Origin of the sequence: Nocardioides sp. NPDC057767, assembly GCF_042798275.1 — a bacterium.
In the GTDB taxonomy this organism is placed as follows: Bacteria; Actinomycetota; Actinomycetes; order Propionibacteriales; family Nocardioidaceae; genus Nocardioides.
In genome coordinates, this window is the sequence record NZ_JBHVKJ010000004.1 from 1 (window position 1) to 55,836 (window position 55,836).

50 protein-coding genes, 1 pseudogene and 4 riboswitches (1 of these 55 only partly in view) are annotated in these 55,836 nt (G+C 71.4%); of the genes and pseudogenes, 28 read left to right on the forward strand and 23 right to left on the reverse strand.

Annotation, left to right across the window (positions count from 1 at the left end):
- Window positions 1–857 (reverse strand): LysR family transcriptional regulator (locus ACFVDI_RS03280; protein WP_378900455.1); only part of this gene is annotated, 857 nt, incomplete at its 3' end.
- Between the two features lie 67 nt (window positions 858–924).
- Between ACFVDI_RS03280 and ACFVDI_RS03285 the strand changes: the two genes are divergently transcribed.
- Window positions 925–2,244 carry a TIGR01777 family oxidoreductase gene (locus tag ACFVDI_RS03285; protein ID WP_378900458.1) on the forward strand — a complete coding sequence of 440 codons (1,320 nt, stop codon included), beginning with the start codon at window positions 925–927 and terminating at the stop codon, window positions 2,242–2,244.
- 28 nt (window positions 2,245–2,272) lie between these two features.
- Here ACFVDI_RS03285 and ACFVDI_RS03290 read toward each other — a convergent pair whose 3' ends face one another.
- Window positions 2,273–3,217, reverse strand: a complete 945-nt coding sequence (locus ACFVDI_RS03290; RefSeq protein ID WP_378900461.1) for an SDR family oxidoreductase — start codon at window positions 3,215–3,217, stop codon at window positions 2,273–2,275.
- 133 nt (window positions 3,218–3,350) lie between these two features.
- On the opposite strand from ACFVDI_RS03290, the gene ACFVDI_RS03295 reads away from it, so the two are divergent.
- The 5 genes from ACFVDI_RS03295 (at window position 3,351) to araA (ending at window position 9,129) form a co-directional block, all read left to right on the forward strand.
- Window positions 3,351–3,986 carry an endonuclease gene (locus ACFVDI_RS03295; protein ID WP_378900464.1) on the forward strand — a complete coding sequence of 212 codons (636 nt, stop codon included), beginning with the start codon at window positions 3,351–3,353 and terminating at the stop codon, window positions 3,984–3,986.
- A 43-nt stretch (window positions 3,987–4,029) separates the two neighbouring features.
- A complete protein-coding gene (locus tag ACFVDI_RS03300) occupies window positions 4,030–5,046 on the forward strand; it encodes a LacI family DNA-binding transcriptional regulator (protein ID WP_378900467.1) in 1,017 nt (338 codons plus the stop codon).
- A 238-nt stretch (window positions 5,047–5,284) separates the two neighbouring features.
- Entirely contained in the window at window positions 5,285–6,916 is a 1,632-nt protein-coding gene (locus tag ACFVDI_RS03305; protein ID WP_378900470.1) for a xylulokinase, read from the forward strand.
- Window positions 6,916–7,605, forward strand: a complete 690-nt coding sequence (locus ACFVDI_RS03310; protein WP_378900473.1) for an L-ribulose-5-phosphate 4-epimerase — start codon at window positions 6,916–6,918, stop codon at window positions 7,603–7,605. The genes ACFVDI_RS03305 and ACFVDI_RS03310 overlap by 1 nt, the downstream gene beginning before the upstream one ends.
- 12 nt (window positions 7,606–7,617) lie before the next feature.
- Window positions 7,618–9,129, forward strand: a complete 1,512-nt coding sequence (gene araA / locus ACFVDI_RS03315) for an L-arabinose isomerase (protein WP_378900476.1) — start codon at window positions 7,618–7,620, stop codon at window positions 9,127–9,129.
- Here araA and ACFVDI_RS03320 read toward each other — a convergent pair.
- From ACFVDI_RS03320 to ACFVDI_RS03330, 3 genes are all read right to left on the reverse strand, one after another.
- Entirely contained in the window at window positions 9,105–10,097 is a 993-nt protein-coding gene (locus tag ACFVDI_RS03320) for an NAD-dependent epimerase/dehydratase family protein (protein ID WP_378900485.1), read from the reverse strand. The genes araA and ACFVDI_RS03320 overlap by 25 nt on opposite strands.
- Window positions 10,098–10,198: 101 nt before the next feature.
- A complete protein-coding gene (locus tag ACFVDI_RS03325; RefSeq protein ID WP_378900488.1) occupies window positions 10,199–11,599 on the reverse strand; it encodes an FAD-binding oxidoreductase in 1,401 nt (466 codons plus the stop codon).
- A complete protein-coding gene (locus ACFVDI_RS03330; protein ID WP_378900491.1) occupies window positions 11,596–12,828 on the reverse strand; it encodes an alpha-hydroxy acid oxidase in 1,233 nt (410 codons plus the stop codon). Before ACFVDI_RS03330 ends, ACFVDI_RS03325 begins: the two co-directional genes overlap by 4 nt.
- 76 nt (window positions 12,829–12,904) lie before the next feature.
- Between ACFVDI_RS03330 and ACFVDI_RS03335 the strand changes: the two genes are divergently transcribed.
- Together ACFVDI_RS03335 and ACFVDI_RS03340 are read left to right on the forward strand one after the other, a co-directional pair.
- On the forward strand, window positions 12,905–14,026 hold the full coding sequence (locus ACFVDI_RS03335; RefSeq protein WP_378900494.1) for a mandelate racemase/muconate lactonizing enzyme family protein: 1,122 nt from the start codon (window positions 12,905–12,907) through the stop codon (window positions 14,024–14,026).
- Window positions 14,023–14,709, forward strand: a complete 687-nt coding sequence (locus ACFVDI_RS03340; RefSeq protein WP_378900497.1) for a FadR/GntR family transcriptional regulator — start codon at window positions 14,023–14,025, stop codon at window positions 14,707–14,709. The genes ACFVDI_RS03335 and ACFVDI_RS03340 overlap by 4 nt, the downstream gene beginning before the upstream one ends.
- A gap of 106 nt (window positions 14,710–14,815) precedes the next feature.
- Here the strand turns inward: ACFVDI_RS03340 and ACFVDI_RS03345 are convergent, their stop codons facing one another.
- The 10 genes from ACFVDI_RS03345 to ACFVDI_RS03390 form a co-directional block, all read right to left on the reverse strand.
- Complete coding sequence (locus ACFVDI_RS03345) at window positions 14,816–15,637, reverse strand: NAD-dependent epimerase/dehydratase family protein (RefSeq protein ID WP_378900501.1); 822 nt, start codon at window positions 15,635–15,637, stop codon at window positions 14,816–14,818.
- Window positions 15,634–16,683, reverse strand: a complete 1,050-nt coding sequence (locus tag ACFVDI_RS03350; protein ID WP_378900503.1) for a TRAP transporter substrate-binding protein — start codon at window positions 16,681–16,683, stop codon at window positions 15,634–15,636. Before ACFVDI_RS03350 ends, ACFVDI_RS03345 begins: the two co-directional genes overlap by 4 nt.
- 36 nt (window positions 16,684–16,719) lie before the next feature.
- Entirely contained in the window at window positions 16,720–18,015 is a 1,296-nt protein-coding gene (locus ACFVDI_RS03355; RefSeq protein WP_378900506.1) for a TRAP transporter large permease, read from the reverse strand.
- Window positions 18,016–18,041: 26 nt separating this feature from the next.
- Complete coding sequence (locus tag ACFVDI_RS03360) at window positions 18,042–18,566, reverse strand: TRAP transporter small permease (RefSeq protein ID WP_378900509.1); 525 nt, start codon at window positions 18,564–18,566, stop codon at window positions 18,042–18,044.
- Window positions 18,563–19,795, reverse strand: coding sequence for a hypothetical protein (locus ACFVDI_RS03365; protein ID WP_378900512.1), 1,233 nt, complete (start codon window positions 19,793–19,795; stop codon window positions 18,563–18,565). Before ACFVDI_RS03365 ends, ACFVDI_RS03360 begins: the two co-directional genes overlap by 4 nt.
- 137 nt (window positions 19,796–19,932) lie before the next feature.
- Window positions 19,933–21,210, reverse strand: a complete 1,278-nt coding sequence (locus ACFVDI_RS03370) for a glucarate dehydratase family protein (RefSeq protein ID WP_378900515.1) — start codon at window positions 21,208–21,210, stop codon at window positions 19,933–19,935.
- Entirely contained in the window at window positions 21,207–21,602 is a 396-nt protein-coding gene (locus ACFVDI_RS03375) for a universal stress protein (protein ID WP_378900518.1), read from the reverse strand. The genes ACFVDI_RS03370 and ACFVDI_RS03375 overlap by 4 nt, the downstream gene beginning before the upstream one ends.
- 26 nt (window positions 21,603–21,628) lie before the next feature.
- Window positions 21,629–23,164, reverse strand: coding sequence for a tripartite tricarboxylate transporter permease (locus tag ACFVDI_RS03380; RefSeq protein WP_378900521.1), 1,536 nt, complete (start codon window positions 23,162–23,164; stop codon window positions 21,629–21,631).
- 12 nt (window positions 23,165–23,176) lie between these two features.
- Window positions 23,177–23,707, reverse strand: a complete 531-nt coding sequence (locus tag ACFVDI_RS03385) for a tripartite tricarboxylate transporter TctB family protein (protein ID WP_378900524.1) — start codon at window positions 23,705–23,707, stop codon at window positions 23,177–23,179.
- Between the two features lie 29 nt (window positions 23,708–23,736).
- Window positions 23,737–24,732, reverse strand: a complete 996-nt coding sequence (locus ACFVDI_RS03390; protein WP_378900527.1) for a tripartite tricarboxylate transporter substrate binding protein — start codon at window positions 24,730–24,732, stop codon at window positions 23,737–23,739.
- 115 nt (window positions 24,733–24,847) lie between these two features.
- Between ACFVDI_RS03390 and ACFVDI_RS03395 the strand changes: the two genes are divergently transcribed.
- From ACFVDI_RS03395 to ACFVDI_RS03435, 9 genes are all read left to right on the forward strand, one after another.
- Window positions 24,848–25,759: a LysR substrate-binding domain-containing protein gene (locus ACFVDI_RS03395; protein ID WP_378900530.1), complete on the forward strand. Its 912-nt coding sequence runs from the start codon at window positions 24,848–24,850 to the stop codon at window positions 25,757–25,759.
- A 343-nt stretch (window positions 25,760–26,102) separates the two neighbouring features.
- Window positions 26,103–27,017 carry a 5-dehydro-4-deoxyglucarate dehydratase gene (gene kdgD, locus ACFVDI_RS03400; RefSeq protein ID WP_378900533.1) on the forward strand — a complete coding sequence of 305 codons (915 nt, stop codon included), beginning with the start codon at window positions 26,103–26,105 and terminating at the stop codon, window positions 27,015–27,017.
- A 50-nt stretch (window positions 27,018–27,067) separates the two neighbouring features.
- Complete coding sequence (locus ACFVDI_RS03405) at window positions 27,068–28,561, forward strand: aldehyde dehydrogenase (NADP(+)) (protein WP_378900536.1); 1,494 nt, start codon at window positions 27,068–27,070, stop codon at window positions 28,559–28,561.
- Complete coding sequence (locus ACFVDI_RS03410) at window positions 28,558–29,895, forward strand: enolase C-terminal domain-like protein (protein WP_378900539.1); 1,338 nt, start codon at window positions 28,558–28,560, stop codon at window positions 29,893–29,895. The genes ACFVDI_RS03405 and ACFVDI_RS03410 overlap by 4 nt, the downstream gene beginning before the upstream one ends.
- Complete coding sequence (locus ACFVDI_RS03415) at window positions 29,885–30,676, forward strand: sulfite exporter TauE/SafE family protein (protein ID WP_378900542.1); 792 nt, start codon at window positions 29,885–29,887, stop codon at window positions 30,674–30,676. The genes ACFVDI_RS03410 and ACFVDI_RS03415 overlap by 11 nt, the downstream gene beginning before the upstream one ends.
- A gap of 51 nt (window positions 30,677–30,727) precedes the next feature.
- Complete coding sequence (locus ACFVDI_RS03420; protein WP_378900545.1) at window positions 30,728–31,552, forward strand: ion transporter; 825 nt, start codon at window positions 30,728–30,730, stop codon at window positions 31,550–31,552.
- A gap of 140 nt (window positions 31,553–31,692) precedes the next feature.
- Window positions 31,693–32,700, forward strand: a complete 1,008-nt coding sequence (locus tag ACFVDI_RS03425; protein ID WP_378900548.1) for a Bug family tripartite tricarboxylate transporter substrate binding protein — start codon at window positions 31,693–31,695, stop codon at window positions 32,698–32,700.
- A complete protein-coding gene (locus tag ACFVDI_RS03430) occupies window positions 32,697–33,224 on the forward strand; it encodes a tripartite tricarboxylate transporter TctB family protein (protein ID WP_378900551.1) in 528 nt (175 codons plus the stop codon). Before ACFVDI_RS03425 ends, ACFVDI_RS03430 begins: the two co-directional genes overlap by 4 nt.
- Window positions 33,217–34,743 carry a tripartite tricarboxylate transporter permease gene (locus tag ACFVDI_RS03435; RefSeq protein ID WP_328529411.1) on the forward strand — a complete coding sequence of 509 codons (1,527 nt, stop codon included), beginning with the start codon at window positions 33,217–33,219 and terminating at the stop codon, window positions 34,741–34,743. The genes ACFVDI_RS03430 and ACFVDI_RS03435 overlap by 8 nt, the downstream gene beginning before the upstream one ends.
- A gap of 16 nt (window positions 34,744–34,759) precedes the next feature.
- Here the strand turns inward: ACFVDI_RS03435 and ACFVDI_RS03440 are convergent, their stop codons facing one another.
- Window positions 34,760–35,926 carry an ABC transporter substrate-binding protein gene (locus tag ACFVDI_RS03440; protein WP_378900555.1) on the reverse strand — a complete coding sequence of 389 codons (1,167 nt, stop codon included), beginning with the start codon at window positions 35,924–35,926 and terminating at the stop codon, window positions 34,760–34,762.
- Between the two features lie 103 nt (window positions 35,927–36,029).
- A riboswitch (cobalamin riboswitch) is annotated at window positions 36,030–36,235 on the forward strand.
- Window positions 36,236–36,289: 54 nt separating this feature from the next.
- Here ACFVDI_RS03440 and ACFVDI_RS03445 point away from each other — a divergent pair.
- From ACFVDI_RS03445 to bluB, 5 genes and pseudogenes are all read left to right on the forward strand, one after another.
- Window positions 36,290–36,481, forward strand: a pseudogene (locus ACFVDI_RS03445) (nitrite reductase); the annotation flags it as partial.
- Window positions 36,482–37,108: 627 nt separating this feature from the next.
- A complete protein-coding gene (locus ACFVDI_RS03450; protein ID WP_378900965.1) occupies window positions 37,109–37,777 on the forward strand; it encodes a precorrin-8X methylmutase in 669 nt (222 codons plus the stop codon).
- Window positions 37,774–39,369 carry a precorrin-3B C(17)-methyltransferase gene (gene cobJ / locus ACFVDI_RS03455; RefSeq protein WP_378900558.1) on the forward strand — a complete coding sequence of 532 codons (1,596 nt, stop codon included), beginning with the start codon at window positions 37,774–37,776 and terminating at the stop codon, window positions 39,367–39,369. Before ACFVDI_RS03450 ends, cobJ begins: the two co-directional genes overlap by 4 nt.
- Window positions 39,366–40,118: a precorrin-4 C(11)-methyltransferase gene (gene cobM / locus ACFVDI_RS03460; protein WP_378900561.1), complete on the forward strand. Its 753-nt coding sequence runs from the start codon at window positions 39,366–39,368 to the stop codon at window positions 40,116–40,118. The genes cobJ and cobM overlap by 4 nt, the downstream gene beginning before the upstream one ends.
- The gene (bluB, locus tag ACFVDI_RS03465) at window positions 40,118–40,732 is read left to right on the forward strand and encodes a 5,6-dimethylbenzimidazole synthase (protein WP_378900564.1); all 615 of its coding nucleotides are present in this window, start codon (window positions 40,118–40,120) and stop codon (window positions 40,730–40,732) included. Before cobM ends, bluB begins: the two co-directional genes overlap by 1 nt.
- A gap of 695 nt (window positions 40,733–41,427) precedes the next feature.
- Here the strand turns inward: bluB and cbiE are convergent.
- Window positions 41,428–42,627 carry a precorrin-6y C5,15-methyltransferase (decarboxylating) subunit CbiE gene (gene cbiE, locus ACFVDI_RS03470; protein WP_378900567.1) on the reverse strand — a complete coding sequence of 400 codons (1,200 nt, stop codon included), beginning with the start codon at window positions 42,625–42,627 and terminating at the stop codon, window positions 41,428–41,430.
- Between the two features lie 16 nt (window positions 42,628–42,643).
- Window positions 42,644–42,786: riboswitch (cobalamin riboswitch) on the forward strand.
- A 24-nt stretch (window positions 42,787–42,810) separates the two neighbouring features.
- Between cbiE and ACFVDI_RS03475 the strand changes: the two genes are divergently transcribed.
- From ACFVDI_RS03475 to ACFVDI_RS03490, 4 genes are read left to right on the forward strand one after another with little or no spacing between them, the layout of a single operon-like run.
- Window positions 42,811–44,886, forward strand: coding sequence for a VWA domain-containing protein (locus tag ACFVDI_RS03475; RefSeq protein ID WP_378900570.1), 2,076 nt, complete (start codon window positions 42,811–42,813; stop codon window positions 44,884–44,886).
- The gene (gene cobO / locus ACFVDI_RS03480; RefSeq protein ID WP_378900573.1) at window positions 44,886–45,500 is read left to right on the forward strand and encodes a cob(I)yrinic acid a,c-diamide adenosyltransferase; all 615 of its coding nucleotides are present in this window, start codon (window positions 44,886–44,888) and stop codon (window positions 45,498–45,500) included. The genes ACFVDI_RS03475 and cobO overlap by 1 nt, the downstream gene beginning before the upstream one ends.
- Window positions 45,494–48,157, forward strand: a complete 2,664-nt coding sequence (locus ACFVDI_RS03485; RefSeq protein ID WP_378900576.1) for a cobyrinate a,c-diamide synthase — start codon at window positions 45,494–45,496, stop codon at window positions 48,155–48,157. Before cobO ends, ACFVDI_RS03485 begins: the two co-directional genes overlap by 7 nt.
- A complete protein-coding gene (locus ACFVDI_RS03490; protein WP_378900578.1) occupies window positions 48,154–49,080 on the forward strand; it encodes a cobalamin biosynthesis protein in 927 nt (308 codons plus the stop codon). The genes ACFVDI_RS03485 and ACFVDI_RS03490 overlap by 4 nt, the downstream gene beginning before the upstream one ends.
- Here the strand turns inward: ACFVDI_RS03490 and ACFVDI_RS03495 are convergent.
- From ACFVDI_RS03495 to ACFVDI_RS03505, 3 genes are all read right to left on the reverse strand, one after another.
- A complete protein-coding gene (locus ACFVDI_RS03495) occupies window positions 49,068–49,427 on the reverse strand; it encodes a (2Fe-2S) ferredoxin domain-containing protein (RefSeq protein ID WP_378900580.1) in 360 nt (119 codons plus the stop codon). The two genes, ACFVDI_RS03490 and ACFVDI_RS03495, sit on opposite strands and share 13 nt — an antisense overlap.
- 115 nt (window positions 49,428–49,542) lie before the next feature.
- Window positions 49,543–51,258, reverse strand: coding sequence for a ribonucleotide reductase N-terminal alpha domain-containing protein (locus ACFVDI_RS03500; RefSeq protein WP_378900582.1), 1,716 nt, complete (start codon window positions 51,256–51,258; stop codon window positions 49,543–49,545).
- Window positions 51,258–52,256: a ribonucleotide-diphosphate reductase subunit beta gene (locus ACFVDI_RS03505; RefSeq protein ID WP_378900584.1), complete on the reverse strand. Its 999-nt coding sequence runs from the start codon at window positions 52,254–52,256 to the stop codon at window positions 51,258–51,260. The genes ACFVDI_RS03500 and ACFVDI_RS03505 overlap by 1 nt, the downstream gene beginning before the upstream one ends.
- A 127-nt stretch (window positions 52,257–52,383) precedes the next feature.
- Window positions 52,384–52,601, reverse strand: a riboswitch (cobalamin riboswitch).
- 112 nt (window positions 52,602–52,713) lie between these two features.
- Window positions 52,714–52,779: riboswitch (cobalamin riboswitch) on the forward strand.
- A gap of 56 nt (window positions 52,780–52,835) precedes the next feature.
- On the opposite strand from ACFVDI_RS03505, the gene ACFVDI_RS03510 reads away from it, so the two are divergent.
- Together ACFVDI_RS03510 and ACFVDI_RS03515 are read left to right on the forward strand one after the other, a co-directional pair.
- The gene (locus ACFVDI_RS03510) at window positions 52,836–53,051 is read left to right on the forward strand and encodes a CbtB-domain containing protein (protein WP_378900586.1); all 216 of its coding nucleotides are present in this window, start codon (window positions 52,836–52,838) and stop codon (window positions 53,049–53,051) included.
- On the forward strand, window positions 53,051–53,827 hold the full coding sequence (locus ACFVDI_RS03515) for a CbtA family protein (RefSeq protein WP_378900588.1): 777 nt from the start codon (window positions 53,051–53,053) through the stop codon (window positions 53,825–53,827). The genes ACFVDI_RS03510 and ACFVDI_RS03515 overlap by 1 nt, the downstream gene beginning before the upstream one ends.
- 17 nt (window positions 53,828–53,844) lie before the next feature.
- Here ACFVDI_RS03515 and ACFVDI_RS03520 read toward each other — a convergent pair whose 3' ends face one another.
- The 3 genes from ACFVDI_RS03520 to ACFVDI_RS03530 all read right to left on the reverse strand — a co-directional run.
- Entirely contained in the window at window positions 53,845–54,498 is a 654-nt protein-coding gene (locus ACFVDI_RS03520) for a ferredoxin (protein ID WP_378900590.1), read from the reverse strand.
- A gap of 94 nt (window positions 54,499–54,592) precedes the next feature.
- Complete coding sequence (locus tag ACFVDI_RS03525; RefSeq protein WP_378900593.1) at window positions 54,593–55,336, reverse strand: cobalt-precorrin-6A reductase; 744 nt, start codon at window positions 55,334–55,336, stop codon at window positions 54,593–54,595.
- Window positions 55,333–55,836, reverse strand: the 3' portion of a protein-coding gene (locus ACFVDI_RS03530) for a cobyric acid synthase (RefSeq protein WP_378900596.1). It continues 996 nt past the right edge of the window; the window shows 504 of its 1,500 coding nt (coding positions 997–1,500); the start codon falls outside the window, past its right edge — the gene reads right to left on this strand; its stop codon occupies window positions 55,333–55,335. Before ACFVDI_RS03530 ends, ACFVDI_RS03525 begins: the two co-directional genes overlap by 4 nt.

Below are 55,836 nucleotides of genomic sequence, written 5' to 3' on the forward strand. Positions count from 1 at the left end.
GCCCGGGCCAGCTCGACGAAGGCGCGGGCGGCCGGGGAGAGCTGATCGGCGCGGTAGACGACCCCGACGCTGCGGCGAACCTCGGGGTCGATCGTGCGCAGCACGACCTTGCGCAGGACGCGCTCGGCCAGCCGTTCGGGCAGGAACGTCGCCCCGGCCCCCATCGCCACCAGCTCCCAGATCGCCTGCCGGTGGGCGCATCGGATCGCCACCTGTCCGATCGCGTTGCGCAGCTCTGGGTCGGCGATGACGCTGCTGAGCCGGTCGTCGACCTCGAGCACCAGCGGGATCTGGCGGACGAGCTCCAGCGGCACCGGGTCCGGTAGGTCGGTCGCGAGCTCGGGCGTCATCGCCAGCATCACCCGTTCCGTCCACAGCTCGTCGACGGCGAGCGCGTCGGGGCGGATCGAGAACTGGGTCAGTCCGACCTCGGCCCGTCCCTGTCGCACCGCGGCGACGACACCGGCGGGACTGCCCGGATCGTCGACGTGCACCTGGATCTCCGGATGCCGGTCGCGCAGCTCGCTGACCAGCTCGGAGAGCGGCGTGATCGTGAGGTTCGCCAGCGCGGCGACGATGAGCCGGCCTCCGCGCAGGTCTCGCACCGCGCCGACCTTGCGCCGGGCCTCCTGCGCCTCCCGGAGCACCCGCCGCGCTGGCTCGACGAACGCCACCCCCGCGGCATTGAGCTCGAGGGTGCGGTTGCTGCGGTCGAAGAGCGGGGCGCCGACCTCGCGCTCGAGGTTGCGGATCGCCTGCGACAGCGACGGCTGGGAGATGTAGAGGGTGTTGGCAGCCTTGGTCACGCTGCCGTGGTCGACCACTGCCACGAAGTACTCCAGCAGCCGCAGATCCACGGCCCGACCTTACGCCGAGCCGGCCGTGACGGTTGTACGCGGGCGCGATCCGCGCAAGGCTTCGGGCATGACGTCGCCGCTGGTCCGGGTCCATTCGCTGACGACACGTGTCGAGGCACCGATCGAAGAGGTCTTCGAGTGGCATCGGAGGCCAGGAGCGATCCACCGGCTGATGCCGCCGTGGACGCCGGGGGAGGTGCGGGTGGAGGCGACCGACCTGGCCGACGGCACCGCGGTGCTCTCGCTCGGCCGGGGAGTGGACTGGGTGGCTCGCCACGACCCCGAGGCCTATGACCCGCCGCACCTGTTCACCGACCGGCTGGCCTCGCTGCGTCCGCTCTCGTGGACCCATCGGCACGAGTTCGCCGCCTCCGGTGAGGCCACGCTGGTCACCGACCGGATCGAGACCAACGTGCTCGGCAAGATGGTGGACCGGATGCTCGGCTACCGTCACGCGCAGCTGGCTGCCGACCTGGCCGCCCACCACAGGACGTACGCAGCGGGGAAGAGCCTCACCGTCGCGGTCACCGGTTCGAGCGGGACTGTCGGGCGGGCCCTGGTCCCGTTCCTCACCACCGGTGGGCACCGGGTGATCCGGCTGGTCCGGCATGTGCCGACAGGGGAGGACGAGCGCCGCTGGGACCCGTCGGCACCGGCGCCGGATCTCCTCGACGGCGTCGACGCGGTCGTCCACCTGGCCGGGGCGTCCATCGCGGGCCGTTTCACCGAAGCGCACAAGGCGGCGATCCGCGACTCCCGGATCGAACCGACCCGGCGGCTGGCCGAGACGGCGGCCCGCAGCGGCGTGCCCACCTTCGTGAGCGCCTCCGCGATCGGGATCTACGGCGCCGACCGCGGCGACGAGGTCCTCACCGAGACCTCGGCGCACGGCACCGGATTCCTCGCCGACGTGGTCGCCGACTGGGAGGCGGCCAGCCGGGTCGAGGGACCGCGGGTGGTCAACGTGAGGACGGGAATCGTGCAGACCCCGGCCGGCGGCGCGCTGCGGCTCCAGCGACCGCTGTTCGCGGCCGGTCTGGGCGGGCGGCTCGGCAGCGGCGAGCAGTGGCTGAGCTGGATCGGCATCGACGACCTGGTCGACATCTACCATCGTGCGCTTCTCGACGAGACCCTGGAGGGCCCGATCGACGCGGTCGCCCCCGAGCCGGTCACCGGCCGGGTCTACGCACAGACCCTCGCCCGCGTGCTCCGTCGCCCCGCGCTGCTGCCGACCCCGGCCCTCGGCCCACGGCTCCTGCTCGGCAAGGAGGGCGCCGAGGAGATGGCGCTGGCGAGCCAGCGGGTCGAGCCGGCCGGTCTCGGGAGCGGCCACGAGTTCCGCCACCCCACGCTGGAAGCGGCCCTGCGCCACGTGCTCGGGCGGTGAGAGGCGGCCGTGGAGGCCGCCCGCGCGGTCAGCCGGTCGGCAGCGCGGTCCGGGTGAGGCTCTCGGAGATCTCCCACAGCCGCGCGGCGTCCTCGGCACCGACCAGCGGCCGGTAGAGCGCCTGCTCCGCGGGCGCGCCGCCGAGGTGCCCCGGACCACTGGGACCGTACATCCGGCCGCCGACGGCATCGGGCGACGTCGCGGCCAGCAGCGCGGGGAGGGCCGCGGTCTCGGGGGTGCCCAGAAGGATGCCGCGTGCCGAGAGCCAGCGGATCATGCGTACGGAGGCGGTGTCGGTCTCGCGTCCGATCTCGGGCCGCGCGGCTAGCAGGTTCGTCGGGGCGACACCGGGGTGGGAGAGGTTGCTGGCGATGCCCCAGTCGCCGGCTCGGCTGCGCCGGTCCAGCTCGAGGCCGAAGAGGCCGACGGCGATCTTGGACTGGCTGTAGGCCTTCATGTCGTCGTAGCTCCGCTCCCAGTTGGGGTCCTCCCAGTTCACCGCGCCGCGCCTCGCCGCGACGCTGACCTGGGAGGTCACCCGGGCCCGCCCGGCTCGCAGCAGCGGCAGGATCCGGGCGACGAGGGCGAAGTGGCCGAGGTGGTTGGTGCCGAGCTGGAGCTCGAACCCGTCGGCGGTCGTCTGTCGCTCCGGCGGCGTCATCACCCCGGCGTTGTTGATCATCAGGTGGAACGGCTGGTCCTCGCCCAGAAGCGTCTCGGAGAGCGCGGCCACCGACGCCAGCGAGGACAGGTCGAGGTCGCGCAGCGAGACCCTCGCCTCCGGGACCTGCCCGCGGATCGTGGCCAGCGCCTTCTCGCCCTTGGCGGCGTTGCGTACGGGCATGACGACCTCGGCCCCGGCCGCCGCCAGCCGGGTGGCGATCACCAGCCCCATGCCGTCGCTGGCCCCGGTGACCAGGGCTCGTCTGCCGGACAGGTCCGGGATCGTGATGTCGATGGGTCGGCGTGGCATCGGTCTGCTCCTCGAGAAGGGCTCTGCGGTCGGATCCATCCTCGGTCGCGCTCCCGGGTCTATCCAGGGTCTGCCGATCCCAGCCTCCGCGGGCGGCGCATGCGTCCGGTCCGCGCGGGGTACTTCGACACCGGTGAGCAATCGGGAGCGCGATGTGATGCGGCGTCTGCTGGATGCCGGCGGCACGACGTACGCGGAGGAGGCCGGCATCCGGCTTCGCGACAAGCCGTCGCCGCTCTACCGGCTGCTCGTCCTGGCGATGCTCTCCTCGACCCGGATCTCGACCGACATCGCGGTCGCGGCGGCGCGCGAGGTGTCGGCGGCCGGATGGCGTACGCCGCAACGGCTGCTCGACTCGACCTGGCAGCAGCGCGTGGACGCCCTCGGGCGGGCGCACTACCGCCGTTACGACGAGAGCACCGCGACCAAGCTCGAGGAGCAGGCCCGGTGGCTGCTGGACACCTACCGCGGCGACCTGCGCCGGCTCCGCCCCACGTCTCATGACGACGCCGAGGCGCTGATCGACGCGCTCACCGAGTCGCCCCGCGTCGGCCCGGTCGGAGCCCGGATCTTCTGCCGCGAGGTCCAGGACGTGTGGCCGGCGCTGTCGCCCTTCCTCGACGGCCCGCTCCTGGACCAGGCCGGGGAGCTCGGCCTGCCCGAGGACCCGGACGAGCTCGCCGCGCTGGTCCCCGACGGGCGCTGCGCACCGCTCGCGGCGGCGCTGACCCGAGCGCGTCACGGGCTTCCCGGTCTCGAGCAGAGCTGAGGCCCTCCCACCTGCCTGTGGCGATGCCGCTTAGGATCACCGCATGGATCGCGGGGAGTCGAAGAACGCGCCGAGCATGGCGGATGTGGCGGCCCGGGCAGGGGTCTCGCACCAGACCGTGTCCCGGGTGGTCAACGGCTCTGATGCCGTACGCGGCGACACCCGCGACCGGGTGCTGGCGGCGATCGAGGAGCTGGGATACCGCCGCAACAAGTCGGCGCGGGCGCTGGTGACGCGTCGGTCGGGACGACTGGGCCTGCTCTACTCCCAGCCGCACCTCTACGGGCCGGGCACGCTGGCCGCCTCGGTGCACCAGGCCGGCCAGCGGGCCGGCTACGACGTCATCCTGAGCCCGGTGCCGCACATGGACGCGACCTCGGCGGAGGGGGCGATCGAGGCGCTGCTCGATGACGCGGTCGAGGCCGTGCTCCTCGGCGTCTCGCACCAGTCGTTGGAGGACCTGGTCGCTCAGATCGCGTCCACGGTCGAGGTCGTGATGATCCACAGCGACCCGCCGGAGGGGGTGCGCTCGGTCGGGATCGACCAGCGCGCCGGAGCCGTGCTGGCCACGCAGTATCTGCTGGACCTCGGCCACCGCACCATCGCCCACGTGGCCGGTCCGGTCGGCTGGATCGACGCCGGACAGCGCCGGGAGGGCTGGCTGGCCGCGCTGCGCGAGGCCGGTGCGCAGCCGGGTCCCGAGATCCTCGGTGACTGGTCGAGCCGGAGTGGCTACGAGGCCGGCGCCGCGATCGCCCGCGACCCGTCGGTCACCGCGGTCTTCGCGGCCAACGACTCGATGGCGCTCGGGGTGATCCGGGCCCTGCACGAGGCCGGTCGTCGCGTACCTCAGGACGTGAGCGTCGTCGGCTTCGACGACGTCCCCGACGCCGCCTATCTCTGGCCGCCGCTGACCACCGTCCGGCAGGACTTCGCCTCGCTGGGCGAGCTCGCCGTGGAGGTGGCCACCAAGGCCATCGCCGACGGCACCGTCGAGGTGCCGCCGCTGCTGCAGCCCGAGCTGGTCGTGCGGTCCTCGGCTGCCCACGTGTCGAGCTGACCGATCACCGCCGAGGCGTCAGGTACGTCGGGTCGAGACGTCACGTAGGTCGGCCGAGACGTCACGTAGGTCGGCCGCGTTGGCATCGCCATGCCAACTCGCCCGACGGGGCTGACGTTTCGCCCGGCTGACGTCTCGGCATCGCCCTTCGGGAACACGAGGTAACTGGGGCGTAATATGTTAGCGTTCACATCGCCTCGAACCCCACCCCGAGCCGTCGGGCAGAAACGGAGCCGTGATGACGCAGCGAGCAGGCCAGCTGCCTGACCTCGAAGAGACCGCGCTCGGCATCGAGCTGGGCTCCACCAACATCAAGGCGTGCCTGATCGGGCCCGACCACGCGCCCATCGCCACCGGTTCCCACCTGTGGGAGAACGAGCTCGCCGACGGGCTGTGGACCTACTCGCTCGAGGCGGTCTGGGCGGGCGTCCAGGGTGCCGTCGCCGCGCTCGGCGACGAGGTCGAGCGCCGCTACGGCACCCGGCCGACGACGTTCGGGTCGATCGGGGTCTCGGCGATGATGCACGGCTACCTCGCCTTCGACGGGGCCGGCGAGCTGCTGGTGCCGTTCCGTACCTGGCGCAACACCAACACCGCGGTCGCCGCCGCCGAGCTGTCGCAGACCTTCGGCACCAACATCCCGCTGCGCTGGTCGATCGCCCACCTCTACCAGGCGATCCTCGACGACGAGCCCCACCTGCCCCGGATCGCCTCGCTGACCACCCTCGCGGGCTACGTCCACCGGGCGCTGACCGGCGAGCACGTGCTCGGTGTCGGCGACGCCTCCGGGATGTTCCCCGTCGACCCGGCCACCGGGACCTACGACCAGCGGATGCTCGAGCAGGCCGGTCACCTGGCCGCCGCCAAGCATCCCGGCCTGCGGATCGAGGGGCTGCTCCCGCAGGTCCTCCCGGCGGGGGCCGACGCCGGCCGGCTCACCGCCGAGGGCGCGGCGCTGCTCGATCCCACCGGCACGCTGCGGCCGGGCATCCTGCTGTGCCCGCCCGAGGGCGATGCCGGCACCGGGATGGTCGCCACCAACTCGGTGGCCCAGCGCACCGGCAACGTCAGCGCCGGCACCTCGATCTTCGCGATGGTCGTCCTCGAGGAGCCGCTCGCCACCGTCCACCACGCCATCGACGTCGTCACCACCCCGGCCGGCGACCCGGTCGCGATGGTGCACTGCAACAACGGTGCCAGCGAGCTCGACGCCTGGGCCGGCGTCTTCGGCGAGTTCGCCGCCGCGCTCGGTCACCCCTGCGAGCCCGACGCCGTCTTCGGGGCCCTGCTCACCGCGGCGCTGAAGGGCTCGCCCGACGGCGGCGGGCTGCTGGCCTACAACTACCTGGCCGGCGAGCCGATCACCGGCCTCGACGAGGGCCGCCCGCTGTTCGTACGCACCCCCGGCAGCCGCCTCGATCTCGCCGGCTTCGCGCGTGCACAGGTCTACGGCGTCTTCGGCACCCTCGCCCTCGGCATGCGCGTGCTCGCCGACCAGGGCGTCGAGATCGACGCGATGTTCGCCCACGGTGGCTTGTTCCGCACCGCGGGCGTCGCCCAGCGGCTGCTCGCCGCGGCCACCGGTGCGCCGGTCGCGGTCGGTCACACCGCCGGCGAGGGCGGTGCCTGGGGGATCGCGGTCCTGGCTGCGTACGCCCGGACGACGACGGCCGGCAGCGACATCGCCCTGAGCGCCTATCTCGCCGAGCGCGTCTTCGGTGACATCGACCTCGAGGTCGTCGAGCCGGACGCCTCCGACCTCGCCGGGTTCCGGAGCTACCTGGAGCGCTACCAGGCCGGCCTGGACATCGAGCGTGCCGCCGTTGCCGCGCTCGCCGCCAAGCCAGTGAACACAGAAGGAGACCAGTGATGACGGGCGTCCCCACCGCTCTTCGCGCCGCCGTCGACGCCGCCAAGGAGCGCGTCGCCGCGCTGCACGCCGAGCTGCCCCGCTGGGAGCTGGTCGTGTGGACCGCCGGGAACGTCTCCGAGCGGGTGCCGAACCCCGACGGCGAGGACCTGCTGGTCATCAAGCCGTCCGGTGTTGCCTACGAGGACATCACCGCCGAGGCGATGGTCGTGTGCGACCTGGCCGGCAACCTCGTCGAGGGAGAGCGTTCGCCGTCCTCGGACACCGCCGCGCATGCGTACGTCTATGCGAACATGCCCGAGGTCGGGGGAGTGGTCCACACCCACTCCACCTACGCCACCGCCTGGGCCGCCCGCGGGGAGGAGATCCCCTGCGTGCTCACGATGATGGCCGACGAGTTCGGCGGGCCGATCCCGGTCGGTCCGTTCGCGATCATCGGCGACGACTCGATCGGCCGCGGCATCGTGGAGACGCTGCGGGAGTCGCGCAGCCCGGCGGTGCTGATGCGCAACCACGGCCCGTTCACCATCGGCAAGGACGCCCGTGCCGCGGTCAAGGCCGCGGTGATGTGCGAGGAGGTCGCCCGCACGGTCCACATCGCGCGCCAGCTCGGTCAGCCGCTGCCCATCGACCAGCGCCACGTCGACTCCCTCTACGACCGCTACCAGAACGTCTACGGCCAACACTGAAAAGGATCCCCCATGAGCAAGCCCTACGCAGACCGCGAGGTCTGGTTCTTCACCGGCAGCCAGGACCTCTACGGCGAGGAGACCCTCCGCCAGGTGGCTGAGCAGTCCCAGGAGGTCGCCTGCGCCCTCGACGCGTCGGACGACGTACCGGCGAAGGTCGTGTGGAAGCCCGTCCTGAAGGACGCAGCGTCGATCCGCCGAGCGATGCTCGAGGCCAACTCCGACGACAACGTCCTCGGCGTGATCACCTGGATGCACACGTTCAGCCCGGCCAAGATGTGGATCACCGGCCTCGACACACTGCAGAAGCCGCTGCTGCACCTGCACACCCAGGCCAACGTCGAGCTCCCCTGGTCGGAGATCGACATGGACTTCATGAACCTCAACCAGGCCGCCCACGGTGACCGGGAGTACGCCTACATCGCCACCCGCCTCGGCGTCGCCCGCACCACCGTCGTCGGCCACGTCTCCAACCCGGCGGTCACCCGCCGCGTCGGCACCTGGGTCCGCGGCGCCGCCGGCTGGGCAGCCACCCACGGGCTCAACCTGGTCCGCTTCGGCGACAACATGCGCAACGTCGCGGTCACCGAGGGCGACAAGACCGAGGCCGAGCTGCGCTTCGGCGTCTCGGTCAACACCTGGGGCGTCAACGACCTGGTCGCCGCGGTCGAGGCGGTGGCCGAGGACGCCGTGGACGCGCTGGTCGCCGAGTACGAGGACCTCTACGACGTCGTCCCCGAGCTCCGCAGAGGCGGCGAGCGTCACGAGTCGCTGCGTTACGCCGCCCGTCAGGAGATCGCCATGGAGGCGTTCCTGGTGGAGCGCGACGCCAAGGCCTTCACCACCAACTTCGAGGACCTCGGCGGCCTGCGCCAGCTCCCCGGAATCGCCGTGCAGCGGCTGATGGGCAAGGGTTACGGCTTCGGCGCCGAGGGCGACTGGAAGACCGCCGTCCTGGTACGTGCCGCCAAGGTGATGGGGGAGGGGCTGCCTGGCGGCGCCTCCCTGATGGAGGACTACACCTACGACCTCACCCCGGGCGCGGAGGTCATCCTCGGTGCCCACATGCTCGAGATCTGCCCCTCGCTGACCACCTCTCGTCCCAAGGTGGAGATCCACCCGCTCGGGATCGGCGACCGCGAGGACCCGGTCCGGATGGTCTTCGACGCCGACGCGGTCGAGGGTGCTGTGGTCGTGTCCCTGGCCGACATGCGCGACCGGTTCCGGCTGACCGCCAACGTCGTCGACGTCGTACCCCCGACCGAGGCCCTGCCCAACCTGCCGGTCGCGCGCGCCGTCTGGGCCCCGCGCCCCGACTTCGCCACCTCCGCCGAGGCCTGGCTGACCGCCGGCGGCGCCCACCACACGGTGATGTCCACCGCCGCCGGGATCGAGGCCTTCGAGGTCTTCGCCAACATCGCTCGCACCGAGCTGCTCGTCATCGACGAGTCCACCACCCGCCGCGGCTTCGCCGACCAGGTGCGCTGGAACCAGGTGTTCTACCGGGTCGCCCAGGGGCTCTGACGCCATCCGTCGAGGAGCTCGGCCTCGCGGGTCGGCGAGATGCCGGTGACGTACGCATCGGGGGTGGCCTGCAGCCAGGCGAGGGTGTCTCGGGCGGTCTCGGCGATCGGGCGGGTGGTGAGGCCGGCTGCCAGGGCCGAGGTGGTGTCGTGGGCGAGCATCCCGTCGTACTCGGGGCGGGGGAGCCACAGCGGGATCGAGCCGGGGCCTGACCAGGGGTCGACGTCGTTGGCCTGGAGGAAGTCCTGGGGGAGCCAGCTCCAGGTCGGGGTGGCGCCGACGCCGCTCGCAGTCTCGGCCAGCATGGTGCTGATCGGCATCGACGGACCGGTGGCGTCGAAGGTGCCGTCCACCCGATCGGTGGCGCAGCGGAGGATCCAGTCCGCCAGGTCGCGTACGTCGATGACCTGGGTGCTGTCGTCGGGCGAGCCGGGAGCGAGGATCTCGCCGCCGGCTTCCAGGCGCCGCGGCCAGTAGGAGAACCGGCCGCTGGGGTCCCCCGGGCCCACGATCAGGCCGGGGCGGACGACGGTGGCCGAGGCCGCGCCCGCGCGGACGAGCTCCTCGCAGGCGACCTTCATCGAGCCGTACGCATCGGGGTCGTCATCCTCGACGTCGTCCGTCGCCGGAGCGAGGACAGGGAGCGAGTCCGGAGTGCCGCCGGGGGTGCTGTGGTCGGCGTACACGCTGATGGTCGAGACGAAGACCCAGTGGGGCTCGCTGAAGGCGGCGACGGCGGAGCGAACCCACGAGGGGGTCCGGGCCACGTCGACGACCGCGTCGAACGTCGCAGCCCTCAGGGTGGCGGGAGGTCTCTCGGTGCGGTCCCACGGCACCAGCTCCGCGCCCTCGGGGACGGTCCCCGAGCGGCCGCGCGCTGCGCAGACCACCTCGTGACCGCTGCGTACCGCCGACTCCGCCACTGCGCGGGAGAGGAAGACGGTGCCGCCGAGAACCAGGATTCGCATGAGGCCACGCAATCACCGCGAACGCCACGCGGCAAGCGGTTCTGCTTCAGGCAGATCCTCGGGACCGAAAGACTGGTCGCAGCCCGCACCGCTGCTCTGACTCACAGCACCTTGCGAGGGTTCATCACCCCGTCCGGGTCGATCGCCTGCTTGACGGCGCGCAGGAGGTCGAGCTCGACACCCGTCTTGTACGCAGCCGCAGCATCCCGCTTGAGCGTCCCGATCCCGTGCTCGGCGGAGATGCTGCCGCCGAGCGCGGTGACGGCGTCGTAGACGATCCGGGTCAGCCCGGGAGCCTCTCGTCTCAGCGCCGCGTCGTCGCCGACGGGAGCGGAGATGTTGTAGTGCAGGTTGCCGTCGCCGATGTGGCCGTACGTCACCAGCCGCAGCCCCGGCAGCTCGGCCTGCAGCGCCGGGCCGACCTCGTCGACGAACCGGGACAGCGCTGTGATCGGCAGGGTGACGTCGTGCTTGAGGGTCGCGCCCTCGCTCTTCTGGGCCTCCGAGACGCCCTCCCGGAGCGCCCAGAGCGACGCGCGCTGGGCGGGACTGCCCGCGACCACGGCATCGACGAGCAACCCCTGTTCGGCCGCGGCCCCGAGGGCGGGCTCGAGCCGCTCGTCCACGTCGGCGGAGGTGCCGGAGAGCTCGACGAGGCCGTACCACTCGTGCCGGGTGCCGAACGGGTCGCGGGCCCCGGGCAGATGAGCCAGGACCAGGTCGACGGCCTGACGCCCCAGCAGTTCCCACGTGGTCAGCTGCCCGCCGCCGTGCTCGCGGAGCAGCGGAAGCAGCGCGGTGGCGGCCTCGACCGACTCGAGGGCGACGAAGGCCGTCGCCCGGTGCGGCGTCGCGGGCAGCAGTCGCAGCACCGCCGCGGTGACCACCCCGAGCGTGCCCTCCGAGCCGATGAACAGCTGCTTGAGGTCGTAGCCGGTGTTGTCCTTGCGCAGCGGGCGCAGCCCGTCCCAGACCCGGCCGTCGGGGAGCACGACCTCCAGACCGAGCACCAGCTCGCGCATCATCCCGTAGCGCAGCACCGCGGTGCCACCGGCGTTGGTCGCGATCGTGCCGCCGATCGTGCACGAGCCCTCCGAGCCGAGCGAGAGCGGGAACAGTCGCCCGGCGGCCGCGGCGGCCTCCTGCACGGTCGCCAGCGGCGCACCTGCCTCGACGACGAGGGTGTCGGCGACGGGATCGACCTCCCGAACCCGCCGCATCCGGCCGAGCGAGACGACGATCTGGTCACCGCCGGAGTCGGGTACGCCGCCGCCGACGAGGCCGGTGTTGCCGCCCTGCGGGACGACCCCGACCCCCGCCGCCGCGCACAGTCGCACCGCCGTCGCCACCTCCGCGGTCGAGGCCGGGCGCACCACCGCGAGGGCGGTGCCGGTGAAGCGGCCGGTCCAGTCGGTGACGTACGCCGCCATGTCGGCCGGGTCGGTCAGCACGGCGCTCTCGCCGAGGGCGGCGCGCAGGCTGGGCACGAGGTCGCCGGTCATGCCGACCGCAGCCGTACGTGCTCGGGGCCGATCGCGGCGATCTCGGGGGTGCCGAGCAGGCACATCGCCCGCCGCAGCTCCTCGACCAGCAGCCTCAGGGTGGCGTCGACCCCCTGCCGCCCGCCGACCATCAGGCCGTAGAGATAGGGCCGGCCGATCATCACGCCGCGCGCGCCGAGGCCGAGGGCCGCCGCGATGTCGCCGCCGGAGCGGACGCCGGAGTCGACGTACACCTCGGTCCGGTCGCCGACCGCGTCGACCACCGCGGGCAGCAGCTCCAGCGGCACCGGCGCGCGGTCGAGCTGGCGGCCGCCGTGGTTGGAGAGCACCAGCGCGTCCGCCCCGGCCTCGACACAGGCGACCGCGTCGGCGACCGAGAGCACGCCCTTGACCACCACCGGGCCGTCCCAGTGCTCCTTGAGCCAGCCGATGTCGGCGGGCCGGATCGCCTGCTCGCGCAGCTCGTTGGACATGCCCCACCGGCCGTAGTGGGACCCCTCGGGGAAGGTCGCGAACCGCAGCGGCTCGGTGGTCAGGATGTTCGCGACCCAGCCGGGGTGGCGGGCCATGCCCGCGAACGTACGCAGGCTCAGCTGTGGTGGGATCGCGAAGCCGTTGAGCTTGTCCTTGCGCTTCATCCCGGTCACGGTCGTGTCGATGGTCAGCATCAGCGCCTCATAACCCTGCGCGGCCGCCTCGGTGATGTGGCCGAGCGTCACCGCGCGGTCCTTCATCAGATAGACCTGGAACCAGTTGCGTCCCTGCGGTGCCGCGGCGGCGACGTCGGTGATCGAGGTCGTCGCGTACGTCGAGAGCGTGTAGGGCAGCCCGGCGGCGGCCGCGGCCGCGGCGACCGCCCGCTCGCCGGTGTGGTGGCTGAGCCGGGTGTAGCCGGTCGGCGCCAGCACGATGGGTGCCGCCGCGGGCCGCCCGAGGATCGTCGTACGCGCCTCCGGCTCGCCCACCTGGCCGAAGGCCGTGGGCCGCAGCTCCACGCGGTCGAAGGCCTCGCGGTTTCGTTGCATGGCGTGCTCGCCGTCCGAGCCGCCATAGACGTAGTCCCAGACCGCCGTCGGCACCCGTCGCCGGGCGGACCGCTCGAGGTCGTCGACGCTGAGACAGCGGGCCAGCCGCCGCTCGGCCGCACACCAGTGGAACGGGCGCGGGCGCAGGAACGGCGCGAGATCGCGCCATCGGGGGACTTGTCTGACGGTCGGGGAACACTGCACGCTCTGGACTCCGCATCACTCATCGGATAAGTTCTGTACTTGTCATACAACTTATCCGATCGAGGAGCATCCCGCCATGGCCGCCGACCGCATCACGTCGCTGACCCTCTCCCACGTCGTCCTCCCGCTCGAGAACCCGGTCAGCGACGCCAAGGTGCTCACCGGGCGGCAGAAGCCGCTCACCGAGACCGTGCTGCTCTTCGTCGAGGTGACCACCGAGCAGGGCTTCGAGGGCATGGGCTTCAGCTACTCCAAGCGGGCCGGTGGCCCGGCGCAGTACGCCCACCTGAAGGAGATCGCCCAGGTCGCCATCGGTCAGGACCCCTCCGACATCGCCAAGATCTACGAGTCGCTGATGTGGGCCGGCGCCTCGGTCGGCCGCAGCGGCGTGGCGACCCAGGCCGTGGCCGCCCTCGATGTGGCGCTCTACGACCTCAAGGCCCGGCGTGCCGGCCTCCCGCTGGCCAAGCTGCTCGGCGCCCACCGCGACTCCTGCCGCGTCTACAACACCTCTGGCGGCTTCCTCCAGGCGAGCGTCGAGGAGATCAAGGAGAAGGCCACCGCCTCGCTCGAGGCCGGCATCGGCGGCATCAAGATCAAGGTCGGCCAGCCCGACTGGGCCGAGGACCTGCGCCGCGTCGCCGCGATCCGCGAGCACCTCGGCGACATCCCGCTGATGGTCGACGCCAACCAGCAGTGGGACCGTGCTCGCGCCCGCCGGATGTGCCGCGAGCTGGAGCGGTTCGACCTGATCTGGATCGAGGAGCCCCTCGACGCCTGGGACGCCGTCGGCCACGCCGACCTGTCGCGTACGTTCGACACCCCGATCGCCACCGGCGAGATGCTGACCTCGGTGCCGGAGCACATGGCGCTGATCGACGCCGGCTACCGCGGCATCGTGCAGCCCGACGCGCCGCGGATCGGCGGCATCACCCCGTTCCTGAAGTTCGCCACGCTCGCCGCCCACGCCGGGCTCGCGCTCGCGCCGCACTACGCGATGGAGATCCACCTGCACCTCGCCGCGGCCTACCCGACCGAGCCGTGGGTCGAGCACTTCGAGTGGCTCAACCCGCTCTTCGAGGAGCGCATCGACATCCACGACGGCCGGATGTGGGTGCCGGACCGCCCGGGTCTCGGCTTCACGCTCAGCGACCAGATGCGCAAGCTGACCGTGGAGACGGCTAAGTTCACGGCATGACTCTCAGCACCGGGCTCGCCGACCGCGTCGTCTCCGGGATCAAGGACCAGATCCTCGCCGGAGAGCTCGCCCCGGGGGCGAAGCTGCCCTCGGAGTCCGACCTGGTCGCGACCTACGGGGTGTCCCGGACGGTGGCGCGGGAGGCGGTCACCCGCCTGCGCGCCGAGGGTCTGGTCGAGACCTTCCAGGGGCGCGGCTCGTTCGTCCTGGCGGTCCCCGCGCCCTCGCCGTTCGCACTGGAGTCCTCCGCGATCCGTACGCAGCACGACGTGCTCGACATGGTCGACTTCCGGCTCGGCGTGGAGTGTGAGGCGGCGGCACTGGCCGCCGCCCACCTCGACGAGCAGGGGTCGCGTGCGATCGAGGAGGCGCTCGCGGTGCTGGCCACCGCGCACCCCGACGGCGCGGTGGAGGCCGACTTCGCCTTCCATCGTGCCGTCGCGGCCGCGACCGGCAACCGCTTCTACCTCGACCTGATGGACTCGCTGGGTCCGATGATGATCATGCTGCCGCGCACCCGGCTCGGCGACGCGTACTCGCCCAGCGACGCGCTCCACGTCGAGCGGGTTCAGCGCGAGCACGACAACATCGCCGCCGCCATCCTCTCCGGTGACGCCGACACCGCCCGCGCGGCGATGCGGGTGCACCTGGGCAGCACCCGCCGGCGTCTGCAGCAGCGTTGACGGTTGGTCTAGGTATGCAGACCAACCGTCGCTTCCCTGGCGGAGTTCCGCACGGGAAGCGACGGTTCGGCTGCATACCTAGACCAACAGACCGCCCCCGCCCGCGCTACTTCATGTGCTCCCCGAGCGGGGTGAAGCAGAACTTCCCGCCCGCCAGCCGCTCCTCGGGCCCCTGCGGGCCGTCGTCGACCGCGTCGCCGAGGAGCTCGGCGGCGAAGACCTCGGAGTCGTCCTGCGGGTGGTAGCCGATCGCCTCGCCCTCGGCCAGCGACCACCAGCGCCGGGTGTTGCGGGAGGTGCCCCACACCACCCGGAAGCCGGGCTCGGGCGTGGCCAGGCAGGCCTCGAGGAGCCGGGCGCCGTCGTCGGGCGACATCCACGTCCACAGCGACCTGCGGTCCCACGGCTTCTCGAAGCACGAGCCGATCCGCAGTGCGGTCACGTCGATGCCGTAGCGGTCGTGGAAGAGCGAGCCGAGCGCCTCCATCGCGACCTTGCTGACCCCGTAGTAGGTGTCCGGGCGCGGGAAGGCATCCGCCGGAAGGCCGCCATCGGGGGCGTCGTCGATCTCGTAGAAGCCGGCCGCGTGGTTGCTGGAAGCCAGCACGACGCGACGGACCCCGGCGTCCCGGGCGGCCTCCAGGACCACCCGGGTGCCGTCGATGTTGGCCGAGAGGATGTCGTTCCACGGGGCCTCGACGCTGATGCCGCCCAGATGGATGACCGCCTCCACGCCCTCGCAGGCGGCGCGCATCGCGGCCTCGTCGGTCACCGACGCCTCGATGACCTCGACCGCCTCGCCCTCGGCAGGGTCCTCGGGACGTACGACGTCGAGGAGGCGAAGCACCCGGTCCTCACGGGCGAGCCGGCTGCGCATCATCCTCCCGACACCACCGCTGGCCCCGGTGATCAGAACCTTGTGCGTCATGCGCCGCGCAGCTCCTCGACGGCGTCGATGTAGGTGCCGAGGTCGGCGCCGTGCTTCTCGATGACGGACTTGGTCGCCTCGCGCCACGGGGCGAGGTCGGTGATCTCGTTGATCGTGACGCCCTCGCCGCGCAGCTTCTCCAGGTCTGCCTCGACCTGGGCGTCCCACTTCTCGCGCTGGAACGGGGCGGCCTCGTCGGCGGCCTTCTGGAGGGCCTCCTGGTCCGCGGAGTCGAGCCCGTCCCAGGTGTCCTTGTTGATGAGCAGCACCTCGGCGACGCGCATGTGCCGGTCGAGGGTGTAGTTCTTCGCGACCTCGTAGTGGGAGGCGGAGTAGTAGGACGGCTCGTTGTTCTCTGCCCCGTCGAGCAGCCCGCTCTGCAGCGAGCTGTAGACCTCGCCGTAGTCCATCGGGGTGGGGGAGCCGCCGAGAGCCTTGACGAAGTCGATCTGCACCTGCGACTCCTGGACCCGGATCTTGAGCCCCTCGACGTCGGCCGGCGCCTTGATGGGCTTCTTGGAGGTGTAGAAGCTGCGGGCGCCGGGGTCGAAGTAGCCCAGCCCCTTGAAGCCCGCTCCCTCGGCCTCGCCGAGCAGCTTCTTGCCGTTCTCGCTGTCCAGGAAGCGCCAGAGGTGGTCGGCGTCGTCGAAGAGGTACGGCAGGCTGAACAGCCCCATCGCAGGCACGAACTCGCCCATCGGGGCCGAGCTGATCCGGGTCATCTCGATCGAGCCCATCTGCACCTGCTCGATCGCGTCGGACTCCTCGCCGAGCTGGGCGTTGGGATAGACCTGGATCTTGATGCGGCCGTCGGTGTACTTCTCGGCCAGCTCGGCGAACTTCTTGTCGCCCAAGGTGGTCGGGTAGTCGTCGGGGTGGGTCTCGGCCAGCTTGAAGGTCTTCGAGCCGTCGCCTCCGCCGCTGCCGCGCAGCGACCCGCCGCCACACGCGCTGAGCGCGAGGCCGCCGGCGACCGCCGCGGCACCGAAGGCGCCGGCCTTGAACAGGGAACGCCGGGCTACCGGCTGGGGGGATGTGGTGTTCATGGTTGGTTCCTTTCGATGGTGACTACCTGTCGCGGTTCATTGGCCCAGCGCATCGGGGAGCGCGAGCGAGAAGAACGGGACGTACGTGATCAGCAGCAGGACGATGAGCATCGGGATGAGGAAGAGACCGACGGTCTTGATGACCTTCTCGATGGACGTACGGCCGATGGCGCAGCCGACGAAGAGGACGTTGCCGACCGGCGGAGTGATCAGGCCGATGGCCAGGTTGAAGACGAGCATGATCCCGAACTGGACCGGGTCCATGCCGAGCCCGGTGGCGACCGGCAGCAGGATCGGCGTCATGATCACGATCAGCGGCGCCATGTCCATGATCGCGCCGAGGGCGAGCAGCAGCAGGTTGACCAGCAGCAGCACCACGACGACGTTGCCGGAGATGCCGAGCAGGGCGTCGGTGGCCAGCGCCGGCACCTGCAGGAAGGCCAGGAAGTAGCCGAAGGCTCCGGCCGCGGCGATGATGAACAGCACGACGCCGAGGGTGCGCAGGCTGCTCTGCAGGATCGGCACCATCGCCTTGAGCGGCAGGTCGCGGTAGACGAAGAAGGTCAGGACGAAGGCGTACAGGCAGGCGATCGCCGCCGACTCGGTCGCGGTGAAGACGCCGCTCAGGATGCCGCCCAGGATGATCACCGGCATGAGCAGGCTGAGCAGCCCCTCGCCGATGATCTTCGGGACGTCCTCGAGCGGGACCAGCTCCTCCTTCGGGTAGCCCCGCTTGACCGCCAGGATGTACGCCATCACCATCAGCGCCGCGCCGAGCAGGATCCCGGGCAGGATGCCGGCGGTGAACAGGGCGCCGATGGAGACGCCGCCGGCGGCCATCGAGTAGATGATCAGGTTGTGGCTCGGCGGGATCATGACCGCCTGGGTGGCCCCGGAGACGGTGACCGCGACGGCGTAGTCGGTGTCGTAGCCGCGCTTCTTCATCATCGGGATGGTCACTGAGCCGATCGCGGAGACGTCCGCGACCGAGGAGCCCGACAGGGCGCCGAAGAAAGTGCTGGCGCCGATGTTGACCATCCCGAGGCCGCCGCGGACCCAGCCGACGAGGAGCCCGGCCAGGGCGATCAGGCGGCGGGAGATGCCACCGGCGCCCATGATCTCGCCGCCGAGGATGAAGAACGGGATGGCGAGCAGGGCGAAGGTGTCGAGGCCGGCGACCATCCGCTGGCCGACGACGGTCAGCGGGAGGCCGATGTAGAGCGCCTCGAAGAGGGCGGCCAGGGCGAGGGCCAGGGCGACGGGGATGCGCAGCAGGATCAGGACGACGAAGCTGCCGAGCAGGATGGCGATGGCAAGGGGATCGATAGGCATGGGGGAGTCCTTCGGCTTTCGGCGGCTCAGCCGATCTCGGCGGCATCGTCAGGCTCGGCGTAGCGCTGGGTGCTGATGCCGAAGGCCTGGAGGACGGTGTAGAGGACGAGCATGGCGCCGGCGACCGGCATCATGAGGTAGAGGACGCTGCGGGGGAGCCCGGTGCCAGGCAGGGTCGCGGCCTGGGCGTCGGCGACGAACTGGCTGCCCTGGATGATCAGGAAGAGCCCGAAGCCGAGCAGCAGCACCTGGACGACGCGGTCGATCACCGACCTGAGCGCGGTGGGGAACCTGTCCACCAGGAAGGTCACCGCGATGTGGGCGCCCTCGCGGAAGCCGATCGTGGCGCCGAGGAAGCCGACCCAGACCAGCAGAATGCGGGCGCTCTCCTCGCTCCAGCTGGGGGAGTTGCTCAGCACCTCGCGGCTGAACACCTGCCACAGCACGATCAGCAGCGTGGCGACCAGGCACACGATGCAGAAGACCTCGAAGACCAGGTCGACCGCGCGCCAGGTGCGCCTGAAGGTCCGGTTCTCGCCGAGCGTGTTCATGTCTGCACTCCGTCCTCGTCGCGGCGGTGGGGGATCTCGGTCGCCCCGGCGAGCAGGTGCTGCCTGTCCGCGCCGGCCAGACCGAGGTGGTAGAGGTGGATCTGGTCGATCCCGGCGTCGACCAGGGCCCGCACATGGCCACCGAAGGAGTCCTCGGTGGTGGGCGGGAGCACCGTGACGTACGCAGCGGCCGCTGCCCTGCCGTCGACCGCTTCGACCAGCCGGCGCCCGGTCTCCACCGATGCCTCGGTGGTCGGCCAGCAGAAGGAGACGACCAGGTCGACGTCGTCGGCGGTGGTCGGGGTGAGCCCGGGGCTGGCTCCGGTCGCCCAGGGGTCGGGCTGGGCGTGCAGCGCGATCTCGACGAGGTCGGGAGCGGCCTGGCGGACGGCCGCGATCACCCGGTGGCGGAGCTCGTCGGCCGCGGCGTGGCGGGACTCGAGGATGACCTCCAGCGCCTTCGCGTCCACGGCCTCGGCTGCGGCTGCGTCGGGTGCGGCTGCATCGGACGCGGCTGGGCCGGTGGCGGCGCGCAGGGCTGCGACGGTGGCCTCGGCGTCGAGCCCGCGGCCGTTCCAGTCCTCGCGGCAGGCCGCGCAGCAGCAGATCGAGAGCAGCTGCTGGGTGGCGGCGTCGTAGGCGCCGTCGGTCTTCTCGTGGTGGCCGCCGTGGCCGAACCCGAGCTGGCCGCACGCCTCCAGGATGGCCGTGGTGGTGGGAGTGTCGCGGACGGCCTCGGCGGCGAGGGTCTCCGCGTAGCGCCGGACGTCCTCGTGGCGGGCGCACAGCGCGTAGGGGTACGGCTCGTCCCAGCAGTTGACGACGGCGAGGTCCGGGTTGGCCTCACCGAGCCGCGTCGAGTGGGTCAGCACGATCCAGGCGGCGACCTCGAGCCCCGCCTCGGCGAGGATCGCGGCGGCCTCGCCGTAGGGGTCCGCGGCGGCGACCCAGGTCGCGGTCTGCGGCACCAGCCGGGCGCCGTCCCAGGCCTCGGGGCGCACCGGGCGATAGAGGGCCGCGCTGCGGGCCTCTACGATCCGGTGCTCGGGGTGGAGCGGGGTCGCGGCGCGCGTGGTGTGGTAGGCCGCCGCGAGAGCAACCTTCGAGACGCCGAGTGCCCGGACACGCTCGGCGAACGTCGGGTCGCCGATCACGTCCCAGGGGTAGGCGTAGCCGACGACCGGAACCGGCGGTGTCGCCGTGGTCTCGCCTGCATCGATCTGTGTCACCGGTGGCAGCTCCTGGCTCGTCGTTCTGTGACCGGGGCCATGTGTGGCCCCGGTCACAGGAGACTGTCAGGATCGGCGATTCGTGTCCAAGCCGAATATCGCATTAGGCGATGCCCTGAGGGTATCGCCGATGACGGTCACCAGCGGGAGGTGTTCGGCGTGAAGTCCGGCTCGATCGTACGCATGTAGACGGTGTCCTCCCGGCGTCGGACGCCGCAGCCGAGGTACTGCTCGTGGAGCTCGCCGAGGAGGTCGCGGTCGAGCTCGACCCCCAGGCCCGGACCTGTCGGCACCGCGATCGCGCCCCGCTCGAAGTCGAGCACCCCGGGGCGTACGACGTCCTGGGTCTTCCAGGGGTAGTGGGTGTCGCAGGCGTAGGTCAGGTTGGGGGTGGCGGCGGCGAGGTGGACCATCGCGGCCAGCGAGACGCCGAGGTGGGAGTTGCTGTGCATCGACAGGCCCAGCCCGAAGGTGTCGGTGATGCCACCCAGCAGCGCCGACCGGCGCAGCCCGCCCCACAGGTGATGGTCGGAGAGCACGATCTGCACCGCGTCGGCCGCGATCGCGGGCCTGAGGTGCTCGAAGGCGATCACGCACATGTTGGTGGCCAGGGGTACGTCGGTGCGGGCCGCGACCTGCGCCATCCCCTCGATTCCCGGGGTGGGGTCCTCGAGATACTCCACGACGCCGGCGAGCCGCTCGGCGACCTTCACCGACGTCTCCGGGGTCCAGGCGCCGTTGGGGTCCAGCCGCAGCGGCAGGTCCGGGAAGGCATCGCGCAGCGCCTCGATCGCGGCGCACTCCTCGTCGGGATGGAACACCCCGCCCTTCAGCTTGAGCGAGCCGAAGCCCCAGCCATCGACCATTCGCTTCGCCTGCGCGACGATCTGGTCGGGGTTCAGCGCCTCGCCCCACACGTCGTCGAGCCCGCCCGGGTGGCCGGCCCACTTGTAGAACAGGTAGCCGCTGAACGGCACCTGGTCGCGCACCGCGCCGCCGAGCAGGTCGCTGACCGGACGGCCCGCCTCACGGGCGACCAGGTCGAGGCAGGCGACCTCGAAGGGGGAGTAGACGGTGTCGACCGCGGAGGAGACGTCGAGCATGCCGCCGAAGGAGGCTCCCGCCCCGCCGGTCTCCTTGCCGAGCACGTCGACGACGAGCCGGCGCAGGCCGTGGGTGTCGTAGGGGTCTCGTCCTGGCAGGGCGGCGGCGACGGCGTCGAGGCGGGCGAGGTGGGTCTCGTCGGCGTACGTCTCCCCGAGCCCGACCAGGCCGGTGTCGGTGTGGAGCTCGACGATCGCGCGCAGCGCCCAGGGCTGGTGGACGCCGACCACGTTGAGCAGCGGCGGGTCGGCGAACGCGACCGGCGTGACGACGACCTTCGAGATCCGGCTTCCGTTCGGTCCCCCGCTCATGCGGTCGGCTTCACGGCGAGGACCGGCACGCGGGCGTCGAGCAGGATGCGCTGGGCGTCGCTGCCCAGCAGGGCCTTGCCGACCGGGGAGCGGCGGCGCAGGCCGATCACGATCAGCCGGGCTCCGGTCTCGGCGGCCAGCGCGTCGAAGGTCTCCACCACGTCGGCTCCGTGGGTGGTGTGGTCGACGCGGGCGCTCACCCCGGCCTCGGCGGCGCGGGCGACGAGCTTCGCGGCCGCCGCCTCGTCGACCAGGTCGGCGTCCACGGTCGCCCCACGGCGCGGGCTGTTGACGATGACGACGTCGTCGCCGCGCGCCGCCGCCTCGGCCAGGCCGGCCTCGAGGGCCGCCTCACCTACCGGTGTGGGTACGTAGCCGATCAGGATGGTCATGGTGTGCCTCTCTCAGCGGGTCGGGCTCAGCGGGTCGGGGTGTCGACGTGGTCGCGGTCGGCCGGGGCGGCGACGGTGGCGGCCTTGCGCCGGGCCAGGATCGCCTTGGCCGCGGGCCAGAGGGCGACCAGGACGAAGGCGGCCAGGATGGTCCCGGAGATCGGCCGGGTGAAGAACCCGGTCGGGTCGCCGTCGAAGATCAGCATCGAGCGGCGTACGCCGTCCTCCACGATCGAGCCGAGGACGAAGGCGAGCACCAGCGGGCCGGGCTCGAAGCCGACCTTCTTCATCAGGTAGCCGATCAGGCCGAAGACGATCATCACGAAGATGTCGAAGGTGGAGTTGTTGATCGTGTAGACCCCCAGGATCGTGATCAGCGCGGTGATCGGGGCCAGGATCGCCGGGCGTACCCGCAGGATGCGCACGAAGATGCCGACCAGCGGGATGCTCAGCACGAGCAGGATCAGGTTGCCGATGTACATCGAGTTGATGACGCCCCAGAACAGGTCGGGCCGCTCCTCGACCAGCTGCGGTCCGGGCGAGATGCCGAGGATGAGCAGGGCCCCGAAGAGCATCGCCATCGACGCGTTGGCCGGGATGCCGAGGGTCAGCAGCGGGATGAACGAGGAGGTCGCGGCGGCGTTGTTGGCGGTCTCGGGGGCCGCGACGCCCTCGATGGCACCGCGCCCGAAGCGCTCGGGGTTCTTCGAGATCCGCTTCTCCGTGGCGTACGCGGCCAGGGAGGACATCACCGCACCGCCACCGGGCAGCACACCCAGGACGAAGCCGATCAGCGAGCCGCGGCCGATCGCGCCGGAGGACTGCTTGAGGTCCTTGCGCGAGGGCCAGATGTTGGCGACGGCGGCGGGGACGTGGGGCTTCCCGTGGCGCTCCTCGAGGTTGTAGAGGATCTCGCCGACACCGAAGAGACCCATCGCGACGACCACGAAGTCGATGCCCTCGGTCAGCTGCAGGCTGCCGAAGGTGAAGCGCTCGGCGCCGCTGAAGCTGTCGCGGCCGATCGTGGCCAGCAGCAGGCCGAACGCGGCCGCGACCATGGCCTTGAGCTTGTTGCCGTTGCCGATGGTGGCGACCAGCAGGACGCCGAGCAGGGCCAGGGCTGCGTACTCCGGGTCGCCGAAGCTGAGCGCCCAGCCGGCGATCAGCGGGGCCACCAGGGTCAGGCCGAGGATGGAGACGGTCGCGCCGACGAAGGAGCCGATCGCGGCGATGCCGAGCGCGGTGCCGGCCCTGCCCTGCTTGGCGAGGGCGAAGCCGTCGAAGACGGTGACGACCGAGGAGGCCTCACCCGGCAGCCGGAGCAGGACCGAGGTGATCGTGCCGCCGTACTGGGCGCCGTAGTAGATGCCCGCGAGCATGATGATCGCCGAGACGGGGTCGATGCTGTAGGTGATCGGCAGCAGGATGGCGATGGTGGCCGCCGGCCCGAGACCGGGGAGTACGCCGATCAGCATGCCGATGAGCACGCCGATCAGGCAGTAGAGCAGGTTCTGGGGTTCGGTGACGAGCGAGAAGCCGTCGAGGAATGCGTTGACGTCCACTGATGGCTCCGCTCAGAACAGGTGGGGCAGCGGGATCCGCAGCCCGTAGAGGAACAGGAAGTAGAAGGCGGCCACCGTCGCGACCGCGGTGATGATCGTGCTGCGCCACGACTCGCCACCGAGGAACCGCAGCCAGACGACGCACAGCAGCAGCGAGGGGATCTCGAAGCCGATCACGGGCATCAGCAGCGCCAGGCCGATGAAGGTGACCAGGCCGACCGCCGGGAGCACGCTGGAGCGGGTGAACCTCTCGCTGTCGGTCAGCCGGCGGCCGACGACGAGCAGCGCCGCGGCCATCAGCGCGATCGCGATGCTGACCACGAACGGCCACAGCCCGGGCCCGGGCTGGCGCAGCGAGCCCAGGCCGTAGCCGTAGGACAGGACGGCGCCGCCGACGCCGACGACGAGCGCGACGAGCGCCCCCACCACCTGGTAGACCGGTCCGCCCGCCGGAGGCCGTTCCTCCTCCAGGTCGTGGGCCACCTCGGCCTGGATCTCGGCCAGGATGTCCTGGTCAGGAGATGGGGTACGTTCGTCGCTCATCGTCATGCTTTCGTCGTGTGGGGCGGGGGTCAGCTCGCGCCGAGGTTGAGACCGTACTGCTCGACCAGGTCGGCGAACCGCTTCTTGTCCTCCTCGAGCTGGGTCACCACCTCGTCGCCGGAGATCTCCATCGGGGTGAGGCTGTTCTGCTTGTTGAAGGCCTGGTACTCCTCGGTCTTGAACGTCGCCTGCATCGCCTCGGCGATGGCGTCCTTGACGTCGTCCGGGGTGCCCTTCGGGACCGTCATGAAGCGGTACTGCGCGACCTCGACGTCGAGACCCTGCTCCTTGGCGGTCGGGACGTCCGGCAGGTAGTCGACCCGCTCGGGACCGAAGACGCTCAGCGGGGTCAGCTTGCCGGACTCGATGTTCTCGATCGCCTCGCCGACCTGGATGCACGCGGTGTCGACCTGGTTGCCGAGCACCGCGGTCAGGGCCGGCGCGCCGCCGTCGAAGGGGACCGCCTCGGCGTCGACGCCCGCGGAGGCGTATGTCAGGCCGCAGGAGAGCTGGGCACCGGTGCCGACGCCGGTGGTGCCGTAGGTGACCTTCGCGTTCGCGGCCTTGATGTCGTCGAGGGTCTTGAAGCCGCTCTTCGGGCCGGTGACCATCACGTAGTCGTCGCGGGAGACGCCCTGGACGACGTCGAAGTCGTCGAGGTTCGTGACCTCGTCCTCGCTGACCGCCAGCGGCGTGATCGCGAACAGGGAGGCGTTCTGGATGGCGATGGTCTGGCCGTCGGCCTTGGCCTTGGCGACCTTGTTCGCGGCGAGCGCACCGTTGGCGCCCTCCTGGTTGATCACCGGGAAGGAGGCGCCGAGCTCGTCGGAGAGGCCCTTGGAGACCGCCCGGCTGATCAGGTCGCTGGAGCCACCGGCTGAGGCACCGACGTACATCTCGACGTTGCCGGAGGGGTACTCCTCGCCGCCGCTGCCGCCGCCGGTGGTGTTGGAGACACCGCAGGCGGAGAGGGCCAGTGCCGCGACGCCGGCGGTCGCGGCGAGAAGGTGGGTGGTCGTACGCATGGTTGCTCCTAGTTCCGTCGTGTGACCACCGACACTAAGAGTCTTGGCGATACCGGTCCAAGCCCGTTTCAGCATGGAGTGTTCCACCTGGTGCATCGTGGTCTACGCTGGCCAGATGATCACGCTCGACCAGGTGCGCTCGTTCGTGGCGGTCGCCGAGGAACTTCACTTCGGCCGGGCGGCGGAACGCCTGCGGATGACCCAGCCGCCGCTGTCGCGACAGATCCAGAAGCTGGAGAAGGCCGTCGGCGCGCAACTGCTCGAGCGGGACAACCGCCGGGTCGCGCTCACCGGCGCCGGAGCCGCCTTCCTCGACGAGGCCTACCGGATGCTCAACCTGGTCGAGAGTGCCGGTGACCTGGCCCGTCGCGTCGACGCCGGTGCCGCCGGGGTGGTCCGGCTCGGCTTCACCGCCGTCTCGGCCATCTCGATCCTGGGGCCGCTGCTGCGCCGCCTCACCGTCGAGCTCCCCGACGTCGAGGTGCGGCTCTCCGAGCGGGTCACCCTCGCCCAGGTCGACGGCATCCGCCACGGCGAGCTCGACATCGGCCTGGCCCGTCCGCCCTTCGACACCGAACTGCTCTCCTCCCGGGTGATTTCCCGCGAGCCGCTGATGGCGGTGCTCCCGCAGGGCCATCCGCTGGCCGACATCGACCGCCCCCTGACACCGCAGGACTTCGAGGGCCAACCCGTCATCGGCTACCACCCGCAGCAGTCGCGCTACTTCCACGAGCTCTCCGTACGCTTCCTCGCCAACGCCCACCCCCGCATCGAGCAGCGCGTCCACCAGGTCCTCACCGCCATGCTCCTCGTCTCCGCCGAGCGAGGCGTCGGCTTCGTCCCGGTGTCGGCCAGCTCCCTGCACGTCGAAGGCGTTGTCTTCCGCCCCATCGAGCACGGCGGCGGCGACACCCGCCTCGACAAGGACCCCGAGCGGCCCGTCGAGCTGCATGCGATCTGGGCGCGGGGGTCTGTCAGTCCGGTCGTACGCCGAGTTCTCGACGTGATCATCGAGGTGAGTCGGTAGGCGGGTCGCCCGTCGGCGGGGAGGGTGTTCTCGGCGAATCCCGGAGCAAAGGCGATGTATCGATACGGCTTGGGGCCCGGCGGGGATGGGTTCTCGCCACCGCTGGGAACACTTCCCCACCCGTGGGGTGGTTCCCCACGCTCCGGAGCAGGGGGAACCGACCCCGGCGTGGGGAAAACTCCGCACAGATGGGAAAGCGCGCTCAGGTCCTCCGGTGTCCCGCAATGCCCCCACGGCATCACGAGATTCAAATTCGGGCTTGGACAGGCATCACTGAACGTCCATAGCGTGATGGTCACCACCTTCCCCTGCAATTCTCACCAACACCTGAAGGACGTGACTCGTGACCGAGTACAGCCCGACCGACCTGGCCGCCCAGCTCAAGAGCGGGCTCCTCTCGTTCCCGGTCACCCATTTCACCGACGACCTGCAGTTCGACGAGGAGGGCTACCGCAAGCACCTGAGCTGGCTGGCGGAGTACCCGGTCGCCGGCCTCTTCGCCGCCGGCGGCACGGGGGAGGGCTTCTCGCTGAACCCGGAGGAGACCGACCAGGTCGTACGCGCGGCCGTCGACGAGGTCGCGGGGGCCGTACCGGTGCTGGCGCCGGCTACGGGCAGCACGGCCAACGCGGTGGCGCAGGCGAAGGCGGCGGAGGCCGCGGGGGCGGACGGGATCCTGCTGATGCCGCCCTACCTCACCGAGGCCGGGCAGGCCGGTCTCGTCGAGCACGCCAGCCGCGTGTGCCAGGCCACCGGTCTCGGCGTGATCGTCTACAGCCGTGCCAACGCGGTGCTGCGCGACGAGGCCGTCGCGCAGCTCGCCGACCGCAACCCCACGCTGATCGGATTCAAGGACGGCGTGGGCAACATCGAGCAGATGACCCGCACCTACGCCCGGGTCGGCGACCGGCTCACCTACATCGGTGGCCTGCCGACGGCGGAGACCTTCGCGCTGCCGCTGCTCCAGCTCGGCGTGAGCACCTACTCCTCGGCGCTGTTCAACTTCGCTCCGAAGTGGGCGATCGAGTTCTACGATGCCGTACGTGCCCAGGACCGCGACGAGGTCTACCGTCGTCTCAACGAGTTCGTGATCCCCTACCTCGACATCCGGGACCGTACGGCCGGCTACGCCGTGTCGATCGTCAAGGGCGGTCTGGCCGCGATCGGCCGGCCCGCGGGCCCGGTCCGGCCGCCGCTGACCGACCTGCGCGAGGACGAGATCGCCGAGCTGCGCGACCTCATCGCCCGCATCTCCTGACGCCGCCCGCCCAGAGACTGCACCGAGACCGACCCGATAGGAAAGGGACCATGAGCTACCGCTCGATCATCGCCGGAGCCGACTCCGAGCAGCCCGACGTCACCGCCGCCACCAGCGCTGCCGCCGAGGCGTTCGCCGGCTACCGGGCCACGTCCCCCGCGGCCCGGGCGGACTTCCTCGACGCCGTCGCCGACGAGATCGAGGCGTCGCGCGCCGAGATCGTCGAGGCCGCCGTCGCCGAGTCGCACCTGCCCGAGGGCCGGATCAGCGGCGAGGTCGGCCGCACCACCGGACAGCTCCGGATGTTCGCCGGCGTCGTACGCCGCGGCGACCACCTCGGCGTACGCATCGACCCGGCGCTCCCGGACCGGACCCCGCTCCCGCGCGCCGACATCCGCCAGCGCCAGATCCCGCTGGGCCCGGTGGCCGTCTTCGGCGCCAGCAACTTCCCGCTCGCCTTCTCCACCGCGGGCGGCGACACCGCCTCCGCCCTCGCCGCCGGCTGCCCGGTGATCGTCAAGGGCCACCCGGCACACCCGCTCACCGGCTACCTGGTCGCCCAGGCGATCACCCGCGCGGTCGAGAAGGCCGGCCTGCCCGCCGGCACCTTCTCCTTCCTCCTCGACACCGACTTCAAGGGCGGCATCGAGCTCGGCCAGGCCCTGGTCGTCGACCCGCGGATCAAGGCCGTCGGCTTCACCGGCTCCCGCGGCGGTGGGCTCGCGATCGCCGCGGCAGCGGCCGCCCGTCCCGAGCCGATCCCGGTCTACGCCGAGATGTCCTCGATCAACCCGGTCGTCATCCTGCCCGGGGCGCTCGAGGGCGACACCGATGCGCTCGCCGCCGCCTACGTCGGCTCCCTGACCCTCGGCTCCGGCCAGTTCTGCACCAACCCCGGCCTGCTCTTCCTCCCGAGGGGCGAGGCGGGCGACGCCTTCCTCGCCGCCGCCGGGCGCGCCACCGCCGACGCCGTCGGCGCCACCATGCTGACCCCCGGCATCGCCGCAGCCTACGAGGCCGGCACCGAGAAGCTCCGTGCCACCGACGGCGTCACCGTCGTCGGTGAGGGCATCGCGGGCGACACCGACGCGCCCGCGCCCCAGATCGTCGAGGCTGCCCGCCTCGCCGGCGTGACCGACGAGGTCTTCGGTGCCTCCGGCGTCGTGGTCCGCTTCGACACGGTCGAGGACCTGCTGACCAGCCTGGACTCCCTCGAAGGCCAGCTCACCGCGACCGTCCACGCCACCGACGCCGACCACGAGACCGCCGCCCAGGTCGTCTCCGCGCTCGAGCTCAAGGCCGGCCGAATCCTCTTCAACGGCTGGCCCACGGGCGTCGAGGTCGGCCACGCGATGGTCCACGGCGGTCCGTTCCCGGCCACCTCCGACTCCCGCACCACCTCGGTCGGCAGCCTCGCGATCGAGCGCTTCCAGCGCCCGGTCGCCTACCAGGACGTACCCGCGGCCCTCCTCCCGGAAGCCGTACGCGACGACAACCCGTGGCACCTCGCCCGCCGCATCGACGGGGAGCTGCAGCTGCCATGAGCACCACCACCTCTGTGCCCACGATCGCCAAGCTCGAGGTCGTCCCGGTCGCCGGCCACGACTCGATGCTGCTCAACCTCAGCGGCGCGCACGCGCCGTTCTTCACCCGCAACATCGCGATCCTCACCGACTCCGAGGGTCGTGAGGGCGTCGGCGAGGTCCCCGGCGGCGAGCCGATCCGCCGCACCATCGAGGAGGCCGCCGAGCTGCTCGTCGGGCAGCCCGTCACGCGCTACCGCAGCCTCCTGCGCCAGGTCTCGAACACGTTCGCCGACCGCGACGCCGGTGGCCGTGGAGCCCAGACCTTCGACCTGCGTACGACCGTCCACGCCGTCACCGCGCTGGAGTCCGCCCTCCTCGATCTCGCAGGTCAGGCCCAGGGTGTGCCGGTCGCCGAGCTGCTCGGCGACGGCCAGCAGCGCGACTCGGTGCCGATGCTCGGCTACCTCTTCTATGTCGGCGATCCCGGCGAGACCGACCTGCCCTACCTGCGAGAGCCGGACAACGCTGACGAGTGGAGCCGCCTCCGCCGGGAGGTCGCGCTGACCCCCGAGGCGGTCGTACGTCTCGCCGAAGCCGCCCAGGCCCGCTACGGCTTCGCCGACTTCAAGCTCAAGGGCGGCGTCCTCGCCGGCGAGGAGGAGGTCGCCGCGGTGACCGCCCTCCACGAGCGCTTCCCGGACGCCCGGATCACCCTCGACCCCAACGGCGGCTGGCTGCTCGCCGACGCGGTCCGGCTGCTGAAGGGCAAGGACGACGTGCTCGCGTACGCCGAGGACCCCTGCGGCGCCGAGGGCGGCTACTCGGGGCGCGAGATCATGGCCGAGTTCAAGCGCGCCACCGGGCTGCGTACGGCGACCAACATGATCGCCACCGACTGGCGCCAGATGTCCCACGCGATCCGCACCAACGCCGTCGACATCCCGCTCGCGGACCCGCACTTCTGGACCATGTCCGGCTCGGTCCGCGTCGCCCAGCTGTGCCACGAGTTCGGGCTGACCTGGGGCTCCCACTCCAACAACCACTTCGACGTCTCGCTGGCCATGTTCACCCACGTCGGCGCCGCCGCGCCGGGGGAGATCACCGCGCTGGACACCCACTGGATCTGGCAGGACGGCCAGGGGCTGACCGAGGCGCCGCTGGAGATCCGCGACGGCGCGGTCACGGTCCCGACCGCCCCGGGGCTCGGGATCCGGCTCGACCGCGACCGGGTCGCGGCCGCGCACGAGCTCTACCTCGAGCACGGCCTCGGCGTACGCGACGACGGTGTCGCCATGCAGTACCTGGTGCCGGGGTGGAGCTTCGACCCCAAGCGCCCGTGCCTTGTCCGCTGAGCTCGTCTGGCTCCTGCTCGCCGGCATCGGCGCGGGACTGACCGGCTCGGTGGCCGGTCTGGCCTCGCTGGTCAGCTACCCCTCCCTGCTGGCCGCGGGGCTGCCGCCGGTGGTCGCCAACGTCACCAACACGGTGGCCATGTTCGGCGTCACCGGCGGCACCGTCGCCGGCTCACGGCGCGAGCTCCGCGGTCAGGGCAGGAGGATCGCCTGGCTGGCCCTGGCCTCCTTCCTCGGCGGCGCGGTCGGCGCGGCCCTGCTGCTCACCACGCCGGCCGAGGCGTTCGAGGCGGTCGTACCCTGGCTCGTCGGGGCCGGCGCGATCCTGCTGCTGCTCCGCGACCGGATCCGCGTCTGGGCCGCGGCGCTCGCCACGACGAGGACGCCACGGCAGGATCCGCTCGACCAGGGGGAGCGGCGTACGGTCGCCCGCGGGCTCGCCTGGGGCGTGGCCGTGTTCGTGCTCGGCATCTACGGCGGCTACTTCGGCGCGGGCGTCGGCATCATCGCGCTGGCCGTCCTCGTGCTGGAGCGGACCGAGGCGCTCGCGATCACCAACGCGGTCAAGAACGTCGCGACCGGCGTCGCCAACGGCACCGCCGCGATCGCGTACGTCTTCTTCGCTCCTGTCGACTGGCCCGCCGCGGTCGCGCTCGGGGTCGGTGCCGTGCTCGGCGGCTTCCTCGGACCCGCGATCGTCCGGGTCGCGCCCGAGCGGCCGCTGCGCTGGCTCGTGGGTCTCGCCGGGCTCGGGCTGGCCGTGCACCTCGCCACCACCTGACCCCGGTAGGCTCCGGCCGTTGTCACGGGTCGACAGAAGGACGAAGCGAACATGGGTTCGAGCATCACCGCGGTGCGCGGCCGGGCGCGTGCGCTGGTCGACAACGACACGTTCCAGAAGACCATCATCGGCGTGATCATCCTCAACGCGGTGGTCCTCGGTGTCGAGACGATGGTGCCCGAGCACCTGGCCCACGAGCTCGCCATGCTCGACAGCGTGCTGCTCGGCGTCTTCGTCGTCGAGCTGGTGCTGCGGCTGGTGGCGTACGGCCCGAGGTTCTTCCTCGACCCGTGGAACATCTTCGACACCGCGATCGTGGCGATCGCGCTGGTGCCCGCCACCGGCCCGATGTCGGTGCTGCGGGCGCTGCGGATCCTGCGCGTGCTGCGCCTGGTCAACTCGGTCCCGTCCATGCGCCGCGTCGTCGACGGCCTGATCAACGCGGTGCCGGGGATGGGCGCGGTCGCGGGGCTGCTGGGGCTGATGATGTACGTCGCAGTGGTCATCTCGACCAACCTCTACGGGGAGATCGCGCCGGAGTACTTCGGCGATCTCGGCACCAGCGCGTTCACGCTCTTCCAGACCATGACCGGCGAGGCCTGGCCCGACATCGCCCGCGAGGTGATGGCACAGGACCCCTCGGCGTGGATCTTCTTCGTCGTCTTCATCCTGGTGATGACCTTCGCCGTCCTCAACCTCTTCCTCGCCGTCGTCGTCTCCGGCATGGAGAGCGTCGAGAGCCTGGCACAGCACGAGGAGGAGTCCGACGCCGAGATGATGGCCGTGCTGACCTCGCTGCGTGAGGACCTCACCGCCGTACGCGAGGAGCTGGCCGCCACCCGGGCCGAGCTGCAGAGCGGCCGCACGGAGGTCTGAGCCGGGTTCGGTCACGGGCCCGTCGCCCCGTGACCACAACGACCACAAGATCCAATACGTCCAGATGCTTCCTGGCATCTCCTCGCCGCCCATAACTTCGCGGCCATGAAGTGACGAGCGTCACTTTCGAAGGAGATCCCATGAACCCCCTCATCCGTACCGCCGCGATCGCCGTCGCCACCGCCCTGGCCGGCACCTCGCTCGCCGCCTGCAGCTCGGTCAACAGCTCGGGCTCGTCCGCCGAGGAGGCGCCGACGAGCGTGAACATCGTCGTCCCCGCCGACCCGGGCGGCGGCTGGGACCAGACCGGCCGCGCCTTCTCCGAGGTGCTGACCGGCGAGAAGATCCTCGAGACCGCCTCCGTCTCCAACGTCCCTGGGGCCGGCGGCACCGTCGGTCTGGCCCAGCTCGCCAACGAGACCGACCCCAACACCCTGATGGTGATGGGCCTGGTCATGGTCGGCGCGATCGAGACGAACAAGTCGGCCACCAAGCTCGCCGACACCACCCCGATCGCGAAGCTGACCGAGGAGCAGGAGGTCGTCGTCGTACCGGCCGACTCGAAGTACCAGACCATCAACGACCTCGTCGACGACATCAAGGCCAACGGTCAGGACGTCGCGATCGCCGGCGGCTCCGCGGGCGGCACCGACCAGATCCTCGCCGGCCAGCTGCTCAAGGCCAGCGGCGTGGCCTCCGGTGACATCGCCAGCAGCCTCAACTACGTGCCCTTCGACGGTGGTGCCGAGTCGGTGACCGCGCTGCTCGGCGGCAAGGTCGACGCCGGGATCTCCGGGGTCGGTGAGTACGCCGAGCAGATCAAGGCCGGCAAGCTCCGCGCGCTGGCCGTCTCCGGCGAGGAGCCCTCCGGCCTGCTCCCGGACGTGCCCACCCTGACCGACGAGGGCATCGACCTGGTGCTCACCAACTGGCGCGGCATCGTCGCCCCCGGCGACCTCGAGGACGCCGAGCGCGAGGCACTGACCGACCTGGTCACCGAGGCGGCCGAGTCCGACGCCTGGGCCAAGGTCCTCGAGACCAACGACTGGGACGACGCGTTCATGGCGGGCGAGGAGTTCGAGACGTACGTCGACGAGGAGGTCACCTCCGCACAGACCACGCTCGAGGAAATCGGTCTCGTCCAGTGAACCCCACGACCCCCACCCAGCCTGGCCGGCTCTCCTTCGGGGAGCCGGCCATGGCCGGGGGCATCCTCGCCCTCGGTGTGTTCGCGCTGGTCCGTGCGGGAAGCATCGCCGAGCCGGTCACCGCCGCCGGCGCGATCGGGCCGCGGACGATGCCCTACCTGGTCGGCGGCCTGCTGGTCGTGACCGGCGGCATCACCCTGGTGCGTGTCCTGCGCGGTGAGCGCGGCGAGGCCGAGGGCGGCGAGGACGTCGACCTCTCCGGCGGCACCGACTGGCTCACCGCCGGCCTGCTGGCCGCGGCCGTCCTGGGCCACGCCCTCCTGATCGGCCTGGTCGGCTGGCCGCTGGCCGGCACCGCGCTGTTCACCGCCGGCGCGGTCATCCTGGGGGCCCGCCCCTGGTGGCGCTCCCTGCTGATCGGCCTGGTCATGGCGTTCGCGATCCAGATCGTCTTCGCCGGCGGCCTCGGCGTCTCGCTGCCGCCGGGCCCGTTCCTGGAAGGGGTGGCGTTCCTCCATGGATAACCTGACCCTGCTCCTGGAGGGGTTCGCCACCGCCGCGCACCCCGAATACCTCGCCTTCGCCTTCATCGGCGTCATCCTCGGCACCGCGGTCGGCGTCCTGCCCGGCATCGGGCCCTCGATGACCGTCGCGCTGCTGCTGCCGCTGACCTACGCGCTGGACCCGACGGCCGCGCTGATCACCTTCGCCGGGATCTACTACGGCGGCATGTACGGCGGGTCGACGACCTCGATCCTGCTCAACACGCCCGGCGAGGCGTCCTCGATGATCACCGCCCTCGAGGGCAACAAGATGGCCAAGCGCGGCAAGGGCGCCGCAGCGCTCGCCACCGCCGCCATCGGGTCGTTCGTGGCGGGTACGCTCGCCACGGTCGCGCTCACCTTCCTGGCGCCTCTGGCCGCGGACCTCGCGGTCAAGCTCGGTCCCGTCGAGAAGGTGGCCCTGATGGTGCTCGCCTTCACCACCGTCGGGGCACTGCTGGGCCGCTCGGTCTCGCGCGGGCTGGCCGCCCTCGGCGTCGGTATGTTCATCGGGCTCATGGGCGTCGACGGCATGTCGGGCCAGATGCGGTTCACCTTCGGCGTACCCGTGCTCAACGACGGCATCGACGTCGTGGTCGTCGCGGTCGCGCTCTTCGCCGTCGGCGAGGCGCTGTACGTCGGTGCGCAGCTGCGCCGCGGACCCCAGCAGCTCGTCCCGGTCACCCGGGGCTGGCGCACCTGGATGACCCGTGAGGACTGGCGGCGTTCCTGGAAGCCGTGGCTGCGCGGCACCGCGATCGGCTTCCCGATCGGCACCCTGCCGGCCGGCGGGGCCGAGGTCGGCACGTTCCTGTCGTACTCCGCCGAGCGCAAGCTCGCTCGTGGGAAGGCGAAGGAGGAGTTCGGCCACGGCGCCATCGAGGGCGTGGCCGGGCCCGAGGCGGCGAACAACGCCTCGGCGGCGGGTGTGCTGGTGCCGCTGCTGACCCTCGGTATCCCGACCTCGGCCACGGCCGCGGTGATCCTGGTGGCGCTGCAGCACTACAACATCCAGCCGGGACCGCTGCTGTTCAAGGACCACGGCGACCTGGTCTGGCCGCTGGTGGCGAGCCTCTACATCGGCAACGTGCTGCTGCTGGTGCTCAACCTCCCGCTGGTCGGGCTGTGGGTGAAGGTGCTCCAGATCCCGCGGCACTATCTCTACGCCGGCATCCTGCTGTTCGCTGCTCTGGGCGCCTTCGCGGTGCACTTCAGCCCGCAGGACGTCATGGTCCTCCTGGTGCTCGGCATCCTGGGCTTCTTCATGCGCCGCTACGGCTACCCCGTGGCGCCGATGGTGGTCGGGCTGATCCTCGGACCGATCTTCGAGCGGCAGCTGCGCTCGGCCCTGCAGATCGCCCAGGGGGACTGGCTGACGCTGGTGCAGTCGCCGTTCGCGATCGTCGTCTACGTCGCGCTGCTGCTCGCGCTCGCCGGGTCGATCGTGCTCCGCCGCAAGGAGGAGGACCTGGAGCACGAGCTCGTCGAGGCGGATCGCTGAGGTGCAGGAGATCGCCTCAGGTGCCCGTCGAGGCGATCTCCTGCAGCACGACGTTGCGGGGGCCGTCGGGAGTGCCCCTGACCACGCGCAGGAAGTAGGACTGGTCGGGGTTGTGGTTGGGGTCGAACGTCCAGTTCCCGCGGGGACTGACGATCGTGCCGACGGACCCCAGGGAGTCCGCGATCTCGTTGCGGTTGACCTCGTCGGAGAGGTCGAGCGCCTTGTCGAGCGCGGCCGCGGCGTCGTAGGCCTGCACCGAGTAAGCCGTCGGGGTGGCGTCGTAGGCCTTGCGGTAGTCCTTCACGAAGGCGTCGTTCATCAGCGAGTCCATGGCCTCGCTGTAGTGCAGCACCGTCCGCACCCCGGTCGCGTCGCCGCCCAGGGTGGACAGCACGTCGCCCTCGGTGAGGAATCCGGGACCGTAGAGCGGGGTGCTCCGGGCCAGGCCGGAGTCGCGATACTGCGTCACGAAGGCCTCCGCCTCCTTCCCGGTGTACGCGGCATAGACCGCGTCCGCACGTGACCTCTTCACCTTCGCGAAGATCCCCGACCACTCCTCGGTGCCGGCGGCAGGCGTGTAGCTCTGCCCCGCGACCCTGCCGCCGGACGCCTCGGCGGCGATCATGAAGCTGTCGGAGAACTCGTGACCTGCGGCATCGTCGGAGGCGATGACGTAGGCCGTGCCGCGGTCGGTCTCCTGGGCGACGGCCTTCCCGAGCGCGCCGCCCAGATCGGCGTTGGTCGTCGACGTACGCCACAGGTAGTCGGAGCCGTCGGCGAACTGGTCGGCGCCGGCACCGGTGACGATCAGCGGCGTCTTGCTGCTGTCCGCGAGGTCCTTGGCCGCGAGCGCAGTCTCCGAGCCCACCAGCCCGACGACCGCCTGGACCTCGTCGTCCTCGATCAGCCTGGACACCGCCGCGACCCCGGTCCTGACCTGGTCGCCCTCGTCGGCCTCGATGACGTCGACCGGTCGGCCACCGAGCTTGCCGCCGTGCTGGTCGAGGTAGAGGTCGAAGCCGCGGGACATGTCGGCGCCGATCGACTTGTGGGCGCCCGAGGTCGGGACCACGAGACCGATCGTGACCTTCGACTCCGACGTGGTGGCGCAGCCGGCGAGACCGAGCGCGAGCGCCGAGACGGGCACGAGAACGAACAGCTTCCGACGAGCCGATCCGGCCACGGGGGACTCCATCTGTGCGAAGACGTGTGGAAGGTTTCGAGTAGCCGAACACTGGCACAAACAGCGGTCGGGGCGCGAGCAATTCGGTGCCGTGTCCGCAAGTGGGTAGTCTCGCCCTGCCAGTCGTACTCCATGCCTGATGGAGTCAGGGAACCCGGTGAGAGTCCGGGACTGACGCGCAGCGGTGAGGATGACGGGCGGGGCACGCACCTCCTCCGGGAGGGGCAGCCACTGGAGCCTGGCTCCGGGAAGGCGTCCCGCACCGATCGATTCCGAGTCCGAAGACCTGCTGGCTCTGGCGGCGCCCGCCGCCAGGTCACCACGTGCCCCGCGGAAGGGCACCTGACCAGAGCAGGTGTGGCGATGTCCCGAGTCCGAACCGACCGGTGCCCAGGAGTCGGCCGTCCGTGGCCGGCCGAGGACGGCCTGCTGGTGCGGCTGCGCCTGATCGGCGGCTCCGTCTCCTCCGCGTCGCTGCTCTCGCTGGTCTCCGTGGCCGAGACCTACGGCGACGGTCGCATCTATCTCACCGGCCGCGCCAACCTGCAGGTACGCGGCCTGCCCGCTGTCGACGGCGCGCTGCCCGGCGAGGTGCTCACCGCGCTGAAGGCGACCGGTCTGGTGCCCGCGCAGACCCACGAGCTCGTACGCAACGTGATGGTCTCCCCGCAGACCGGGCTCGCCGGCGGACGGGCCGACCTGCGTGGCGTGGCCGCGTCCCTGGACCGGCTGCTGTGCGCCTCGCCCCGGCTGGCGGCGCTGCCCGGACGGTTCCTCTTCGTGCTCGACGACGGTCGCGGCGACCTGGTCTCGCGGGAGTGCGATCTCGGTCTGGTGGCGCTCTCGGATGCCGAGGGTCAGCTGCGCGTCGGCGACTCGTGGGGGCCGGTCGTGCCGCTCGCCGAGGCCGCGGCCCGGCTGGTCGCGCTCGCTGCACGCTTCCTGGACGTACGCGGTGAGGGGCCGTCGGCGGCCTGGCACGTCTCCGAGCTCGACGGCCCGCTGGTCGAGCCGGTCGCTGCCGATGACCGGGTGCCGGCCGCGACCGAGGAGCTCGGGTTCGGCGAGGTGCCCGGGGGCGAGCACGTCGCCGCCGCGGACGAGGCTCTGGACCGGGCCGCCGTCGAGGCGCTGGTCGAGCGGGCGCCGGCGGTCGTGGTGACACCGTGGCGCGGCGTACTCGTGCCTGCGCCGCAGAAGCGTCCGACCCGGCGCTACGACTACATCGACCAGGGACCGGCGATCTACGTCGACTCCTTCGCGACCATCCGGCGCGAGGCCGACCTCTCCGCGGTGCCCGCCGACGCCGAACGGCTCGCCGTCCGGATGATCCACGGCAGCGGACAGGTCGATCTCGCCGCCGACCTGGTCATCCACCCCGGCCTGGTGAAGGCCGCGCGTGGCGCGCTCGAGGCCGGGGCGCCGATCCTGTGCGATGCCACGATGGTCGCGACCGGGGTCACCCGCAGCCGGCTGCCGCGCGACAACGAGGTGCTCTGCATGCTCGGTGACGACCGTGTCCCGGCGCTGGCCCGTGCCTGGAGCACGACCCGCACCGCGGCCGCGCTGTCGCTGTGGGAGCCCTATCTGGAGGGCTCCGTCGTCGCCATCGGCAACGCCCCCACGGCGCTCTTCCACCTGCTCGAGATGATCCTCGACGGTGGCCCGCGGCCGGCCGCGATCGTCGGCTGCCCGGTCGGTTTCATCGGCGCCGCCGAGTCCAAGGAGGCGCTCGCCTCCTTCGCCGACGACCACGGGATCGACATCCCCTTCGTCACCGTGCGCGGCCGCCGGGGCGGCTCGGCGATGACCTCGTCCGCACTCAACGCACTCGCCCAGGAGCAGGAATGAGCACCCCGATCCGCGGGCGATTCACCGTCGTCGGCATCGGCCCGGGCGACCCCGAGCTGATCACCCTCAAGGCCGCCCGGCTGATCGGCGCGGCACCGGTGATCGCCTACCACGCCGGGGTGCGCAAGCAGTCCCACGCCCGCCGGATCGCCTCCTCGCTGATCCCTTCGGGGGCGATCGAGGAGGAGCTGCGCTACCCGGTCACCACCGGGACCACCTCGCACCCGGGCGGCTACGTCGGGGCGATGGCGGAGTTCTACGAGTCCTGCGCGGTCCGGCTCTCGGCCCATCTCGACGCCGGCCGCGACGTGGTCCTGCTCGCCGAGGGCGACCCGCTCTTCTACGGCTCCTCGATGTATCTCCACGACCGGTTCAAGGAGGTCTACGAGACCTCCGTCGTGCCCGGCGTTCCCGCCTTCGCGGCCGCCACCGCGGCCGTCTCGACGCCGCTGGTGCGCCAGGCCGACGTCCTCACGGTGCTGCCGGGCACGCTGCCTGAGCCCGAGCTCGCCCGGCGTCTGGCCGACACCGAGGCCGCGATCATCATGAAGCTCGGCCGGACCTTCCCGGCGGTTCGCTCCGCGCTGGAGGCTGCCGGGCGGCTCGAGGGTGCTTGGTACGTCGAGCGTGCTTCGCAGCCCGAGGAGCGCTGGCTTCCGGTCGCTGATGTCGACCCGTCCTCGGTTCCCTACTTCTCGCTCATCGTGGTTCCCGGCGACTCTCAGCCCTCCGCTGGTCGAGCCGGAGTCGTGAGGGACGAACGACTCCGTGTCGAGACCAACACGGTCGAATCGAGCGCCTCAGGGGACTGTGTCGGTCTCGACACGCCTCCGCCTAGCGGCTCCGGCGGCTCGACCAGCGATGGGGAGGTGCTCGTCGTCGGGCTGGGGCCGGGGCCGGACGAGTGGCTGACGCCCGAGGTGTCGGCTGCGCTGGCCGAGGTGGGCCACGTCGTCGGCTATGCGCCCTACGTCAACCGGGTGCCGCAGCGTGCTGGGCTGCAGCGGCACGCCTCGGGCAACACGGTCGAGGTCGACCGGGCCCGGCACGCGCTGGAGCTGGCGCTCGCGGGGGAGCGGGTCGCCGTCGTCTCCGGCGGTGACGCCGGTGTCTTCGGGATGGCCTCTGCCGTGTTCGAGGCGGCTTCGGATCCGGCCTATGCCGGCGTACGTGTCCGGGTCCTGCCCGGCGTCAGCGCGGTCCAGGCGGTGGCCGCCCGGGCGGGCGCTCCGGTCGGTGCAGACTTCGCGGTGATGTCGCTCTCGGACCGGCTCAAGCCGTGGTCGGTCATCGAGGAGCGGATGCGCGCGGTCGCCGCGGCCGACCTGGTGCTGGCGATCTACAACCCGGCCTCGCGCTCGCGCACCGACCAGATCGGGCTGGCGCGCGACGTACTCCTCGAGCAGCGCAAGCCCGACACCGTCGTCATCGTCGGACGAGACGTCGGGCGGGCCGAGGAGTCGCTGACGGTGACCACGCTCGGTGAGCTGGATCCCGCATCGATCGACATGAAGTGTCTGGTCATCGTGGGGGCGAGCTCGACCCGGGTGACCGCGGCAGGACAGGTCTGGACGCCGAGGTATGTCCGATGACCGATCCGATGACCGTCCACTTCGTCGGTGCCGGGCCCGGCGCGGCGGACCTGCTGACCGTGCGCGCGACGAGGCTGCTCGAGGCCGCCGACGTGGTGCTCTATCCCGGCACCTATCTGGATCCCGAGGTCCTGGCCCACTGCAGTCCGTCGGCCTCGCTCGTCGACACCCAGAAGCTCGATCTGGACCAGATCGTCGGTGCGATCATCACCGCTCACCGGGGCGGTAAGCAGGTCGTACGCCTCGTGTCGGGTGACCCGTCGGTCTACTCGGCCGTGGCCGAGCAGACCCGGCGGCTCGACGCCGCCGAGGTGCCGTGGGACGTGACCCCTGGCGTACCGGCCTACGCTGCCGCCGCTGCGCTGGTCGGACGCGAGCTCACCGTGCCGCTGGTGGCCCAGTCGGTGGTCCTCACCCGCACCCAGGCCCGGTCGACGGCCATGCCGGAGGGGGAGTCGCTGGCTGCGTACGCCGCCACCGGCGCCACCCTGGTGCTCCACCTGGCGATCCGGCGCACCCGCGAGCTGATGGCCGAGCTGTTGCCCTTCTACGGCCCGGAGTGTCCGGTCGTGGTCGTCTACCGCGCCAGCCAGCCCGAGGAGAAGGTGCTGCGGGGGACCGTGTCGACGATCGCCGACGCGGTCGAGGACGCCGGCCTGCGCCAGGCCGCCGTCATCCTGGCCGGGCCCGCGCTGGCCCGCGCCGGCGGTGAGTCGTTCCTCTACGACGCTGCCAGGGTGCGTGCCTGATGGACCTCTACGACGCCATCAACCGTCGTCGGGACACCCGTGCCGAGTTCACCGGCGAGCCGGTGGCTCCGGATGTCCTGGAGCGGGTCCTGTCCGCCGCCCACGCCGCCCCGAGCGTCGGGATGTCGCAGCCGTGGGACTTCGTGCTCGTACGCGACGCCGACCGCCTCGAGCGCTTCCACTCCCACGTCGCGACCGAGCGTGAGACCTTCGCCGCCACCCTGTCCGGCGAGCGGGCCGAGACCTTCTCCCGGATCAAGATCGAGGGCATCCGCGAGTCCGGGCTGGGGGTCGTGGTCGGCTACGACCCGAGCCGTGGCGGCCCCAACGTCCTCGGCCGCCACGCCATCGCCGACGCCGGCCTCTACTCGGTCGTCTGCGCCATCCAGAACCTCTGGCTCGCCGCCACCGCCGAGGGCCTCGGCGTCGGCTGGGTCAGCTTCTACCGCGAGGAGTTCCTGCGCGACCTGGTCGGGATGCCCGAGGGCGTACGTCCTGTCGCCTGGCTCTGCGTCGGTCACGTCGAGGATCTCCCCGATGTCCCCGACCTGGAGCGCTTCGGCTGGCGCCACCGCTCACCGCTCTCGACGGTGCTCCACGACGAGACTTTCTAGGGTGCGGGCCAGGGCCTGGTGGCGACCGGTCGAGTAGAGGCGCTTCCGGTCGCGCTCCTCCTCCAGTTGGTCCCAGAAGTACATGCTGCGCGGGTCGGCGCGTGACGGAGTGGAGTTGAGGGCACCCCACAGTGTCCAGGTCGCTCCGTTCTCGATCGGCAGCCAGGTGTCCTCGAACTCCGAGAACCAGTCGCCGGGAGGACCGAGTGTGAGTCTGCCCGGTGGGAGGCCGGGAGACGTGGACGCATCTGGTGGTAGGCGAGCGAGGGAAGGTACCAACCCGTCGCGACGTCTGCGCGCTGCTCCTCCCAGGTGGCGTCGAGGTCGAAGGGTCTGGTGCGGCCGATCCGCGCGATGAACGGCTGATGCCGGTCGAGGGCCTCGTCGGTGCTGCGTGGCCGGGCGAGGAGACGCTCGATCGCGTCGGCTTCGTACCGGTACGCCGAGCCGACTCGCGTGCGCGGGCCGGCGAGCCCTGACTGCAGGATGCGCAGCGCCTGGTTGCGGCCAAGGAGATGGACTCTCGCCAGGCGCTCACATGCTTGCTGCGTGGTGATCAGCATGTGACGACGCTAGGCCGGGACCATCGGGGCGTCCATCGCATACCAGTCAGGTGTAAACCGGTCGTGCAGCGGCAGCGATAGTGCACGGTGGCAGCACCTTGTTCACCAGGGCCGCGAGGGCCGGGCGGGGGATCAGGATCTGTTGGCCGTGTAGGCCCATTGCGTGACGGTGCGCGCAGGCGCCCAGCCGGTGAAGGAACCGATCGGGGCGGTGGTCTCGACGGCGATGCGGGTGAGTTCGCCGCCGCGATCTTCGTAGAGCCCTGCGAGGAGCTGCTCGGTCTCCAGGGTGACGCCGTGGACGACGAGACGACCGCCGGGGCGGAGGGCGGCGAGGCAGGCGTCGAGGACGCCGGGGCGGGTCGCGCCGCCGCCGATGAAGATCGCGTCGGGCGCCGGGAGATCGCGCAACGCATCCGGGGCACGACCTTCGACGACGGTCAGGCTCGGTACGCCGAGACGGGCGGCGTTACGAGCGATCCGGGCTGCCCGCTCGGAGTTGCCCTCGATGGCCGTCGTGGTGCAGGAAGGGTGCGCCCGCATCCACTCGATTCCGACCGATCCGGCACCGGCGCCGACGTCCCACAGGTGTTCGCCGGGGGTCGGTGCCAGGCGGGCCAGGGCGGAGGCGCGCAGGTCGCGCTTGGTCAGCTGGCCGTCGTTCTCGAAGGCGTCGTCGGGTAGACCGGCCGCCCAGCCGAACAGCGGCGCCCCGACGCACTCGATCGCCACGATGTTGAGCCGTGGCGACTCGCCCGCCCAGGTCGAGGCCGTGCCCGTCCGCGAGCTCTCGGTCTCCGCCCCCAGCTCGCCCAGCACGGTCATCACGGACCCACCGAGACCGGCCGTGACCAGGAGGTTCGCGATCGAGGCCGGGGTCGATCCGTCTGAGGAGAGCGCCAGGATCCGGCGGCCGGGGGCGAGCTCGCGGCCGACCAGCGACACGTCGCGGCCGACCACGCTGACGACCGCGCACGACTCGGCCGGCCAGCCCATCCGGGCGCGGGCGAGGGAGACGGAGGAGACGGCCGGCTCGATGCGTACGTTCTCCCGACCGAGGAGCGAGATCAGGGTCGTCCCGATGCCGGAGACCAGCGGATCGCCGGAGGCCAGCGCGACGACGGGAGCGTCCGCCGGGAGCGACTCGAGCAGCGCAGGAAGGCCATCGCGAAGCGGCGAGGGCCAGGGCTCGCGCCGCTGGCCGGGGAGGTCAGGGACGACGTCGAGATGACGCTTGCCGCCGAGGAGGGTCGCGGCCTCCCGGATCAGCTGCTGGTGACGTACGGGGATCTCGTCCCAACCTCCGGCACCGATGCCCACCACGACGATCATGAGGCCAGACGCTACAGTGAGCGCACAGGCGCGAGGTGCCCCGACTGGGGAGAATCTGGGAAGCCGGTGAGAATCCGGCACAGGCCCGCTGCGGTGAATCGAGCTCCGACCACGGGGACTCGACAAGTCCGAAGACCGGCCTCGCGTCCAACCAACCAACGCGATAGGGAGCGGGAGCCTCTCATGCCGGTGCACTACCCATTTTCTGCCGTCCTCGGCTGCCAGGCCGACTCGGCCACAGGGCTCGACGACATGGGCCTCGCGCTCGTGCTCACCACGATCTCCCCGGAGATCGGCGGGGTCTTGGTCCGTGGCGAGAAGGGGACCGCGAAGTCGACGGCCGTACGCGGCCTGGCGGCCGTGCTGCCCTCGATCTCGGTCTACGCCGGGGACCGGTTCTCGATCGACCCCGCCGACCCGTCCGCGGAGTCGCCCGACGGACCGTTCGGGTCCGCCGCCGTCGTGGAGAGCCGGCCGGTGCGGCTGGTCGAGCTTCCGGTGGGCGCCACCGAGGACCGGGTCGTCGGCTCGCTCCACCTGGAGAGCGCGCTGTCGCGCGGCGCGGTCGAGTTCGAGCCAGGACTGCTCGCCCGGGCCCACCGCGGCCTGCTGTACGTGGACGAGGTCAACCTGCTCCACGACCACCTGGTCGACCTCCTGCTGGACGCGGCCGCGATGGGCCGGGTCTCGGTCGAGCGCGACGGGGTCTCGGTCGAGCACGCCGCCCGATTCGTACTGATCGGCACCATGAACCCCGAGGAGGGCGAGCTGCGCCCGCAGCTGCTGGACCGCTTCGGGCTCACCGTCGAGGTCGCCGCGCCCCGGGACCCCGCGCTGCGCGCCGAGGTCGTCCGCCGCCGGATGGCCTTCGACCTGGACGCTCCCGCGTTCGTCGAGCGCTATGTCGCCGCCGAGCGCGACCTGACCGCCCGGATCTCGGCCGCCCGCGCGCTGGTCGGCAAGGTCCGGCTCACCGCGCCCGGGCTGCTCAAGATCGCCGAGGTCTGCGCGGCCTTCGAGGTCGACGGGCTCCGCGCCGACATCGTCACCGCCCGCACCGCCGTCGCCCACGCCGCCTGGGCCGGACGCTCCGAGGTCACCCGCGCCGACATCCGCCGCGCCGCACTGCTCGCGCTGCCGCACCGCCGCCGTCGCAACCCCTTCGACGCTCCCGGCCTCGACGAGGACCTCCTCGACCGCATCCTCGGCGACGAGGAGCTGCCACCCGAGCCGCCCCCGGAGGTCGAGCCTGTCGAGACCTCCCACGAGGAGACATCGACCACCGACGACGGGGTCGCGGAACCCCAGTCGGTCGAGCCCGGCGAGCGCCAGCGAGACGGTGCCGAGACCAACACAGCCGATTCCGCGGACGACCGACCCGACGCGCCGCCCACGCCCTCCGCTCCCGCCCCCGAGTCCGTCACCGCTGCCGCCCCTGCCTACCGCCCCCGCCTCCTGACCGTCACCGGACTGGGCACCGGCCGCACCGGAGGCCGGAGCAAGGCGATCGGCAGCAGCGGCCGCCGGATCGGCGCGAACACCAGCGTCCGCGGCTCGCTCCATCTCGTCGAGACGCTCAAGGCCGCCGCGGGCAAGCAGGCAGCCCGCCCGCGTACGTCCGCGAAGGTCGAGCTGCGGGTCGAGGACCTCCGCACCGCGGTCCGCGAGGGACGCGAGGCCAACCTGGTGCTCTTCTGCGTGGACGCGTCCGGGTCGATGGCCGCGCGCAAGCGGATGGCGCAGGTGAAGGCCGCGGTCCTCTCGCTGCTCCTCGACGCCTACCGGCGCCGCGACAAGGTCGGGATGATCACCTTCCGCGGCGAAGGCGCCGAGCTCGTGCTGCCGCCGACCGGGTCGGTCGACCTCGCGGCAGCCCGTCTGGACGAGGTGCCCGCCGGAGGACGTACGCCGCTGGCCGAAGGCCTCCTCGAGGCCGCCCGGGTGCTGCAGCGCGAGCATCTGCGCGACCCCGATCTGCGGCCGCTGCTGGTGGTCGTCACGGACGGCCGCGCGAACTCCAAGGCCCACGGCAAGGAGGCGGTGCGGCGCTCGCAGCAGGCCGCCGCGTACGTCGCCGGCCTGGGCGTCACCACCGTCGTCATCGACTCCGAGAGCGGGCCGATGCGGCTCGGGCTGGCTCGCCGGCTGGCCGAGCACCTCGGCGCCGAGCACGTCCCGGTCGCCGAGGTGAGCGCCGAGGCGCTGACGTCGGCCGTCCACGGGTTCACCGGATCCACCATGGGAAGGGGCGCTGCCTGATGCCGAAGGGACAGCCGCTGAACGTACCCGACGACGGGCTCACCACCCGCCAGCGCCGCAACCGGCCGCTGGTGATGGTCCACACCGGGCCCGGCAAGGGGAAGTCGACCGCCGCCTTCGGGCTCGCGCTGCGCGGCTGGAACCAGGGCTGGCGGATCGGGGTCTTCCAGTTCGTGAAGTCGGCCAAGTGGCGCATCGGCGAGCAGACGGTCTTGGAGCGGCTCGGACAGCTGCACGAGGAGACCGGCGAGGGTGGACCGGTCGACTGGCACAAGATGGGCTCCGGATGGTCGTGGTCGCGCAAGCGGGGCGAGGCCGAGGACCACGCCGCGGCCGCCGCCGAGGGCTGGGCCGAGATCAAGCGGTGCCTGGCCGAGGAGCGCTACGACCTGCTCGTCCTCGACGAGTTCACCTACCCGATCAAGTGGGGCTGGGTCTCTGCCGAGGAGGTGGCGTCGGTGCTCTCCGAGCGCCCCGGGCGCCAGCACGTCGTGATCACCGGCCGCGACGCCGATCCTGCCGTGCTCGAGGTCGCCGACCTGGTCACCGAGATGACCAAGGTCAAGCACCCCATGGACGCCGGCCAGAAGGGCCAGAAGGGCATCGAATGGTGACCCTGCCCCGGCTGGTGGTCGCGGCTCCCTCGACGGGTTCGGGGAAGACGACGATCGCGACCGGGCTGATGGCGGCGCTGCGCGCTTCCGGTCACGAGGTCAGTGGGCACAAGGTCGGCCCGGACTACATCGACCCGGGCTACCACGCGCTCGCCACCGGCCGCCCGGGCCGCAACCTCGATCCTCACCTGGTTGGAGTCGAGCGGGTGGTGCCGCTGCTGCTCCACGGTGCCGCCGGGGCCGACGTCGCGGTGATCGAGGGCGTCATGGGCCTCTACGACGGCCGCCTCGGCACCGATGGCTTCGCCTCGACAGCGCACGTCGCCGCGCTGACCTCCTCGCCGGTCGTCCTGGTACTCGACGTCGCCCGGATGTCCCGTTCCGCTGCCGCGATCGCGGCGGGCATGGCCGCCTTCGACCCGTCCGTACGCATCGGGGGAGTCGTCCTCAACCGCTGCTCTCCCGGGCGCAACGCCGACGAGATCCGGCGAGCGCTCGACCAGGTCGGCCTGCCGGTGCTCGGCATGCTCCCGCGGGACGAGACGCTCGCGACCCCGTCACGTCACCTCGGCCTCGTCCCCGTCGCCGAGCGGGACGAGTCGGTCGCGCTGATCGAGCGGCTGGGGGAGCAGGTCGCCGCCCACCTCGACCTCTCCGCCCTGCTCGACGTCGCTCGCTCGGCCCCCGACCTGGACGCCGAGCCGTGGGATCCGGCCATGGCGCTGGAGATCGACGCCTCGCCGGCCGGGGAGCGTCCGGTCGTCGCGGTCGCGGGCGGCAGGGCGTTCACCTTCCGCTACCCCGAGACCGAGGAGCTCCTGGAGGCCGCAGGCTGCGACGTACGCCCCTTCGACCCGCTCACCGATCCCACCCTCCCCGAGGGGACGAAGGGGATCTACCTCGGCGGCGGTTTCCCGGAGATGTACGCCGCCGAGCTCGCCGCGAACGCGAGCCTGCTCCGCGACCTGAAGGCCGCCGTTCAGGCCGGGATCCCGACCGTCGCCGAGTGTGCAGGTCTCCTCTACCTGGCCGAGTCCCTCGATGGCGTACCGATGGCCGGCGCCATCCCCGCGCACGCCGCGATGAGCGAGCGCCTCACCCTGCGCTACCCGGTCGCGGTCGCGGCTTCCGACTCCCTCCTCACCCGAGCCGGCGAGCAGGTCACCGGCCACGAGTTCCACCGCACCACCACCTCGCCCGCCGCTGGTACTCAGGCCGCATGGTCGATCGAATCCGCACGGCCACCGGCCGAGAAGTCACTTGCGTCGGCCGAGACGTCAGTTGTGGCGAGCGAGAAGTCACTTGCGTCGGCCGAGCCGTCAGTTCTGGGCGACGAAAGTCGAGTTTCGCGTCCCACAGCTACAGATTCGGCCCCCAAAAGTGCCAACTCGGCCGACGCAGCTGACGGTTCGGCCGGCGGGGGCGACGGTTCGGCGCTGATGGGGTTTGCGTCGGACACGCTGCATGCGTCGTACCTGCATGTGCATTGGGCCGGCCATCCGAAGCTGGCGGTCCGGTTCGCGGCTGCGGTTCACGGCGCGGCGCAGAATCCCGCCATGGCGGGAAAATGCGCCGCCACGCGCACGAGTTCGCCCGCAGAACCCCGCCATGGCGGGGAAATGCCCGCCACTACGGACGGCCAACTGGCCGACCCCCTGCGGCACCACGGCGACGTCGAGGTGGGCGACGGGCTGCTCGACTTCGCGGTGAACGTCCACCCGGACCCGCGCCCGGAGTGGCTGGACCAGGCACTCCACGACTCGCTCGCACCGACCGCCTACCCCGACGAGGAGCCGGCGCGGGCGGCGCTGGCCAAGCATCACGGCCGTGAGCGTGCCGAGGTGCTCCCGACGGCAGGGGCGGCGGAGGCATTCACGCTGGTCGCGAGGGCGAGGAAGTGGCGGAAGCCCGTCGTGGTCCATCCGCAGTTCACCGAGCCCCACGCGGCGCTGGAGCAGGCCGGCCACACGGTCACCGAGGTCCGCCTCCGCGCCGAGGACGGGTTCACCCTCGACCCGGCGACGGTGCCCGGCGACGCGGACCTGGTCGTCGTCGGCAACCCGACCAACCCCACCGGCGTACTCCATCCCACCGACACCCTCCGCGAGCTCCTTCGCCCCGGGCGCCTGGTCGTGGTCGACGAGGCGTTCATGGACGCGGTTCCCGGCGAACCCGAGACGCTCACCGGTGAGCGGACCGAGGGTCTGCTGGTGATCCGAAGCCTCACCAAGCACTGGTCGATCCCAGGGGTCAGGGCCGGTTATGTCGTCGGCGACCCCGCCGCGATCGGCGACCTCGAGGCCGTACGCACCCCGTGGTCGGTCTCGGCCACCGCCGCCGCCGCGATGCTCGCCTGCGCCACCGAGCGCGCGAGTGCGGAGGCCTGCGAGCGCGCCGAGCGGATCGCCACCTGGCGCGCCCACCTCGAGGCGGGCCTGCACGAGCAGGAGATCGAGTACGTCCCCTCGACCGCCTCCTTCGTTCTGGCCCGGCCCGGCGCCGGAGTCCGGGAGGCCCTGCGGGAGCAGGGCATCGCCGTACGCCGCGCCGACACCTTCCCCGGCCTCGGCCCGGACTGGGTGCGGATCGCGGTGCGCCCCGAGGATCCGACCGACCAGCTCCTGGCCGCGCTCCGCCGAACCAGGGCAGACCTGTGAGCCCCCGGGCGATCGGCCTTCTCGCCGGTTTCGCGCTGGACCGGGTGCTCGGGGACCCGCGCCGCTACCACCCGGTCGCCGGCTTCGGCACGGTGGCGATGAAGGCGGAGCAGGCCTGGTACGCGGACGACCGCGCCCGCGGCGTGCTTCACACGGCCGCTCTCGTCGGGGGAGCGGTGGTCCTCGGAGCTGCTGCCGAACGCCTCGCTCCCGGCCGTGCCGGGAAGACGCTGGTCACCGCCGCCGCCACCTGGGCGGTCCTGGGCGGCCGCTCGCTGGAACGCGAGGCGCTGGCGGTCCACGCACACCTCGACACGGGTGACCTCCCCGCCGCGCGGCAGCGGCTCACCCACCTCGTCGGCCGTGACACCGCCGAGCTCGACGCTTCCGAGGTCTCCCGCGCCGTGGTCGAGAGCGTCGCGGAGAACACCTCCGACGCGGTGGTCGCGCCGCTGGTGTGGGGCGCCGTCGCGGGCGTACCCGGACTCCTCGGCTACCGCGCCGCCAACACCCTGGACGCGATGGTCGGCCATCACAACGACCGCTACGAGCACTTCGGCTGGGCCAGCGCGCGCCTCGACGACCTGCTCAACCTGCCCGGCTCGCGCCTGTCCGGCCTGCTCACGCTGGCCGCGGCTCGGTCCCGGGCGAAAGAGGCCTGGCGGGCCTGGCGCCGCGACGCCGCGCGACACCCGAGCCCGAACGCCGGCGTCGTCGAGGCGTCCTTCGCCGGCGCCCTCGACATCCGTCTCGGCGGCACCAACCGCTACTACGGCGACCGGGTCGAGCACCGCGCGGTGATGGGCGACGGCCGTGCCGCCACCCCCGCCGACGTCGTCAGCGCCACCACCCTGGCCCGCAGGGTCGGCATCGGCGCAGCCCTGGTCGCGGCGGCGTACGCGGTGGTCGCTCAGCGCCCGTGACGAAACGCCCGGGCCATGACCGCGGGCGGTGCGTCGGCGATGCCCGGCCCGCCGGCGCGGGTCCACTCGGCCAACGCGTCGGCGACCCGCTCCGAGCCGGCCCGGGCGACCCAGACCGGCCGGGCGCCACGCTGCCGCCCCTCGGGTGAGGGACCCACGACCACGACGTCGGCACGTTCGCAGGGGCCGAGGCAGTCGGCGACACGTACGGTCGCCGACTCCCCGGCCGCCGCGTTCAGGGTCGTGAGCACGGCCGCGTGGTCCACCCCGGGCGACTTCCGCTCGGTCCCGCAGCAGCAGCCGCGGCAGACCGTCAGCGTCGGCCGCCCGCCCGCGGACTCAGTCACCCTTCGCAGGCCTCGCAGTCCGGGCCGTTCTCGATGGCGCAGACCGCGGCGTCGCTCCAGTCGTCCCAGGTCAGGTCGTCGATGGCGTCGGTGGTGGTCGGGTTCTCGTTCATGGTCATGCTCCTGTCGTCGAAGTGGTCGAAGAGGACTGCTTGCTGGCCTGGATGCCGGCGCGCGAGCGCAGGTAGTACAAGCTCTTGATGTTCGGGTCGAGCAGCGCGAGCTTGTGGATCTTGCTGATGTACTGCGGGGTCGCGTCGGCCTGGAAGAACAGGTTGAGCGACTGGGCCTGGTCGATGTAGACCTGCCGGTCCGAGGCCCGGGCGAGCAAGATCTCCTGGTCGATCTCGTAGCCGGTCCGGAAGACGTCCTTCTCGTGGTCGTCGAGCCACGAGACGTGCTGGACGGAGCCGCCGTGGTCGATGATGTCGGAGATGTGCGCCTGGTCGTAGACGCCACGCTCCTTCATCACCTCGACGAGGTTCTGGTTGGCCCGCGGCATCTCGCCGGCCGAGGTGGTCTGGTTCCAGACGTTCGCGACGTACGGCTCGATGCCCTGGCTGGTGCCGCCGACGATCACCGCGGTGCTCATCGTCGGTGCGATCGCCATCAGGTGGGAGTTGCGCCGCCCGACGCACCACTCCGGGATGCCGGCGACGGAGCCCATCCACCGCGACGCGGCGTCGGCGCGCGTGGAGATCCGCTCGAAGATGTCCTTGTTCAGCGCGGCCGCCTTGTCCGACTCGAACGGCACCCGCTGCTTCTGCAGATAGTCGTGGTAGCCCATCACCCCGAGGCCCAGGCTGCGGGCCTTCTCGGTGTAGCGCACCGCCCGCTCGAGGCCGCGGATGGTGCGGGCCTTGCGCAGGAACGCCTCGGCGACCGCGTCGAGGAAGACGGTGGCGACGTACGCGGTGTCCTGGTCCTTCCACTCGTCGTAGGTCGACAGGTTCAGCGAGGAGAGCACGCATGTGTAGGAGTGGTCCTCGTCGCTGAACAGGGTGATCTCCGAGCACAGGTTGGAGGCCTTGTTGGCGAGCCCGTTCGCCTGGTAGGACTCGGTCTGGGCCGCGTTGACGGTGTCGACCTTCCAGATGTAGCCCTTGCCCAGCACCACCCGGATCTTGAGCACCCGCTGGTAGCGCTCGAGCGCATCCTTGTCGCCGGCCAGCATCCGGTCGATGAACGCCTGGCTGAAGATCCAGCCGACGTTCTTGTTGGCCGGCTCGCGGAAGATCAGGTCGGCGAGCTCGTAGAAGTCCGGGTGGTCCACGGGCAGGTAGCCCGCCCAGGAGCCGCGCCGGGTGGCGCCCTGGCTGATCTGGTTGGTCATCTCCACGAAGTTGCAGAACACCGGCACGACGCCGTTGGCCTTGCCGTTGTCGCTGAACTTCGCGCCGCGGGGCCGGACGTCACCGAGGTACGCCGAGGTGCCGAACCCGTTCTGCGACAGGATCGCGGCCTCCTTGAGGGTCTCGTAGAAGCCCCAGACCGAGTCCTCGACGTAGGACCCCTCGCACGAGACCGGCAGACCGCGGTCGGTGCCGAGGTTGGACAGCACCGGCGTCGACGGGGAGAGCCAGCCGTTCCAGATCGCCTCGAAGAACGGCTCCGTCCAGGAGACACCGTCCTCGCGGGGGTACATCTCGTCGGCCAACTCCCCGGCCGTCGTGGCGATGGTCTCGTAGCGCTCCCGGACGCTCTGGTCCGCGACGGTGTACTTCGCCTTGAACATCGCGTAGCCCGCGGTGGTCATGAAGGCCGGCACGGTGCCTTCGTCCTGCAGTGCCTTGCGCTCGGCGGAGAGCGCCTCCCAGCTGTTGCTGCCCATCAGAACTCAAACTCCGTCTCGCCGATGTTGCGGTTGTATTCGTTGCCGGTGACCTGGAAGAAGTCGTGGAACTGGGTGCCGTTGATGCCGGCGTAGAACCACTCGGCGACCGGGTTGGTCTCGACCCCGAAGAGCGGCTCCATCCGCATGTTCTCCAGGGTCATGTCGATGCGGGAGCGCACGAAGGCCTCCAGATCGGCCTGCTCGATGCCGGTGATCGGACCGTCGGCGAAGAGCATCTCCACGATCCGGGCCTCGTGGGCGTAGAGGTGCTCGGCGACGTCGCGAACCCGGGCGAAGAGATCGTCGCGCTCGGCCTCGAACTTGTCGGCCGGCACGGTCGCGGCGTACTCGTCCAACGTCGTGTTGAACAGCCAGGCGCCGCCGGTGGCGTGCAGGTTCTCGTCGCGGGCGGAGAAGTTGATGCCGCTGATCACGTTCTGCAGCAGGTTCTTGCCGCCGGACTGGAAGTGCTTGAGGAAGGCGAAGTTGGAGTAGAGGACGCAGTTCTCCATCAGCGTGAAGACACTCAGTGCGTAGAGCAGGTCCTCGTCGGCGATCGCGTCCCACACGAAGGCGATCCGCTCGGCCAGCACCGGGTCGTTCTTGTAGGAGTCGTAGAACTCCTCGGTGTCGATCATCAGGGTCTTGTTGAGCTTCGCGTAGAACGGCGCGTGCATGTTCAGCTCGGCGAACGAGAAGGCGTTGGTCATCATCTGGATCTCGGGCCGCGGGAACGCGTGGAAGAGCCGGTCGCCCCACACCTCGCCGCCGAGGATCAGCTCGTAGATGGTGAACAGCTTCAGCGTGGTCTTGACCGCGGCCTGCTCAGCGTCGGTCATGTTGACCAGGAAGTCCTGCTTGTCGTTCTCGACCGGGATCTCCTCGGCCGTCCAGAAGATGCTCCGCTGCTTCTTGGCCAGGTCCTCGGCCATCGGATAGTCGAAGACGTACGCCGACTTCTCGGTGCGGATCGGTAGACCCTCGGTGTCGATCAAGCCCCATGCCCCCTTGTTCACGCGGGCCCCGGGGCCCGCTCGGATGTCTCGTGCATCCGTGCCGGGGCAGGAGAGGACGGCGTCGTACGCGCTCGATCCCCTGACCTTCCCTCGAGGTCGCGGACCCCACCGTGAGATGGGCACTGGCAGGTCTTCGGACTCGTGGGCGTCATCGTGCTCGGTCCTAGTGGCCGTCGCTTCCCAGGAGCCGGCTTGCTCCCAGTGCTTCGTGACGGCGGTCGTTCCCACTCACCGCTGCGGGGCAGTCCCGGACTCGCACCGGGTTCCCTCTTGCCTCTCCCGCCCCGTCGCCGAGGTGGGAGAACCAGCTGCGGGGACCACTATATGCGGGAATTACACCAATGCAACTTCCTAGATCTTGTGTTTCGTCGACTCCGTGGAACGCCGCGGGTGCGGCCGGAGCCCCGACGTGGCATGATGCCGCCAACGGACATGAGGAAGCCGGTGGAACTCCGGCACAGTCGCGCTACTGTGACACCGCCTCGCGGCGGTGGAGTCAGACCCGAGTGTCCGTCCAACCCCAACGAACAGGGACGCAGGTATCCCTGAGGAGGACATATGTCGCAGCACGCTGTAGCACCGCTCGCCGGCGCTGAACTGCCCACCATCCCGCTCCGTGAGCTCGCCCCCTGGGTGCTCTTCTTCGGTCTGCTCGGTCTCCTGGCGCTCTTCTTCATCAGCGCTGACCAGGGCGCCGTCTCGATCCCGTCGGGCACCCTGGTCCACGAGTGGGTCCACGACGGTCGTCACCTGCTCGGCTACCCCTGCCACTGATGAGCCCGCGTGCCTTTCTCGTACGCGGCCTGCTAGCTGGACTCCTCGCCGGGGTCGCCACCTTCCTGGTGGCGTACGCCGTCGGTGAGCCGCAGGTCGGTGCTGCCATCGCACTGGAAGAAGCCGGTGCCGATGGTCACGCACACTCGCATGCCGCCGAAGGCGGGGAGGGTGAGGAGGAGGCCGCCGAGGTCTCCCGCACCAACCAGAGCACCTGGGGGCTGCTGACCGGCACCCTCGCGGTCGGCGTCGCGCTCGGCGGCATCGTCGGGCTCGTCGCCGCGGCCACGCTGGGTCGTCTGGGACGGCTCACGCCGGGCCAGTCGACGGCGCTCGTCACCCTGATCGGGTTCGTCGCGGTCGCACTGGTGCCCTTCCTCAAATACCCGGCGACCCCGCCGGCGGTCGGCAGCGGCGACACCATCGGCGTACGCACCGCGGTCTACTTCGCCTTCCAGGCCCTCTCGGTCGTGGCGGCGGTGGTCGTGACGTACGCCGCGGTGCGGCTGCGTGGCCGGTTCGGCACCTACCTCGCCGTCGTCGGCGCGATCGCGGCCTACCTGGCCGTGATGGTCGTCGCCGGGGAGCTGTTCACGACGGTCAACGAGGTCGGGGACTTCCCGGCCGACACGCTGTGGTTCTTCCGCAGGGCCTCGCTGATCACGCTCGCCACGATGTGGGGCGTGCTCGGAGTGGCGCTGACGGGGCTGGTCATTCGTCTGTACGCGGCAGAGCGCGCTGTCGCGGAGCGTAAGGCCCTCGCCGCCAGCCTGTGACTTTCGAGCCCTTCGGGCTAGCGGGGGAGGCGGTAGGCCTCCACAGGACGGCCGCCGTCCAGGTGATCACGCACGATCATCCGGGCGGCGGCCGCTTCCACGTTGCCGTACCAGACGTCGTCGGGCTGCACGCTGAGCACCGGCGCCTGGTTGCACGGGAACTGGCAGCCGGTGTGGGTGATCAGCAGGTCGTCGTCGCCGAGACCGGCCTCCATCGCGCCCAGGATGACCGCCCTGGCGGTCTCCTCCGAGCCCTTCGCGGTGCATCGCGGGCCGCGGCAGATCAGGACCTGACGTACGTGGCCGGGGACGCGCTCCCATGCGGGCGAGGTGAGCCCGGGCTCGGTGCCGGTGACCGGCCTGGTCTCGGCCATCGCCTCGGCGAGCTGGTAGCGGGTGGTCGCCAACCGGGTCGCCACCTGGATGGTCGGGCGGTTGCCGGGGCGTTCGCGCCACCAGTGCGCCGCGATCCGGCGCAGCCAGGAGTGGCCCGGCGCCAACGGACCGAGACTGACGCCGGTCAGGGCGATGCTCTCCGCTCCGGCATCGGCCAGCCGGGTCAGCTCACGGGAGAGGGACGGGTCGCCCAGCTGCAGGAAGGCGAGGCTCGCGTCGTGGTCGCGTGCCCAGGAGAGCAGGTCATCGCGCCGATCGACGTCGGTCACGGACATACCAACGATGACCGCTGCTTTTGATAGAGGAAACTGCTTTGTGAAGCCGTTCACGATCTAGTTTCCTCTATCAGAGGCTGCGAACTGGGCCCTGTCATCGGCGCGCCGTTCTCGACGTCAGCCCGGCGACCCAGGTGAGCGCCGCCGTGACGTCGTTCACGGTCGGCACGTCCGGTGAGGCAGTCGGACGGCTCACGACGACCACAGCCACCCCGAGCTCGGCGGCTGCTGCCATCTTCGGCCAGGTGTAGGTGCCGCCGGAGTCCTTGGTAATGAGTACGTCGGTGCCGTGCTCACGCATCAGGGAGAGCTCGCCGTCGAGGTCATACGGTCCGCGGCTTGTCAGCAGGGTCCAGGGCTCGGGCAGGTCGAGGTCGGGGCGATCGACCACGCGGGCGAGAGCCGCGTGGCCGGCCAGCGCCGGGACGAACCGGGCGAGCTCCTGGCGCCCGACCGTGATGAACGGACGCTTCCCGAGATCGGCGGCGAGCGCTGCCGCCTGGTCGTGGGTATCGACGTAGGCCCAGGACGGGTCCGCCGGCCAGCCCGGTCGCTCCAACCGGAGCAGCGGATGGCCGGTCTGCGCGCAGGCCGCCGCGGCATTGGCCGAGATCACACGTGCGAACGGATGCGTCGCGTCGACGACGGCGTCGAAGTGGTCGAGAGCCCCCCTCAAGCCCTCGACCCCCCCGAACCCGCCGATCCGCACCGCGCCCACCGGCAGCCGGGGCCGAGCCACCCGCCCTGCCAGCGACGAGGTGACGTCCACGCCCTCCTCGAGCAGGCGCGCCGCCAGGTCCCGGGCCTCCCCGGTCCCACCCAGGATCAGCAGTCTCATCGGATCCCCCCGCCAGCGGTCGCGAGGTCGAGCAGCGCGTCGACGTCGAGGTGCTCCTCGACGAGGTCGCCGATCAGGTCCAGGCGGCGCTCGCGGGCGGCCGGGAACGAGACGTCGGAGGGCTTGCGGCCCAGCGTCGCCTCGAGGAACGCGCCGCGCAGAGCGTCGCCCTCCAAGGACCCGTGCCACATCGTCCCGAAGACGTTGCCGGCCTGCGCGCCACCGAGGAACTCGGTGACCCCGTCGCCGCGGGTGATCCGGCCGTGGTGGATCTCGTAGCCGCTCGCCTCGACCCCGAGGGCCGACCCGGTGGGCAGGCGGAGGTTCTTGGCGGGCGCGAAGTCGGTGCGTACGTCGAGCAGGCCCAGTCCCTCGACCTCGGTGACCGAACCCTCGACCCCGTCGGGGTCGGAGATCACGCCGCCGAGCATCTGGAAGCCGCCGCAGATGCCAAGCAGCGGGCGGCCGCGGCGTACGTGCTCGATCAGGGCCACGTCGAG

What these genes read in the sequence shown, in the direction of transcription:
- ACFVDI_RS03520 (WP_378900590.1), bottom strand. Translation starts at nt 54,498, where the DNA reads ATGTCCGTGACCGACGTCGATCGGCGCGATGACCTGCTCTCCTGGGCA.
- ACFVDI_RS03285 (WP_378900458.1), top strand. Translation starts at nt 925, where the DNA reads ATGACGTCGCCGCTGGTCCGGGTCCATTCGCTGACGACACGTGTCGAG.
- ACFVDI_RS03405 (WP_378900536.1), top strand. Translation starts at nt 27,068, where the DNA reads ATGAGCTACCGCTCGATCATCGCCGGAGCCGACTCCGAGCAGCCCGAC.
- bluB (WP_378900564.1), top strand. Translation starts at nt 40,118, where the DNA reads ATGGACCTCTACGACGCCATCAACCGTCGTCGGGACACCCGTGCCGAG.
- ACFVDI_RS03435 (WP_328529411.1), top strand. Translation starts at nt 33,217, where the DNA reads ATGGATAACCTGACCCTGCTCCTGGAGGGGTTCGCCACCGCCGCGCAC.
- ACFVDI_RS03345 (WP_378900501.1), bottom strand. Translation starts at nt 15,637, where the DNA reads ATGACGCACAAGGTTCTGATCACCGGGGCCAGCGGTGGTGTCGGGAGG.
- cobO (WP_378900573.1), top strand. Translation starts at nt 44,886, where the DNA reads ATGCCGAAGGGACAGCCGCTGAACGTACCCGACGACGGGCTCACCACC.
- ACFVDI_RS03340 (WP_378900497.1), top strand. Translation starts at nt 14,023, where the DNA reads ATGACTCTCAGCACCGGGCTCGCCGACCGCGTCGTCTCCGGGATCAAG.
- ACFVDI_RS03290 (WP_378900461.1), bottom strand. Translation starts at nt 3,217, where the DNA reads ATGCCACGCCGACCCATCGACATCACGATCCCGGACCTGTCCGGCAGA.
- ACFVDI_RS03325 (WP_378900488.1), bottom strand. Translation starts at nt 11,599, where the DNA reads ATGACCGGCGACCTCGTGCCCAGCCTGCGCGCCGCCCTCGGCGAGAGC.
- ACFVDI_RS03305 (WP_378900470.1), top strand. Translation starts at nt 5,285, where the DNA reads ATGACGCAGCGAGCAGGCCAGCTGCCTGACCTCGAAGAGACCGCGCTC.
- ACFVDI_RS03475 (WP_378900570.1), top strand. Translation starts at nt 42,811, where the DNA reads ATGCCGGTGCACTACCCATTTTCTGCCGTCCTCGGCTGCCAGGCCGAC.
- ACFVDI_RS03360 (WP_378900509.1), bottom strand. Translation starts at nt 18,566, where the DNA reads ATGAACACGCTCGGCGAGAACCGGACCTTCAGGCGCACCTGGCGCGCG.
- ACFVDI_RS03420 (WP_378900545.1), top strand. Translation starts at nt 30,728, where the DNA reads ATGGGTTCGAGCATCACCGCGGTGCGCGGCCGGGCGCGTGCGCTGGTC.
- ACFVDI_RS03510 (WP_378900586.1), top strand. Translation starts at nt 52,836, where the DNA reads ATGTCGCAGCACGCTGTAGCACCGCTCGCCGGCGCTGAACTGCCCACC.
- ACFVDI_RS03395 (WP_378900530.1), top strand. Translation starts at nt 24,848, where the DNA reads ATGATCACGCTCGACCAGGTGCGCTCGTTCGTGGCGGTCGCCGAGGAA.
- ACFVDI_RS03500 (WP_378900582.1), bottom strand. Translation starts at nt 51,258, where the DNA reads ATGGGCAGCAACAGCTGGGAGGCGCTCTCCGCCGAGCGCAAGGCACTG.
- cobM (WP_378900561.1), top strand. Translation starts at nt 39,366, where the DNA reads ATGACCGATCCGATGACCGTCCACTTCGTCGGTGCCGGGCCCGGCGCG.
- ACFVDI_RS03375 (WP_378900518.1), bottom strand. Translation starts at nt 21,602, where the DNA reads ATGACCATCCTGATCGGCTACGTACCCACACCGGTAGGTGAGGCGGCC.
- ACFVDI_RS03485 (WP_378900576.1), top strand. Translation starts at nt 45,494, where the DNA reads ATGGTGACCCTGCCCCGGCTGGTGGTCGCGGCTCCCTCGACGGGTTCG.
- ACFVDI_RS03390 (WP_378900527.1), bottom strand. Translation starts at nt 24,732, where the DNA reads ATGCGTACGACCACCCACCTTCTCGCCGCGACCGCCGGCGTCGCGGCA.
- ACFVDI_RS03320 (WP_378900485.1), bottom strand. Translation starts at nt 10,097, where the DNA reads ATGCGAATCCTGGTTCTCGGCGGCACCGTCTTCCTCTCCCGCGCAGTG.
- ACFVDI_RS03300 (WP_378900467.1), top strand. Translation starts at nt 4,030, where the DNA reads ATGGATCGCGGGGAGTCGAAGAACGCGCCGAGCATGGCGGATGTGGCG.
- ACFVDI_RS03350 (WP_378900503.1), bottom strand. Translation starts at nt 16,683, where the DNA reads ATGAACACCACATCCCCCCAGCCGGTAGCCCGGCGTTCCCTGTTCAAG.
- araA (WP_378900476.1), top strand. Translation starts at nt 7,618, where the DNA reads ATGAGCAAGCCCTACGCAGACCGCGAGGTCTGGTTCTTCACCGGCAGC.
- ACFVDI_RS03370 (WP_378900515.1), bottom strand. Translation starts at nt 21,210, where the DNA reads ATGAGCGGGGGACCGAACGGAAGCCGGATCTCGAAGGTCGTCGTCACG.
- ACFVDI_RS03335 (WP_378900494.1), top strand. Translation starts at nt 12,905, where the DNA reads ATGGCCGCCGACCGCATCACGTCGCTGACCCTCTCCCACGTCGTCCTC.
- ACFVDI_RS03525 (WP_378900593.1), bottom strand. Translation starts at nt 55,336, where the DNA reads ATGAGACTGCTGATCCTGGGTGGGACCGGGGAGGCCCGGGACCTGGCG.
- cobJ (WP_378900558.1), top strand. Translation starts at nt 37,774, where the DNA reads ATGAGCACCCCGATCCGCGGGCGATTCACCGTCGTCGGCATCGGCCCG.
- ACFVDI_RS03355 (WP_378900506.1), bottom strand. Translation starts at nt 18,015, where the DNA reads ATGCCTATCGATCCCCTTGCCATCGCCATCCTGCTCGGCAGCTTCGTC.
- ACFVDI_RS03385 (WP_378900524.1), bottom strand. Translation starts at nt 23,707, where the DNA reads ATGAGCGACGAACGTACCCCATCTCCTGACCAGGACATCCTGGCCGAG.
- ACFVDI_RS03310 (WP_378900473.1), top strand. Translation starts at nt 6,916, where the DNA reads ATGACGGGCGTCCCCACCGCTCTTCGCGCCGCCGTCGACGCCGCCAAG.
- cbiE (WP_378900567.1), bottom strand. Translation starts at nt 42,627, where the DNA reads ATGATCGTCGTGGTGGGCATCGGTGCCGGAGGTTGGGACGAGATCCCC.
- ACFVDI_RS03515 (WP_378900588.1), top strand. Translation starts at nt 53,051, where the DNA reads ATGAGCCCGCGTGCCTTTCTCGTACGCGGCCTGCTAGCTGGACTCCTC.
- ACFVDI_RS03425 (WP_378900548.1), top strand. Translation starts at nt 31,693, where the DNA reads ATGAACCCCCTCATCCGTACCGCCGCGATCGCCGTCGCCACCGCCCTG.
- ACFVDI_RS03410 (WP_378900539.1), top strand. Translation starts at nt 28,558, where the DNA reads ATGAGCACCACCACCTCTGTGCCCACGATCGCCAAGCTCGAGGTCGTC.